The 57,671-nt window shown below is 65.8% G+C and carries 50 protein-coding genes (1 of these 50 cut by a window edge); 26 read left to right on the top strand and 24 right to left on the bottom strand.

Going from position 1 to position 57,671, the window contains the following annotated elements; translation table 11 throughout:
• Positions 1-725 carry the 5' portion of a hypothetical protein gene (locus tag DIZ22_RS16890; protein WP_004209179.1) on the bottom strand. Its footprint begins 4 nt before the window's first position, so only the first 725 of its 729 coding nucleotides appear in the window; the start codon lies at positions 723-725; its stop codon lies off the left edge, out of view.
• Between the two features lie 234 nt (positions 726-959).
• Here DIZ22_RS16890 and DIZ22_RS16885 point away from each other — a divergent pair, with 234 nt between their 5' ends.
• The 6 genes from DIZ22_RS16885 to DIZ22_RS16860 all read left to right on the top strand — a co-directional run bounded on the left by DIZ22_RS16885 (position 960) and on the right by DIZ22_RS16860 (position 8,405).
• Positions 960-1,406, top strand: a complete 447-nt coding sequence (locus DIZ22_RS16885; RefSeq protein ID WP_004209178.1) for a DUF3576 domain-containing protein — start codon at positions 960-962, stop codon at positions 1,404-1,406.
• Positions 1,407-1,509: 103 nt separating this feature from the next.
• Positions 1,510-4,023 carry a leucine--tRNA ligase gene (gene leuS / locus DIZ22_RS16880; protein ID WP_048938027.1) on the top strand — a complete coding sequence of 838 codons (2,514 nt, stop codon included), beginning with the start codon at positions 1,510-1,512 and terminating at the stop codon, positions 4,021-4,023.
• Between the two features lie 64 nt (positions 4,024-4,087).
• On the top strand, positions 4,088-4,648 hold the full coding sequence (lptE, locus tag DIZ22_RS16875; protein WP_037508875.1) for an LPS assembly lipoprotein LptE: 561 nt from the start codon (positions 4,088-4,090) through the stop codon (positions 4,646-4,648).
• On the top strand, positions 4,645-5,673 hold the full coding sequence (holA, locus tag DIZ22_RS16870; protein ID WP_122928420.1) for a DNA polymerase III subunit delta: 1,029 nt from the start codon (positions 4,645-4,647) through the stop codon (positions 5,671-5,673). The genes lptE and holA overlap by 4 nt, the downstream gene beginning before the upstream one ends.
• A gap of 43 nt (positions 5,674-5,716) precedes the next feature.
• On the top strand, positions 5,717-6,121 hold the full coding sequence (msrB, locus tag DIZ22_RS16865) for a peptide-methionine (R)-S-oxide reductase MsrB (protein ID WP_048938028.1): 405 nt from the start codon (positions 5,717-5,719) through the stop codon (positions 6,119-6,121).
• 190 nt (positions 6,122-6,311) lie between these two features.
• Positions 6,312-8,405 (top strand): PBP1A family penicillin-binding protein, encoded by a 2,094-nt coding sequence (locus tag DIZ22_RS16860; RefSeq protein WP_122928419.1) that lies wholly within the window; start codon positions 6,312-6,314, stop codon positions 8,403-8,405.
• Between the two features lie 9 nt (positions 8,406-8,414).
• Here DIZ22_RS16860 and DIZ22_RS16855 read toward each other — a convergent pair whose 3' ends face one another.
• On the bottom strand, positions 8,415-9,380 hold the full coding sequence (locus DIZ22_RS16855) for a retroviral-like aspartic protease family protein (protein WP_048938030.1): 966 nt from the start codon (positions 9,378-9,380) through the stop codon (positions 8,415-8,417).
• Positions 9,381-9,658: 278 nt separating this feature from the next.
• On the opposite strand from DIZ22_RS16855, the gene rho reads away from it, so the two are divergent.
• Positions 9,659-10,915 (top strand): transcription termination factor Rho, encoded by a 1,257-nt coding sequence (rho, locus tag DIZ22_RS16850; protein ID WP_004209171.1) that lies wholly within the window; start codon positions 9,659-9,661, stop codon positions 10,913-10,915.
• A gap of 116 nt (positions 10,916-11,031) precedes the next feature.
• Complete coding sequence (locus DIZ22_RS16845; protein ID WP_004209170.1) at positions 11,032-11,751, top strand: YjbE family putative metal transport protein; 720 nt, start codon at positions 11,032-11,034, stop codon at positions 11,749-11,751.
• A 39-nt stretch (positions 11,752-11,790) separates the two neighbouring features.
• Here the strand turns inward: DIZ22_RS16845 and DIZ22_RS16840 are convergent, their stop codons facing one another.
• The 3 genes from DIZ22_RS16840 to DIZ22_RS16830 all read right to left on the bottom strand — a co-directional run bounded on the left by DIZ22_RS16840 (position 11,791) and on the right by DIZ22_RS16830 (position 14,629).
• Positions 11,791-12,813, bottom strand: a complete 1,023-nt coding sequence (locus DIZ22_RS16840; protein WP_122928418.1) for a phytanoyl-CoA dioxygenase family protein — start codon at positions 12,811-12,813, stop codon at positions 11,791-11,793.
• A gap of 143 nt (positions 12,814-12,956) precedes the next feature.
• Entirely contained in the window at positions 12,957-13,928 is a 972-nt protein-coding gene (locus tag DIZ22_RS16835) for a quinone oxidoreductase (RefSeq protein ID WP_240626749.1), read from the bottom strand.
• Entirely contained in the window at positions 13,928-14,629 is a 702-nt protein-coding gene (locus tag DIZ22_RS16830; RefSeq protein WP_037519228.1) for a dienelactone hydrolase family protein, read from the bottom strand. Before DIZ22_RS16830 ends, DIZ22_RS16835 begins: the two co-directional genes overlap by 1 nt.
• Before the next feature lie 164 nt (positions 14,630-14,793).
• Here DIZ22_RS16830 and DIZ22_RS16825 point away from each other — a divergent pair, with 164 nt between their 5' ends.
• From DIZ22_RS16825 to pepN, 7 genes are all read left to right on the top strand, one after another.
• A complete protein-coding gene (locus DIZ22_RS16825; RefSeq protein WP_004209166.1) occupies positions 14,794-15,051 on the top strand; it encodes a DUF6489 family protein in 258 nt (85 codons plus the stop codon).
• Entirely contained in the window at positions 15,052-16,338 is a 1,287-nt protein-coding gene (gene mnmE, locus DIZ22_RS16820) for a tRNA uridine-5-carboxymethylaminomethyl(34) synthesis GTPase MnmE (protein ID WP_122928417.1), read from the top strand.
• Positions 16,339-16,427: 89 nt separating this feature from the next.
• Positions 16,428-18,278, top strand: a complete 1,851-nt coding sequence (gene mnmG / locus DIZ22_RS16815; protein ID WP_048938033.1) for a tRNA uridine-5-carboxymethylaminomethyl(34) synthesis enzyme MnmG — start codon at positions 16,428-16,430, stop codon at positions 18,276-18,278.
• Positions 18,275-18,916, top strand: a complete 642-nt coding sequence (rsmG, locus tag DIZ22_RS16810) for a 16S rRNA (guanine(527)-N(7))-methyltransferase RsmG (protein ID WP_048938034.1) — start codon at positions 18,275-18,277, stop codon at positions 18,914-18,916. Before mnmG ends, rsmG begins: the two co-directional genes overlap by 4 nt.
• Positions 18,913-19,695 (top strand): ParA family protein, encoded by a 783-nt coding sequence (locus DIZ22_RS16805; RefSeq protein WP_037508856.1) that lies wholly within the window; start codon positions 18,913-18,915, stop codon positions 19,693-19,695. Before rsmG ends, DIZ22_RS16805 begins: the two co-directional genes overlap by 4 nt.
• The gene (locus DIZ22_RS16800) at positions 19,692-20,621 is read left to right on the top strand and encodes a ParB/RepB/Spo0J family partition protein (protein ID WP_048938035.1); all 930 of its coding nucleotides are present in this window, start codon (positions 19,692-19,694) and stop codon (positions 20,619-20,621) included. Before DIZ22_RS16805 ends, DIZ22_RS16800 begins: the two co-directional genes overlap by 4 nt.
• Before the next feature lie 82 nt (positions 20,622-20,703).
• The gene (gene pepN / locus DIZ22_RS16795) at positions 20,704-23,307 is read left to right on the top strand and encodes an aminopeptidase N (RefSeq protein ID WP_048938036.1); all 2,604 of its coding nucleotides are present in this window, start codon (positions 20,704-20,706) and stop codon (positions 23,305-23,307) included.
• Positions 23,308-23,349: 42 nt separating this feature from the next.
• Here pepN and DIZ22_RS16790 read toward each other — a convergent pair whose 3' ends face one another.
• From DIZ22_RS16790 to DIZ22_RS16775, 4 genes are read right to left on the bottom strand one after another with little or no spacing between them, the layout of a single operon-like run.
• Positions 23,350-23,964 (bottom strand): ABC-type transport auxiliary lipoprotein family protein, encoded by a 615-nt coding sequence (locus DIZ22_RS16790; protein ID WP_170978410.1) that lies wholly within the window; start codon positions 23,962-23,964, stop codon positions 23,350-23,352.
• 11 nt (positions 23,965-23,975) lie between these two features.
• Positions 23,976-24,938, bottom strand: coding sequence for an MlaD family protein (locus DIZ22_RS16785; protein WP_004209158.1), 963 nt, complete (start codon positions 24,936-24,938; stop codon positions 23,976-23,978).
• A gap of 3 nt (positions 24,939-24,941) precedes the next feature.
• Positions 24,942-25,820, bottom strand: a complete 879-nt coding sequence (locus DIZ22_RS16780) for an ABC transporter ATP-binding protein (protein ID WP_086012837.1) — start codon at positions 25,818-25,820, stop codon at positions 24,942-24,944.
• Positions 25,817-26,929 (bottom strand): ABC transporter permease, encoded by a 1,113-nt coding sequence (locus DIZ22_RS16775; RefSeq protein ID WP_048938037.1) that lies wholly within the window; start codon positions 26,927-26,929, stop codon positions 25,817-25,819. The genes DIZ22_RS16780 and DIZ22_RS16775 overlap by 4 nt, the downstream gene beginning before the upstream one ends.
• A 98-nt stretch (positions 26,930-27,027) precedes the next feature.
• Between DIZ22_RS16775 and DIZ22_RS16770 the strand changes: the two genes are divergently transcribed.
• Positions 27,028-27,702 carry an HAD family hydrolase gene (locus DIZ22_RS16770; protein WP_048938038.1) on the top strand — a complete coding sequence of 225 codons (675 nt, stop codon included), beginning with the start codon at positions 27,028-27,030 and terminating at the stop codon, positions 27,700-27,702.
• 4 nt (positions 27,703-27,706) lie between these two features.
• On the opposite strand, the gene DIZ22_RS16765 is transcribed toward DIZ22_RS16770, so the two are convergent.
• The 4 genes from DIZ22_RS16765 to DIZ22_RS16750 form a co-directional block, all read right to left on the bottom strand.
• On the bottom strand, positions 27,707-29,560 hold the full coding sequence (locus tag DIZ22_RS16765) for an AsmA-like C-terminal region-containing protein (protein WP_206364634.1): 1,854 nt from the start codon (positions 29,558-29,560) through the stop codon (positions 27,707-27,709).
• 67 nt (positions 29,561-29,627) lie between these two features.
• Positions 29,628-30,560: a 2-hydroxyacid dehydrogenase gene (locus tag DIZ22_RS16760; protein ID WP_048938040.1), complete on the bottom strand. Its 933-nt coding sequence runs from the start codon at positions 30,558-30,560 to the stop codon at positions 29,628-29,630.
• Complete coding sequence (locus tag DIZ22_RS16755) at positions 30,560-31,900, bottom strand: cystathionine gamma-synthase family protein (RefSeq protein WP_170978412.1); 1,341 nt, start codon at positions 31,898-31,900, stop codon at positions 30,560-30,562. Before DIZ22_RS16755 ends, DIZ22_RS16760 begins: the two co-directional genes overlap by 1 nt.
• A 202-nt stretch (positions 31,901-32,102) precedes the next feature.
• Positions 32,103-34,460, bottom strand: a complete 2,358-nt coding sequence (locus DIZ22_RS16750) for an arylsulfatase (RefSeq protein WP_122928415.1) — start codon at positions 34,458-34,460, stop codon at positions 32,103-32,105.
• 169 nt (positions 34,461-34,629) lie between these two features.
• Here DIZ22_RS16750 and DIZ22_RS16745 point away from each other — a divergent pair, with 169 nt between their 5' ends.
• Positions 34,630-37,041 carry a ligase-associated DNA damage response DEXH box helicase gene (locus DIZ22_RS16745; RefSeq protein ID WP_048938043.1) on the top strand — a complete coding sequence of 804 codons (2,412 nt, stop codon included), beginning with the start codon at positions 34,630-34,632 and terminating at the stop codon, positions 37,039-37,041.
• Positions 37,042-37,171: 130 nt separating this feature from the next.
• On the opposite strand, the gene DIZ22_RS16740 is transcribed toward DIZ22_RS16745, so the two are convergent.
• From DIZ22_RS16740 to gyrB, 4 genes are all read right to left on the bottom strand, one after another.
• On the bottom strand, positions 37,172-37,915 hold the full coding sequence (locus tag DIZ22_RS16740; protein ID WP_048938044.1) for a DJ-1/PfpI family protein: 744 nt from the start codon (positions 37,913-37,915) through the stop codon (positions 37,172-37,174).
• Positions 37,916-37,967: 52 nt separating this feature from the next.
• Positions 37,968-38,471 carry a membrane-like protein gene (locus tag DIZ22_RS16735; protein ID WP_234415701.1) on the bottom strand — a complete coding sequence of 168 codons (504 nt, stop codon included), beginning with the start codon at positions 38,469-38,471 and terminating at the stop codon, positions 37,968-37,970.
• An 11-nt stretch (positions 38,472-38,482) separates the two neighbouring features.
• A complete protein-coding gene (locus DIZ22_RS16730) occupies positions 38,483-39,040 on the bottom strand; it encodes a DNA-3-methyladenine glycosylase I (RefSeq protein WP_048938046.1) in 558 nt (185 codons plus the stop codon).
• Between the two features lie 121 nt (positions 39,041-39,161).
• Positions 39,162-41,669, bottom strand: coding sequence for a DNA topoisomerase (ATP-hydrolyzing) subunit B (gyrB, locus tag DIZ22_RS16725; protein ID WP_048938047.1), 2,508 nt, complete (start codon positions 41,667-41,669; stop codon positions 39,162-39,164).
• 85 nt (positions 41,670-41,754) lie between these two features.
• Between gyrB and DIZ22_RS16720 the strand changes: the two genes are divergently transcribed.
• Positions 41,755-42,234, top strand: coding sequence for a hypothetical protein (locus tag DIZ22_RS16720; RefSeq protein WP_048938048.1), 480 nt, complete (start codon positions 41,755-41,757; stop codon positions 42,232-42,234).
• On the opposite strand, the gene DIZ22_RS16715 is transcribed toward DIZ22_RS16720, so the two are convergent.
• The 3 genes from DIZ22_RS16715 to DIZ22_RS16705 form a co-directional block, all read right to left on the bottom strand.
• The gene (locus DIZ22_RS16715) at positions 42,235-42,741 is read right to left on the bottom strand and encodes a DUF1993 domain-containing protein (RefSeq protein WP_048938049.1); all 507 of its coding nucleotides are present in this window, start codon (positions 42,739-42,741) and stop codon (positions 42,235-42,237) included. It lies immediately after the preceding gene.
• Between the two features lie 16 nt (positions 42,742-42,757).
• On the bottom strand, positions 42,758-43,951 hold the full coding sequence (locus DIZ22_RS16710) for a hypothetical protein (RefSeq protein ID WP_122928845.1): 1,194 nt from the start codon (positions 43,949-43,951) through the stop codon (positions 42,758-42,760).
• A 154-nt stretch (positions 43,952-44,105) separates the two neighbouring features.
• Complete coding sequence (locus tag DIZ22_RS16705) at positions 44,106-44,711, bottom strand: membrane protein (RefSeq protein ID WP_048938064.1); 606 nt, start codon at positions 44,709-44,711, stop codon at positions 44,106-44,108.
• A gap of 88 nt (positions 44,712-44,799) precedes the next feature.
• Between DIZ22_RS16705 and DIZ22_RS16700 the strand changes: the two genes are divergently transcribed.
• The gene (locus DIZ22_RS16700; RefSeq protein WP_048938065.1) at positions 44,800-46,263 is read left to right on the top strand and encodes a PLP-dependent aminotransferase family protein; all 1,464 of its coding nucleotides are present in this window, start codon (positions 44,800-44,802) and stop codon (positions 46,261-46,263) included.
• Between the two features lie 143 nt (positions 46,264-46,406).
• Here the strand turns inward: DIZ22_RS16700 and ppa are convergent, their stop codons facing one another.
• Both ppa and DIZ22_RS16690 read right to left on the bottom strand, forming a co-directional pair.
• Positions 46,407-46,949 carry an inorganic diphosphatase gene (gene ppa / locus DIZ22_RS16695; protein ID WP_004209136.1) on the bottom strand — a complete coding sequence of 181 codons (543 nt, stop codon included), beginning with the start codon at positions 46,947-46,949 and terminating at the stop codon, positions 46,407-46,409.
• Positions 46,950-46,986: 37 nt separating this feature from the next.
• Positions 46,987-48,918, bottom strand: coding sequence for a M61 family metallopeptidase (locus DIZ22_RS16690; protein WP_048938050.1), 1,932 nt, complete (start codon positions 48,916-48,918; stop codon positions 46,987-46,989).
• 140 nt (positions 48,919-49,058) lie between these two features.
• Between DIZ22_RS16690 and hisS the strand changes: the two genes are divergently transcribed.
• The 6 genes from hisS (at position 49,059) to DIZ22_RS16660 (ending at position 56,469) form a co-directional block, all read left to right on the top strand.
• A complete protein-coding gene (hisS, locus tag DIZ22_RS16685) occupies positions 49,059-50,321 on the top strand; it encodes a histidine--tRNA ligase (RefSeq protein ID WP_007703898.1) in 1,263 nt (420 codons plus the stop codon).
• Entirely contained in the window at positions 50,318-51,412 is a 1,095-nt protein-coding gene (gene prfA / locus DIZ22_RS16680) for a peptide chain release factor 1 (RefSeq protein WP_169863384.1), read from the top strand. Before hisS ends, prfA begins: the two co-directional genes overlap by 4 nt.
• Complete coding sequence (gene prmC / locus DIZ22_RS16675) at positions 51,409-52,230, top strand: peptide chain release factor N(5)-glutamine methyltransferase (RefSeq protein ID WP_048938051.1); 822 nt, start codon at positions 51,409-51,411, stop codon at positions 52,228-52,230. The genes prfA and prmC overlap by 4 nt, the downstream gene beginning before the upstream one ends.
• A gap of 311 nt (positions 52,231-52,541) precedes the next feature.
• Entirely contained in the window at positions 52,542-53,309 is a 768-nt protein-coding gene (locus tag DIZ22_RS16670) for a DUF4167 domain-containing protein (RefSeq protein WP_010335730.1), read from the top strand.
• 192 nt (positions 53,310-53,501) lie between these two features.
• Positions 53,502-54,905: a DUF4139 domain-containing protein gene (locus DIZ22_RS16665; protein ID WP_048938052.1), complete on the top strand. Its 1,404-nt coding sequence runs from the start codon at positions 53,502-53,504 to the stop codon at positions 54,903-54,905.
• A 13-nt stretch (positions 54,906-54,918) separates the two neighbouring features.
• Positions 54,919-56,469: a hypothetical protein gene (locus tag DIZ22_RS16660; protein ID WP_080993605.1), complete on the top strand. Its 1,551-nt coding sequence runs from the start codon at positions 54,919-54,921 to the stop codon at positions 56,467-56,469.
• Positions 56,470-56,472: 3 nt separating this feature from the next.
• Here the strand turns inward: DIZ22_RS16660 and DIZ22_RS16655 are convergent, their stop codons facing one another.
• Together DIZ22_RS16655 and DIZ22_RS16650 are read right to left on the bottom strand one after the other, a co-directional pair.
• Positions 56,473-56,853, bottom strand: coding sequence for an acyl-CoA thioesterase (locus DIZ22_RS16655; protein WP_048938053.1), 381 nt, complete (start codon positions 56,851-56,853; stop codon positions 56,473-56,475).
• Positions 56,843-57,142 (bottom strand): hypothetical protein, encoded by a 300-nt coding sequence (locus tag DIZ22_RS16650; RefSeq protein WP_004209126.1) that lies wholly within the window; start codon positions 57,140-57,142, stop codon positions 56,843-56,845. The genes DIZ22_RS16655 and DIZ22_RS16650 overlap by 11 nt, the downstream gene beginning before the upstream one ends.
• Before the next feature lie 85 nt (positions 57,143-57,227).
• Between DIZ22_RS16650 and DIZ22_RS16645 the strand changes: the two genes are divergently transcribed.
• Positions 57,228-57,656: a CBS domain-containing protein gene (locus DIZ22_RS16645; protein WP_048938054.1), complete on the top strand. Its 429-nt coding sequence runs from the start codon at positions 57,228-57,230 to the stop codon at positions 57,654-57,656.
• Positions 57,657-57,671 lie beyond the last annotated feature (15 nt).

Here is a 57,671-nt window from a genome sequence, read left to right as displayed (position 1 = left end):
AATTTGAAGATGGTGCCCAGATAGACGGCCTGGTTGTCCTGGCGCTCGTCGGTCATCGGGGTCAGGCGGCCGGCAACGCTGTTGTTGTAGCGGATGCCCGCTGTCACGTTGAGGTTGCGGGTCAGCGAGTAGGAGCTGGCCAGATCCAGCGAATAATCCTTGTCCGCACTCGGGTTGCGGACGGTCGCCGTCGGCTCCCGACGGCTTTCCAGCAGCACCTTGGTGCTGAAGCGATCCTTCTTGCCGTCATCCAGCGAGAAATTCTTCGCATCGACCATGGTTTCGACCGGAACCGGGTCCAGCGCCTTGCGGCCGGTATTTTCCGGCAGGGCGAACTTGCGCCAGCCATGCTCGCCGTTCAGGCTGAAGCTGACGGGCGCGATGTTGACCGGGACCACCGAGCGGTTGGCGGCAACGCGATCGACGTCGCTGGCGCGGACCATGACGGTGATCGAGCGCTGGCCGCTGAGCGAACCGCTGGTCGGCGTGAAACGGAAATTCTGGCGACCGGCCGAGGCGGCGATCTTCGCATAGGCCGCAGCCAGGCGCGAATCCTTGGTCGTGGGGGTGAAGGAGGAAATGCTGCCCAACGCGCCGAGCGATACCGGGGCTTCCTCACGCATGCGGACGAGATCGGTTGCGGCGCCAAAAGCGGGCGACAGCATGAAGCCAGCGACGGCGATCGCCGAGCCTGCCAATGCCAAATGTCCCCGTTTCACGCGCATGATTCGAATCTCTTCCCCACCGGTTATTTTTCAAGACGCATTAGACACCAAAAAGCGCCATTGACCAGAGGCGCTATCCGCTTTTTGTCTGAGCTGTTGCACAGAGCACACAGACTCCGAGGACGGGTTGCGACGATCCGTGGCGTGTCGGACCCGCGCGCCCCCTTGCCCAATGGCGCGCGTCGACTATAGAAGCGGGGCGTTTTTCGTCTTTTTCAAGCTAGGACATGCCTGATGGTCCGTCGCCTTCCCGTTACCCTTTCCTCCGGTCTTCTGCTGGCTGCGCTCCTGCCGCTTGCCGCATGCGGGGGCGGCGCGAAGGAACGGCCCAAGGCCGATCTGGCCGCGTCGAAGGTCACCACCATCGGCGTCAACGCCTATCTGTGGCGCGCCAGCCTGGATACGCTGTCCTTCATGCCGATGGTGCAGACCGATTCCAACGGCGGCGTCATCGTCACCGACTGGTATACCAACCCCAACACGCCGAGTGAACGGATGAAGGTCACCGTGTCGATCCTGGACCAGGATCTGCGCGCCGACGCGCTGCGCGTGGCCGCCAGCCGCCAGGTCAACCAGAATGGCCAGTGGGTCGATGCCCCGGTGCAGGCCGCGACGGTGCAGAAGCTGGAAGAGATTATCCTGACCAAGGCGCGCGACCTGCGCCGCATGGCGATCGGCTGAACCACCCCTTTCGGGCGCGACTGATACGGTAACGCCCTGTTTTCAAACCATCGGGGCTGGGCTTTCACAGAGCCCAGCCCGCTTGCATTTGTAAGGACATGACATGCAAAGGCGCTTCAACCCGCTGGAGGCCGACGCCCGCTGGCAGGCCGTCTGGGACGAGAAGCAGAGCTTCAAGGCGGACGATGCCTCGACGAAGCCGCGGAGCTACGTGCTGGAGATGTTCCCCTATCCGTCGGGGCGCATCCATATCGGTCATGTCCGCAACTATTCGATGGGCGACGTGCTGGCGCGCTTCCGCCGGATGACCGGCCATGAAGTGCTGCATCCGATGGGCTGGGACGCGTTCGGCATGCCGGCCGAAAATGCGGCGATGGAAAAAAAGGTGCATCCGGGCGAATGGACCCGGTCCAACATTGCCAACATGCGCGCGCAGCTGAAAAAGCTGGGTTTCGCGATCGACTGGAGCCGCGAACTCGCCACCTGCGAGCCGGACTATTATGGCCATGAACAGGCGCTGTTCCTGGACATGCTGGAATCGGGCCTGGTCTATCGCAAGGAAAGCCAGGTCAACTGGGATCCGGTCGACATGACCGTGCTGGCGAACGAGCAGGTGATCGACGGGCGCGGCTGGCGATCGGGCGCGCTGGTCGAGAAGCGCAAGCTCAACCAGTGGTTCCTCAAGATCACCCAGTTCGCCGACGATCTGCTGGAGGGCCTCCAGACGCTCGACCAGTGGCCCGACAAGGTGCGGCTGATGCAGGAAAACTGGATCGGCAAGTCGGTCGGCCTGCAGTTCAGCTTCAAGCCGGTCGCGCCGTTCGACAGCGAGATCGAGGTCTATTCGACCCGTCCCGACACGATCTTCGGCGCCAGCTTCGTCGCGATCGCGGCCGACCACCCGGTCGCGCAGGCCGTCGCCGCGAACAATCCCGATGCCGTTGCCTTCATCGAAAAGTGCAAGGAAGGCGGCACCACCGCTGCCGAGCTGGAAACGGCGGAGAAGCTGGGCTTCGACACCGGCCTGACGGTCGCGCATCCGTTCGATCCGGACTGGCACCTGCCTGTCTTCATCGCCAATTTCGTGCTGATGGACTATGGCACCGGCGCCGTCATGGGCGTGCCCGCGCATGACCAGCGCGACCTCGACTTCGCCCGCAAATATATGCTGCCGGTCGAGCGCGTGGTTGCGCCGGAGGGCGAAGCCGACAAGCCGATCCATGACGAGGCCTATACCGGTCCCGGCCATCTGGTGAACTCGCGCTTCCTGGACGGCATGGCGGTCGAAGCCGCCAAGGCGGCCGTCATCGCCCGCGCCGAGGGCGAAGGCTGGGGCGCGGGCAAGACCGTGTTCCGCCTGCGCGACTGGGGCGTGTCGCGCCAGCGTTACTGGGGCACCCCGATCCCGGTCATCCATTGCGATGATTGTGGCGTGGTGGGCGTGCCCAAGGACCAGCTGCCGGTGAAGCTGCCCGAGGATGTGACCTTCGACATTCCCGGCAATCCGCTGGATCGTCACCCGAGCTGGAAGCATGTCGATTGCCCGTCCTGCGGCAAGGCGGCGCGGCGCGAGACCGACACGCTCGACACCTTCGCGGATTCGAGCTGGTATTTCATCCGCTTCGCCAGCCAGCCCGACGACAAGCCGTTCGATCGCGCGACCGTGGAGCAGTGGCTGCCGGTCGGCCAGTATATTGGCGGCGTGGAACATGCGATCCTGCATCTCCTCTATGCCCGTTTCTGGACCCGCGCGCTGCAGCATATGGGTCAGCTGGGCTTTGCCGAGCCCTTCACCGGCCTGTTCACGCAGGGCATGGTGACCCACGAGACCTACAAGGCCGGCGATGGCAGCTGGCTGTCGCCGCAGGAAATCAAGAAGTCCGGCGACGACTATATCCATATCGAGAGCGGGGCGCCGGTCACGGTCGGCCGCGTCGAGAAGATGTCCAAGTCGAAGAAGAATGTCGTCGATCCCGATGACATCATCGAACAATATGGTGCCGACGCCGTGCGCTGGTTCATGCTGTCGGACAGCCCGCCCGAGCGCGACCTGCCCTGGACCGAGGCTGGCATCGAGGGCAGCTGGCGCTTCGTCAACCGCGTCTGGCGCCTGTTCGGCGAAGCGGATGCGGCGGCGGAAGGCCAGGACAAGGCCTTGGATCGCAAGCTGCACCAGACGATTGACGGCGTCGCCAAGGATATCGAGGCGCTGGGCTTCAACAAGGCCGTCGCCAAGATCTATGAGCTGGTCAACGCGATCGAGAAGGCCAAGCCGTCGGCCAGCCGCACCGCGGCGATCCGCGCGCTGGCGCTGCTGGTCGCGCCGATGACCCCGCATCTGGCCGAAGAGGGCTGGGCCGAGATGGCGCAGCCGGGCCTGATCGCCGAAGCCGCCTGGCCGGCGGTCGATCCGGCGCTGCTGGTCGAGGATGAAGTGACCATCGCCTGCCAGGTGATGGGCAAGCTGCGCGACACCATCACCGTGCCCAAGGGCACGCCCAAGGACGAGCTGGAAAAGCTGGCACTGGCGGCGCCGAACGTTGTTCGCACGCTGGATGGCGCCACCCCCAAGAAGGTGATCGTGGTGCCCGACCGTCTGGTCAATCTGGTCATCTGACCTGTGCCCGTCACCCCGACCTTTGGTTCGACAAGGGCGGGGTGACGGGATAAGGATCATGCCCATGAAGCGCATCCTTCCCCTCGTCGCCCTGACTCTTCTCACCGCACCTCTTCTCACTGCCTGTGGGCTGCGGCCGGTCTATGGCGGCGGCAGCCATGGCGCGGTGGCGCAGGGGCTGGGCCATGTCGAGGTGCAGGATATTGCGGGCAAGGGCGGCTGGCTGATGCGCAACGCCCTCAACGACCGGCTTGGCGCGATCAGCAATGGTTCCGGCCCCAGCTACAAGCTGGTGGTGAAGCTGGACGACCAGATCAGCGGTTTCGGTCTGCGGTCCGACGCGGCCATCACCCGTGAGCGGCGCACGCTGCGGGCGCGCTATCAGCTGATCGATGAAGCGACCGGTGCGCAGGTGCTGGACGACAGCGCCGGGTCGGACGCCGGCATCAACGCGACGTCGAGCGAATATGCGACGATCGCGGCCGAAGACACGGCGCTGGAGCGGCTGTCGGAGATCGTCGCCGACCAGATTGTCACCCGCCTGGCGCTGTATGCGACGCGCAAGGAAGGTGCCCAGGCGGCGCCATCGCCAGCCCCATCGTCGGCGGCGTCGACCGGCCAGTGAAAGCCAATCGCGGCCAGATAGAAAAGGCGCTCGACGCGCCGCCGTCGGATATCCGCTTCTTCCTGCTCTACGGTCCTGACGAGGCGGGCAGCACCGCGCTTGCCAGGCGGCTGGAGCGGGCGATGGGGCCGGGGGCCGAGCGGGTTGATCTGGACGTGGCCACGCTGCGCGAGGATCCGGCACGGCTGGCGGACGAAGCGGCATCCTTCTCCATGTTCGGCGACAAGCGCTGGGTGCGTATCAACGGCATGGGCGACGAATCGCTGCCGGCGGTCACGGCGTTGCTGGAGGCGGAGGCGGCGGGCAATCCGGTGATCGCGATCGCCGGCGCGCTCAAGGCGACGTCGAAGCTGGTCAAGCTGGCGCTCGACCATAAGGGCTGCATGGCCTTCATCTCCTATCAGCCCGATGCTCGCGAGGCGGAGCAGATCGCGATGGCGACCGCGCGCGAGAACGGCCTGCGCCTGCCGCACGAACTGGCGCGCCGCATCGTCGACCTGGCCAATGGCGACCGGGCGCTGATGGGAATCGAGATCGAGAAGCTGGTCCTCTATCTCGACGCCGCGCCGGAACAGCCGCGCGAGGCGACGGCGGAGGCGCTGGACGCGCTGTCGGCCGACAATCCCGATTCCGACGCGGCGCCGCTGGTCAATGCGGTGCTGGGCGGCGACCTCCGGGCGATGCACAAGGAACTCAACAATCTGGCGGAGATCGGCGCGGCCATGGCGTCGGTGATCCGGCCGCTGCTGACCCGTGCAATGCTGATCGCCAATATCCGCGCGGATTTCGACAGCAGTGGACGGCTGGAGGCGGCGGTGGAATCGGCCGGCAAGGCGGTCTTCTGGAAGGAGAAGGGGCTGGTCACCCGCCAGGTGCGGCTGTGGGACGCGACCGGCATCGCCCGCGTCATCCAGCGTCTGGCCCAGGCCGAACGGTCCAGCCGCGGCGGCAAGGGGCTTGGCGACCTACTGGTGCGGCACGAGCTGCTGGCGATCGCCCGACAGGCGGCGCGCGAGCGGGCCTGATCGCGGACTTGATAAGGTCTTCGGCGGACGCCATATTGCCGCCATGGAAAAGCTGGACCTGAGCGAAGCCGAATGGCGTGCGCGCCTTTCCCCCGAACAATATCATGTGCTGCGCGAAGCGGGCACCGAACGGGCCTTCACCGGCAAATATAACAGCAACAAGGCGGATGGCGTCTATTATTGCGCCGGTTGCGGCGCGGAACTGTTCGATGCCGAGGAAAAATATGACAGCGGGTCGGGCTGGCCCAGCTTCACCGCGCCGGTCGATATCGACGCGGTCGAGGAAATTCGCGACGCCAGCCATGGCATGATCCGCACCGAGGTGCGCTGCGCCACCTGCGAGAGCCATCTGGGCCATGTTTTCCCTGACGGCCCCGGCGTCAACGGCCTGCGTTACTGCATGAACAGCGCGTCGCTGGATTTCAAGTCGCGCGACGACGCGGAATAAGAGCGTCATAGGGACGGACTGGTGCGGGGCGGGGGCAGCATGTCCTGCCCGCCCCGGCTTGTTCGGACCTCCACCGATAATATTCATCGCGGGTAAAGCCGCATCATCCTTACAGACCGGGGAGTTTTCCGGACGAGCGCCCTGATTTGCGCTGGTCCGGGCCGGTAATAGCGCGTATCCGGGGCGGCAAATGGCACGATCTGACAAGAGCAAGAAGGCGCCGGGCAAGGCGAAGAAATGGCTGGTGCGCGGGCTAAAGATCGGTCTGGTCGGCGCCTTTGCCGGCTTGGTCGCGATCGGCGTGGCCGTGTTCATCGCGATGCAGTCACTGCCCGACTATAACAGCCTAAAATCCTCCCCCAATGGCCAGATGATCCGCGTCCATGCGGCGGACGGATCGGTCATCGTCTCCCTGGGGCCGAGCTTTGGCCGCTGGCTGAGCTATGACCAGATCCCCTCGGTCATGGTCGATGCGATGGTGTCGACCGAGGATCGCCGTTTCTACATGCACCCCGGCGTCGATCCGGTCGGCATGGCACGCGCGGCCTGGGTCGCGCTGGAACGGCGCGGCAGCGGCCGGCGCTGGCAGGGTGCCTCGACCATCACCCAGCAGGTCGCGCGCAACATCTTCCTCAACAACAGCTATAGCTGGGGCCGCAAGGTCCGCGAGATGGTGCTGGCGATGGCGCTGGAGCGCAAATTCTCCAAGCAGCAGATCCTGGAACTCTATCTCAACAAGGTCTATTTCGGCGGCGGGGCCTATGGCATCGACGCCGCCAGCCGCAAATTTTTCGGCCATCCCGCGCAGAGCCTGGACCTGCCCGAGGCGGCGATCATCGCCGGCCTGGTGAAGGCGCCGTCCAGCTATTCCCCCACCGCCGATGCCGAGGCCGCGATCGGCCGCGCCGGCGTGGTGCTCGACCTGATGCAGGAAAATGGCAAGATCAGCGCTGCCGATCATGCCAATGCCAATCTGGCTGGCGTGCGCATGGCGCCCGAGCCGCCGCAGAACAGCGTGCGCTATTTCACCGACTGGGCGCTGCCGCAGCTCGATACGCTGATCGACGAGCCCAATGAGCCGCTGGAAGTCTATACCACCATTGACCTTGGCATGCAGAATGCGGCGACCGCCGCGGTGAAGGCCAATGTGTCGAACGGCATGCAGGGCGCGCTGGTCAGCCTGGATCGCGACGGCGCGGTGCGCGCCATGGTCGGCGGGCTCGACTATGTGACGTCCAACTATAATCGCGCGACGACCGCCGTGCGCCAGCCCGGCTCGGCCTGGAAGATCTTCGTCTACATGGCGGCGCTGGAGGCGGGCTATACGCCCGATACCGGCGTTACCGACGAGCCGGTGACGATCAATGGCTGGAGCCCGCGCAACAGCAATGGCCGCTTTGCCGGCGCGATCGATATCCGCACCGCCTTTGCCTATTCGATCAACACGGTCGCGGCGAAGCTGGGCGTGGAGGTCGGCTTCCCGACCGTCGCCGACATGGCGCGCCGCTTCGGCATCACCACGCCGATCAACACCCACCCCTCGATGGTGCTGGGCACGTCGGACGTGCGGCTGATCGACATGACCCGCGCCTTCGCCTCGATCGCGCGCAAGGGCGTGGCGGTCACCCCCTATGGCATCACCAAGGTGACGACCGCCGACGGGCGGATGCTCTACCAGCATCAGGATGATACCAGCCGCGTGCTGGTGGCGCCCTGGGTCGCGGCGGGCATGACCGACCTGATGCAGACCGCGGTCAGCACCGGCACCGGCAGGGCAGCGCAGATCGGTCGCCCGGTCGCGGGCAAGACCGGCACCACCAACAGCGGCAAGGATGGCTGGTTCTTGGGCTTTTCCAGCGGCATCACCACTGGCGTCTGGGTCGGCCGGGATGACGCCAAGGCGGTGCCTTCGCTCTATGGCGGTCGCGCGCCGGCCCACGCCTTTTCCGATTATATGAAGGTCGCCGTCGCCAAGCGGCCGGTGGAGCAGTTCGAGACCCAGGTCACCCTGCCCGAATGGCAGCTGGAGCCGGACGAGGAGGCCTATTACGGCCAGCCGGATAACGGCATGGAAGGCGGCATGATGGTCGATGAGAATGGCCTGCCGATCGACCGTGCTCGGCCGGCCGGCAGCGAGGCGGAGGATGGCGAGGATATGGCTCAGCCCGATCCGGCCGATCGCCCGGCGCCGCCGCGCCTGGACCAGCAGTGGATCGACAATGTGCTGGGCCGCACGCCGCGCCAGCGCCAGCCGGCCCAGCAGCAGCGACCCGACAATCCCTGATCCCGTGCCTCAGCGTCCCTGACGGGGCGCTGAGGCGGCCAGCCGGACCGGATCGAGCGCGCCGGTATCGGGCAGCAGGAAGTCCACCTTGCCCCGACCGAAGTCGATCGCAACCCGGTCGAACAGCCGCAGCGCGTTCATCCCCAGCATCAGCGCCGGCTTGTCGGCCAAACCCAGCTCGGCAAAGGGGCTGGCCTCGGCAAACAGCACCGGCACGCCGGTCAGCTTGACCCGGCCCATGCGCACGAAATCCAGCCGCCCGACATCGCCGGTCAGCGTGTCGCCGGTCACGCTGATCAGGCTGGCCTGTAGCAGTTCGGGGGCGCGCTTCTTGCGCACCAGCTTGTCGCGCAGCGCCAGATTGCCGACGCTGAAATTGGCGCCGGTATCGAGGATGATGTTCACCTTCATCCCGTTGACATCGGAATCCAGCAGGATCAGCTGCCCCTTGCGCCGGCGCGCCTCGACGATGATCGCATCGGGATCGCGCGGGGGCAGGCGGCGGCTTTCGCTGATTTCCATCCGGCCGGTGCGGAAATTGAGCAGCACCCGCTTGGCATGCAGGCTGTCGAGGCCGAGCAGGCCGGCGGCGCCCAGATGCTCGCCGTTCAGCACCGGTGCCTCTATATCGTCCACCGTGGTCGCGCCGAAACCGAGCCGGGGCACGGCGACGGTCGGCACCTCCGCCTTGCCGGTCATGCTGAGGATGGTGACGATCCGCCGATTGGGCAGGGCGAGCCGGTCGGCCAGGTCGCGGGCGATGACCGTGCGCTGCGAGCCGGTGTCGATCACGAAGTTCCACGGCCCCTTGCCGTCGATATTGATGGGAATGGTGACGCGGTCGTCGAGCGAGGGGCCGGTGCGGACGACGGTGGGTGGTATGTCGGGATCGAGCGGGGGGCTGTCCTGCGCGGCGAGTGGCAGCGCGGTGAGCGCGCCCGTGGCGATCGCCATCAGGGCACGGAAATAACGCATTTCCTCATCCTTCCGATATTTTATGTCTCATCATATCACGGGGCAGGATATGTCGTCCATCGCCGCAGATGGGGCACCACCTGTCGAAAATCCCCGGATCGCCCATGATTTCAGGCGGAATAGGGAAATGTCCTCGCTTGACTTGAGGGCCGGGCGCTCGCTAAACGCCGACTATTCCCCTCGCCCTTCCGGCGCGAGGCTTTCCCGAGACATTGACCGGGCAAAATCTCCTTTCTTACCCGGCTATTCTATCCCTCACTCCATCGGACCGACTCGCAATGCATCTCAAGGACCTCAAAAAGACAGTTCCCGCCGACCTCGTCACCATGGCGGAAGAACTGGGCGTCGAGGGCGCATCGACCCTGCGCAAGCAGGATCTGATGTTCGCCATCCTGAAGGCCGAGGCCGAAAATGGCGCGCAGATCATGGGTGAGGGCACGATCGAGGTGCTGCCGGACGGCTTCGGCTTTCTGCGCAGCCCGGAGGCGAATTTCCTGGCCGGTCCCGACGACATCTATGTCTCGCCGAACCAGGTCCGTCGCTTCGGCCTGCGCACCGGCGACACGGTCGAGGGCGAGATCCGCGCGCCCAAGGATGGCGAGCGTTATTTCGCGCTGACCAAGCTGCTGTCGGTCAATTTCGATGATCCGGACGTCGTCCGCCATCGCGTCAATTTCGACAACCTGACCCCGCTCTATCCCGAGCAGAAGCTGCGCCTCGACACGCTGGACCCGACCATCAAGGACAAGTCGGCCCGCGTCATCGATATCGTCTCGCCGCAGGGCAAGGGCCAGCGTACGCTGATCGTCGCGCCGCCGCGCGTCGGCAAGACGGTGATGCTGCAGAATATCGCCAAGGCCATCACCGACAATCATCCCGAAGTCTTCCTGATCGTGCTGCTGATCGACGAGCGTCCGGAAGAAGTCACCGACATGCAGCGCAGCGTGAAGGGCGAGGTTGTCTCCTCGACCTTCGACGAGCCTGCCACCCGCCACGTCCAGGTCGCCGAAATGGTGATCGAGAAGGCCAAGCGCCTGGTCGAGCACAAGAAGGATGTCGTCATCCTGCTCGACTCGATCACCCGCCTCGGCCGCGCCTACAACACCGTCGTGCCCTCGTCGGGCAAGGTGCTGACCGGCGGTGTCGACGCCAATGCGCTGCAGCGTCCCAAGCGCTTCTTCGGCGCCGCGCGCAACATCGAGGAGGGCGGCTCGCTCTCGATCATCGCGACCGCGCTGATCGACACCGGCAGCCGCATGGACGAAGTCATCTTCGAAGAGTTCAAGGGCACCGGCAACTCGGAAATCGTGCTGGACCGCAAGGTTGCGGACAAGCGCATCTTCCCGGCGCTGGACGTCGGCAAGTCCGGCACCCGCAAGGAAGAGCTGCTGGTCGAGAAGCCGACGCTCAGCAAGATGTGGGTGCTGCGCCGCATCCTCATGCAGATGGGCACGGTCGACGCGATGGAATTCCTGCTCGACAAGATGAAGGATTCCAAGACCAACGAGGATTTCTTCGCGACCATGAACCAGTAAGCGCGGCGGCGGCTGCGCGGATGTGCAGCCACCCTGCCATATATTTTGCGGTAAGAGCCGGGCCATGTATATGGTCCGGCTTTCTTCATTTTCACATACAGGGACGTTAGGCCGTCATGCTCGACCTTATCGCCACCGCCGCTTCGGCCGCCCAGGGGCTCGGTTCCCCGGCGGATATCTGGCAGCATATCGTCAACGACTTCAGCAATATCGGGACGCCCAGCGCCCTGGCCGCCTTTGGCCAGGTGTTGATGATCGATATCCTGCTGGCGGGCGACAATGCGATCGTCGTCGGTGCCCTGGCCGCCGGCCTGCCGCCCAAGCAGCGCCAGCAGGTCATCCTGATCGGCATCATCGCCGCGCTGGTGCTGCGCATCGGTTTCGCACTGGTGGTCAGCCAGTTGATGCAGATTGTCGGCCTGATCCTGGCCGGCGGCCTGCTGCTGCTGTGGGTCAGCTGGAAGATGTGGCGCGAGCTGCGGCCCAATGCCGGCGCGCATACGCCTGACGATCCGAGCGACGATGATGTGTCGGGCGTGCGCCCGGCCAAGAGCTTTGCCGCCGCCGCCTGGTCGGTGGCGATCGCCGACGTCAGCATGAGCCTGGACAATGTGCTGGCCGTGGCCGGTGCCGCGCGGGAGCATCCAGGCATCCTGATCATCGGCCTGATCCTGTCGGTGGCGATGATGGGCATCGCGGCGAACATCATCGCCAAATATATCGAGCGCTTCCGCTGGCTGGCCTATCTTGGCCTGGCGGTGATCGTCTATGTGGCCTGCTCGATGATCTATGACGGCATCATGGATCGGTCGGTGGGCATATTGACGCTCTTTTGATCGATCTGATCAACACTATCGTGATCGGCCCGCCCACGCTCAGTCGTCGGCGGGCCTTTTCATGCCTGCGGGCCGCCAGGGGTGGCCGATCCAGCGTGCCACGGCATCGCGCAGCCCCCAGCGCAGGTTGATGCGCCGTTCGGTGATGCCGGGCAGGCTCCACAGGTCGAGCCCCACCAGCGGGCGGAAGGGGTTGCGCCGGCCATAGGCCCAGAGTTCGACGCGGGTGGAACGCTGCGCCGCTTCTCCGCGCGCATGGAAGCCGAATGTGTCGGCGATGACCAATGTGTTGGCAGGGACCGGAAACTGGCGCGGCGGCGGGAGGCCAAGACCGGCCAGTTCCGTTTCGTCGATCCGTAGCGAGCCGCGCGCCGACAGACGGCAATCGCCATCTCGCGCTGTCAGGCTGCGCTGTTTCTCCCACGCCGCGCGCGCGGGGGTCAGTCGATGCGATCCGGGCACATAGGTGAAGGGGCCGCCTTCGGCCGGGACGTCCTCCAGGAACAGCCAGGCCTTCATCGCAGGATGGAAGGTATCGGCGTGCAGTTGGGTCTGAGGATCGGGCGCGCCTTCCCGTCGATGGGTGAGAATGGTCTGGATGTAGATGAGAGGTTCGACATTGAAGCTCGCTGCATAGCGGGCCAGCGCACGCCAGCGAGGGTGACGCAGGAAGCTATCGAGCGCGGGCATTGCGCGTCGGGCGTCTCCATCCAGTGCGAAGCGCCGAGTGATGGTGTGTCCCTGAACCATTTCACGTGGAACAGCCTCATAGGCCGCTATCTGCTTGCGTAAGGCGGCAAACTGCTCAGGCGGGAGAAAATCACGAATCTCGACGAAGCCATCGCGATCGAAGGCAAGGCGGTCGGTGGGAGTAAGTGTATTCGCGAGACGAAATCTACGGCGATTGGACATCCACTGTGCAATCCGAACGCGTCCGACATGAAGACCAAGGGCGTTCAAACGAGCTGAGCCAATCAAGGGATTGTCAATAAAGGATTTTGTGCCGGTTGCTAACCGTATGGTCCACCAGGGTAGCAGGATCAACTGGGTCAATCGGGGCATATGCTTCTTTTGCGAACGATGTATTTGGTGGCCGGATACTGCAAATGACGATCAATAGGGAAGGGGCGGGCGGGGTATTCGCAAAAAAAAGGGCGGCATGTGACATGCTGCCCCCAGTGGAATTCGACTGGCTGGATAGCGACTCAGGGCAGCAGGATTGTGCTGCCTGTTGTTTGGCGTCCTTCGAGTGCCCAATGGGCGTCCGCAGCGTCGGCGAGAGCGAAGCTCTGGCCGATCTGCGCTGACACGATCCCGCGCGCCATCCGATCGAACAGGCGTTCGGCGGTGTTGGCCAGATCTTCCGCCGTCGCGACATAGTCGAACAGGGTCGGGCGGCTGACATAGAGCGAGCCGTTGCGGCTGAGATCGAGCAGGCTGATCGGCGGCACCGCGCCCGACGCATTGCCATAGCTGACCAGCAGACCGCGGCGGCGTAGGCTGGCGAGCGAGGCGGCCCAACTGTCCTTGCCGACGCCATCATAGGCAACGGCGACACCCTTACCGTCGGTCAGGTCGCGCACTTGTGCCGCCAGATCGTCGAGCGGGCCGGACAGGCTGTGGTCGGCATCGACCCTGGCCGCCTTTTTGGGCGATCCGCTATGGGCGATCACGACCACGCCCTTGTCGCGCAGCCAGGGCACCAGCACCGATCCGACACCACCGGCGGCGGCATGGACCAGCGCCACATCGCCGGGCAGCAGGTCGATCATGTCCTCGGCCAGATAACAGGCGGTCATGCCCTTGAGCATCATTGCGGCGGCATCGCGGGTGCTGACCGCATCGGGGATGCGCACCATGCGATCGGCCGGGACGATGCGGTGGGTGGCATAGGCGCCCAAGCCGGCGGCGCAGCCGACCTTGTCGCCCACGGCAATGCCACTGACGCCCGCACCAACCGCGACGACATGGCCCGCACCCTCCGATCCCAGTGTTAGGGGCAGGGGGGCGGGGTAGAGGCCGGTGCGATAATAGGTGTCGATGAAGTTGAGGCCGACCGCATCCTGCGCGATCAGCACCTCGCCTTCACCGGGCGTGCCCGGATCGAAATTCTCGCGCTCGATCGCCTCGGGCCCGCCATGGGCGCGGACGATCATCCGCCATGCTTCGCCCGACATCAGGCGAGCGCTTGCGCGAAGAAGTCGGCGGTGCGACGGTCGGCCAATTGAGCGGCTTCCTCGACGCGGCGATCGCCCATCTCGGCGGCGAAGCCATGATCCAGCCCTTCATAATCATGCAGGGTGACGTGGCGGTTGTCCTTCAGCCCGTCATGCATCTTGGCCTGAACGTCGGCGGGGACGAAGCCGTCATTGGTCGGGATATGCAGCATGGTCGGCTTGCCGATGGCATGTTGTTCGCCCAGCAACCCGTCGATGCCCACGCCATAATAGCCGACAAAGGCATCGCCATCGGTGCGGCAGGCGGTCATGAAGGCGACGCGACCGCCCAGGCAATAGCCGACGACGCCGACCTTGGCCGGGCCTTCCAGCATCGCGCGGGCGGCGCGGATGGTCGCCTCGATATCGCGGACGCCCTGATCCTGGTTGAAGCGGGGGATATAGGCGAGTGCCTGCTGCATCTGTTCGGGGATGTCAGCGTCCAGCTCGATATGCGGATCGATGCGCCAGAACAGGTCGGGCGCGATCGCCAGATAGCCGGCGCGGGCCCAGCTGTCGCATTTGCGGCGGATGCCTTCATTGACGCCGAAAATCTCCTGTATGACGATGATCGCCGCCTTAGGGGCGCTGTCGGGCGTGGCGACATAGGCGTCGAACTGGCCGTCGCCTTCCAGCGTCTTGATCGGAATATAGTCTGCCATGGGATATCCTTCCGCCTTGGGAGTCTGTTAGGTCGAGGCGCATATTGGCGCCTTGGGCGAGGGGTGCAAGCGCGCTGTCGCGCCCAAAAAATTTGCCATCGCCGGCCTGTTTGCGGCATGAGATGGAGCGACAGGCGGATGACCGCGACAGGGAAGGGCAGCAGATGAAAGTGACCGTCGACGTGGATTGCACCCCGGCCGAGGCGCGCGCCTTTCTGGGCCTGCCGGATGTCAGCCCCATCCACGACAAATATATCAAGACGATGCTCGACAGCATGGACGGCATTGGCAGCGTCGAGCAGATGGAGACGCTGTTCAAGAGCTTCTCGCCGATGGGCGATGCCGGCGTGCGACTGTTCAAGCAGATGATGGATATCGGCCTGTCCGGCATGGCGGGCAAGAATGGCGACAAGAAGGATTAAGTGAGCGAGACGATCTTCGCCCTGTCGAGCGGCGCGCCGCCGGCGGGGATTGGCGTGGTGCGCGTCAGCGGCCCGATGGCGGGCACGGCGTTGCAGGCGCTGGCCGGGCGACTGCCCACCCCCCGCATGGCGAGCCTGGCGCTGCTGAGCGATCCGCGCGACGCTACGCCGCTCGACCGGGCGCTGCTCTTGTGGTTGCCGGGGCCGCGTACCGTGACGGGCGAGGATATGGCCGAGCTGCATTGCCATGGCGGTCGGGCGGTGATCGCGGCTGTCGAGGCGGCGCTGGGCGCGATGCCACAGTTGCGCCGCGCAACTGCGGGCGAATTCACCCGCCGCGCCTTTGCCCATGGCCGCATGGACCTGAACGAGGTCGAAGGACTGGCCGACCTGCTGGCGGCCGAGACGCAGCAGCAGCGGCGCGCGGCACTGGCGATGATGGAGGGCCATTTCTCGCAGCGGATCGACGGCTGGCGGATGCGGCTGCTCGACCTGTCGGCGATGGCCGAGGCTGCGCTCGACTTCTCCGACGAGGATGATGTGCCCGACGCCGATATCGAGGCGCGGATCGGGCAAGGGGTGATGGCACTGGCGGACGATGTCGGTGCGTTGCTGGCGGCACCTTCGGCCGAGCGGCTGCGCGACGGCATCCGGGTGGTGCTGGCCGGGCCGCCCAATGCCGGCAAGTCGACCTTGCTCAACCGGCTGGTGGGGCGCGAGGCGGCGATCGTGTCCGATATTGCCGGTACCACCCGCGACCGGATCGAGGTGCCCGCCGCGATTGGCGCCACCGCCTTCCTGTTCACCGACACGGCCGGACTGCGCGACGAGACCGGCGATGCGATCGAGGCGATCGGCATCGATCGCGCACGCGCCGCGCTGGAGGCGGCGGACATCATCCTGTGGCTGGGCGACCCGGCCGAGGCACCGCGCGAGGATGCGCTGCTGATTGCGGCGCAGAGCGATGTCGCGCTGTACGGTTCCGACCGGCCCGGCCTGCGTCTGTCGGCGCGGACGGGGGAGGGGGTGGATGCGCTTGTGACGATGCTGCTCGATCGGGCGGCGACGCTGCTGCCGGGCGAGGGCGACTATGCCCTGCATGCGCGGCAGCGGGACGGCGTACGCCAACTGCACGATCATCTGCTCGCCGCAGGAGAAGCCCGCGACCTGCTGGTATTGGCGGAGGAGTTGCGCCTGGGGCGGCGGACAATCGATACGCTGACCGGACAGGCGGGGACCGAAAATATGCTCGACCGTCTCTTCTCGGGATTCTGTATCGGGAAGTAAGCGAAATTTCCGCGTGTGATGGCTGATAGTGCGATGTTCCACGTGGAACGCTTTTGACCGCAGGCCCCTGAATCTGATATGGGGCCGCCATGCGAACAAGCTATGATGTGATCGTGGTCGGTGGCGGCCATGCCGGCTGCGAGGCGGCCGCTGCGGCAGCGCGCAAGGGCGCAGCGGTGGCGCTGCTGACCTTCGAACGGGCGACCGTGGGCGCCATGTCCTGCAACCCGGCGATCGGTGGTCTGGGCAAGGGCCATCTGGTCCGTGAAGTGGATGCGCTCGACGGCTTGATCGGCCGCGCCGCTGACGCCGGTGCCATCCATTATCGCATGCTCAACAGCAGCAAGGGCGCCGCCGTGCAGGGGCCGCGCGTGCAGGCCGACCGCAAGCGCTACAAGGCGTCGATCCATCAGATGCTCGACGCCCAGGCGGGACTGGAGATCGTCGAGGGCGAGGCGGTGGGCCTGATGGTCCGCGAGGGCGCGGTGGCGGGTCTGGCGCTGGCCGATGGCCGGACGCTGGAGGCGCTCTCGGTCGTGCTGGCGACCGGCACCTTCCTGGGCGGCAAGCTGTTCCGGGGTGAGGATGTGGATGTCGGCGGTCGCACTGGCGAGCGGGCGGCAACCGCGCTGGGGGTGCAGTTGCGCGAGATCGGCCTGCCGATCGGCCGGCTGAAGACCGGGACGCCGCCGCGCATTGACGGCCGCACCATCGACTGGGCGGTGCTGGAGGAGCAGGCGTCGGACGGCGAGGGCTGGACCATGTCGCCGCTGTCGGATCATCGGCCGCTGCCGCAACTGGCCTGTGCCATCACCCGCACCAATGAGCGGACCCATGCGATCATCCGCGAAGGGCTGGGGCGATCGCCCTTGTTCAGTGGCGTGATCGAGGGGCGGGGGCCGCGCTATTGCCCGTCGATCGAGGACAAGGTGATCCGCTTCGGCGATCGCGACGGCCATCAGATCTTCCTGGAGCCCGAAGGGCTGGACGACGCGCTGGTCTATCCCAATGGCATCAGCACCTCGCTGCCGGCCGATGTACAGCTGGCCATGATACGGTCGATGCGCGGGCTGGAGCAGGCCGAAATCGTCGTGCCGGGCTATGCGGTCGAATATGACCATATCGATCCGCGCGCGCTGGATGCCAGCCTGGAGGTACGGGCGCTGCCCGGCCTCTTCTGCGCGGGGCAGATCAATGGCACGACCGGCTATGAGGAGGCGGCCGCCCAGGGGCTGGTCGCTGGCACCAACGCCGCGGCGCGGGCACGTGATGAAGCACCGATGATCCTTGACCGGGCGAGCAGCTATATCGGCGTGATGATCGATGATCTGGTGCTGCAGGGCGTGACCGAACCCTATCGGATGCTGACCGCGCGGGCGGAATATCGGCTGCGATTGCGCGCCGACAATGCCGAGACGCGGCTGGGCGAGATCGGCCTGGCCCATGGCATCATTGGTCCGGTTCGGGCGGCGCGCTTCGCCGCACGGGCCAGTGCGCGCGCCGCGATCGAAGCGGAACTGGCGCGACCCTTTACCGCGACCGAGATAGCGCGGGCAGGGGCGAGTGTGCGGCAGGATGGCGCGCGGCGCAGCCTGTTCGAATGGGCGCGCTTCCCCGAAGTGCAGGCCGACCTGCTGGTGACGCTGGCACCGAGCCTGGCAGAGGCGCCCGCAGATCTGCGGGCGGAGATTTTGGAGGACGCCCATTATGCGCCCTATCTCGAACGACAGGATGCGGAGATCGCCGCCCTGCGTCGGGATGAGCGCGTGGCCATTCCAGCGGACTTCGACTTTGCCAGCGTCGGCGGCCTGTCGACCGAAATGATCGAGCGGCTGGACGGGGCACGGCCCGACACGCTGGCCGCTGCGGGCCGTATCCGCGGCATCACCCCGGCGGCACTCGCCGCCATCCTTGTCCATGTGCGGCGGAAGGCAGCATGACCGAAGACGAAGCGCGGGCCTGGCTCGATGCGCATTTTGATGTTCCACGTGAAACATGGGATCGGCTGGAGCGCTATGTGTCGCTTTTGCTGTCCGCGATGGACGAGCAGAATCTGATCGCCGAATCGACCCGGCCCCATGTCTGGGCACGGCATATCGTCGACTCGGCCCAGCTGCTTCTGCATGCCAGGGATGCCGGGGAGGGGCCTTGGATGGACCTCGGCTCGGGCGCCGGCCTGCCCGGCATTGTCGTCGCCAGCATGTCCGACCGGCCGCTGATCATGGTCGAATCGCGCCGCAAGCGGATCGACTTCCTCAATGAGGTGATCGCAGAGCTGGGTCTGAGCAACGCCTCCGTCTTTGGCGGACGGGTCGAGGTCGCGCCGCCGACCAAGTCGGCCGTCATCAGCGCCCGCGCCTATGCGCCGCTGCCCAAATTGCTCCAGTCGGCGCAGCATCTGTCCGATGAAAAGACGATTTGGGTGCTGCCCAAGGGACGAAATGCGCAGAATGAACTGGAGACCGCGCGTCCGGCATGGCAAGGTGCGTTTCATGTGGAACGCAGCGTGACCGACGCCGACAGCGCCATCATCGTCGCGCGATCCGTCAAACCTGTCAAAAAGAAGGGTCGAGGATGATTTGTATCGCCATCGCCAATCAGAAGGGCGGAGTCGGCAAGACCACCACGGCTATCAATCTGGCGACCGGCCTGGCCGCGACGGGGCTGCGCGTGCTGCTGGTCGATCTCGATCCGCAGGGCAATGCCTCGACCGGGCTGGGCGTCAATCATGCCGACCGCGAACGGTCGAGCTATGACCTGCTGGTCGGCAATTGCGAACTGGACGAGGCGGTCGTCACCACCCGCGTGCCCAAGCTGGACCTGATCCCGGCGACGCAGGATCTGTCCGGCGCCGAGATCGAGCTGATCGATTATGAGCAGCGCACCCACCGGCTGGAACGGGTGCTGTCCGAGGCGCCGGCCGGGCGCTGGGACATCTGCCTGATCGACTGCCCGCCTTCGCTTGGCCTGTTGACGGTCAATGCGATGGTTGCGGCGCAATCGCTGCTGGTGCCGTTGCAGTGTGAATTCTTCGCGCTGGAGGGTCTGTCGCAGCTGTTGCAGACGGTCGAGCGCATCCGCAGCCGGTTCAACACCGGCCTGTCGATCCTGGGCGTGGCGCTGACCATGTATGACCGTCGCAACCGGCTGACCGATCAGGTCGCCGACGATGTGCGCGCCGTGCTGGGCGACCTCGTCTTCACCACCGTCATTCCGCGCAATGTGCGCCTGTCCGAGGCGCCGAGCCATGGCGTGCCGGCGCTCATCTATGATTTCCGCTGTTCGGGGTCGGAAGCCTATATGCGTCTGGCGCGCGAACTGATCGCGCGTCTTCCCCGACAGGAGGTAGCGGCTTGAGCGACGAGATTGGGGAAAAGCAGAAGCCGGTAAAGCGGCCGCACGGTCTGGGCCGCGGCCTGTCGGCGCTGCTGGGCGATGTCAGCCGGGAAGAGCCGGTGGCGGCGAGCGCCAACAGCGCTGCGCCGTCGAGCAAGGCGGTGCAGAATATCGAGGTCGCGCTGATCCAGCCGCACCCCGAACAGCCGCGTCGTCATTTCGACCAGGACGCGCTGCAGGAGCTGGCCGACAGCATCGCCAAGCGCGGCGTGATCCAGCCGATCATCGTCCGTCCCCATGGCGGCGGTTTCCAGATCGTCGCGGGCGAGCGGCGCTGGCGCGCGGCGCAGAAGGCGCAGTTGCATCGCATCCCGGCGATCGTGCGCGATTTCGACGAGCAGGAAACGCTGGAAATCGCGCTGGTCGAGAATATCCAGCGCGAGGATCTCAACCCGATCGAAGAGGCCGAGGCCTATCGCAAGCTGATCGGCGAATTCCATCATAGCCAGGAAGCGCTGGGCCGCATCGTCGGCAAGTCGCGCAGCCATATCGCCAATCTGATGCGCCTGCTCGACCTGCCCGATCCGGTGCAGCAGGCGGTGTCGCACGGGCGGATCAGCATGGGCCATGCCCGCGCGCTGATCGGCGTGCCGGGCTGCGAATCGATGGCGCTGATGGTCGAGCAGAAGGGGCTTTCGGTCCGCGAGACCGAGCAACTGGTGCGCAAGACCAAGAAGGGCGAGGATGCCGAGCCCAAGTTGCGCGGCGCAACTCCCGGTGGCAAGGATGCCGATATCGCCGCGCTGGAACAGCATCTGGCCGATATATTGGGCCTGAAGGTCGAGATTGCCGACAGCGGTGACGGGCCGGGCACGTTGTCGCTGCGCTATTCGACGCTCGACCAGCTCGACATGCTGTGTCAGCGCCTGTCGGGCGAGCGGATCTAAAAGAGCCGTGTCGGTTCGGTTCCGGATGAGGGGGACGTGCAAAGCGCTTCCCCCTCACAGAATCAGGCACTAGGCTGGTGCCATGGCCGATATCCAATCCACCCAAGCCGCCGCTCCCGCCATCATCCGCCGAGCCGATTATCGCGTGCCCGACTGGCTGGTCCCCGACATCGCCCTCGACTTCGACCTGGATGCCGCGCGGACGCGGGTCTGGTCCGACATGTCAGTGGCGCGCAATGGCGACCATGACCGGCCGCTGCGGCTCGACGGCGATGGGCTGGTGCCGCTGGCGGTGAGGATCGACGGCCGCAGCCTCACCGAAACGGAATGGACGCTGGAGGCCGGCGCGCTGGTCGTGCCCCTCGGCGGTGCGACGCACAAGGTCGAGGTGCTGGTGGAGCTGGCGCCGGAGAGCAACAGCAAGCTGATGGGCCTTTATGCCAGCGGCGGGCTGCTCTGCACCCAGTGCGAGGCGGAGGGCTTTCGCCGCATCACCTTCTTCCCCGACCGGCCGGACATCCTGTCGCGCTACAGCGTGAAGCTGACCGCCGACAAGGCGCGCTACCCGATCCTGCTCGCCAATGGCGATCCGGTCGAGCAGGGCGATCTGGAGGGCGGCCGCCACTGGGCGTTGTGGAATGATCCTTTCCCCAAGCCTTGTTATCTGTTCGCGCTGGTGGCGGGCGACCTCGCCTGCAACGCCGACCGTTTCGTGACGATGAGCGGGCGCGAAGTGGCGCTGGGCATCTGGGTGCGCGAGGCCGACTTGCCGCGCACCGACCATGCGATGCAGGCGCTCAAGAACAGCATGGCCTGGGACGAGCGCGTCTATGGCCGCAAATATGATCTGGACGTGTTCAACATCGTCGCCGTGGCCGACTTCAATTTCGGCGCGATGGAGAACAAAGGCCTCAACATTTTCAATTCGCGCTACATATTGGCCGATCCCGAGACCGCGACCGACATCGATTATGATGGCGTCGAGGGTGTGGTGGCGCATGAATATTTTCACAACTGGTCGGGCAATCGCGTCACCTGTCGCGACTGGTTCCAGTTGTCGCTGAAGGAAGGCTTCACCGTCTTTCGCGACCAGAATTTCTCGGCCGACATGGGCAGCCATGCGGTCAAGCGGATCGAGGATGTGCGGATCCTGCGCGCGGCCCAGTTCCAGGAGGATTCGGGGCCCTTGGCGCATCCGGTGCGGCCTGAATCCTATATGGAAATCAGCAACTTCTACACCGCGACCATCTATAACAAGGGCGCCGAGCTGATCCGCATGATGGCGTTGATGTTGGGGGCGGAGCGGTTCCGCGCCGGCACCGACCTCTATTTCGACAGGCATGATGGCGAGGCGGCGACCTGCGAGGATTTCGTCCGCGCGATGGAGGAGGGCGGCGAGATCGACCTTGGCCAGTTCCGCCGCTGGTATGAACAGGCGGGCACGCCCCATGTCCGCGCGCTGCTGAGCCATGATCCGGTCAGCCGCACCGCCGAACTGATGCTGGAACAGAGCGTGCCGCCGACGCCGGGCCAGCCCGACAAGCGGCCGATGGCGATCCCGCTGCGCGTCGCGCTCTATGATCCGGCGACTGGCAGTCATCATGGTGATGAGCTGCTGATGCTGACGGAGGCGCAGCAGCGTTTCACGTTCGACAATTTCGCCAGCATGCCGATCCTGTCGATCAACCGCGGCTTTTCCGCGCCGGTGATCGTCGAGACCAATCGCAGCCAGGCCGATCTCGCCTTCCTGTCGGCGCATGATGACGATCCCTTCGCCCGTTATGAGGCGATGCAGCAGTTGATGGTCAATGTGCTGGTCGGCCAGGTGGCCGGCCAGAGCGTCGATGTGACGGCAGTGGTCGACGCGGTGCGCAACACCATCACCGATCCGCTGCTCGATCCCGCCTTCGTCGCGGAGGCGGTGCGCCTGCCGAGCGAAGCCTATCTGGGCGATCAGATGAAGCAGGTGGACCCGGATGCGATCCATGCCGCCCGCGATGCCCTCCAGACGCGTCTGGGCGCCGATCTGGAGCCGCTGTGGCGCGATATTCATGCCAGAACCAAGGCGAACGCCTTCGCGGTCTCTCCGGCCGCCAAGGGCGCGCGCAAGCTGCGCAATGTCGCGCTGCTCTATCTGGTCGCCTCGGGCGCGGAAGACGGGCCGGCGATCGCCTATGGCCAGTATAGCGAGGCCGACAACATGACCGAGCGCCAGTCGGCGCTGGCGACGCTGGCAAGTGGCACCAGCCCGGAACGGGAGGCGGCGCTCGACATCTTCTATAATCGCTATAGCGACGATGCGCTGACCCTGGACAAATGGTTCCAGACCCAGGCCTTCGCCTTTCATCCCGATACGGTGGAACTGGTTGCAGAGCTGGGCCAGCACAAGGCGTTCACGCTCAATAATCCGAACCGGGTGCGGTCGCTCTATGGCGCCTTTGCCGGCAACCAATGGGCGTTCCACCACAAGTCGGGCAAGGGCTATCGGCTGGTCGCGGACTGCATCATCGCGCTCGACAAGCTCAATCCGCAGACCGCCGCCCGGCTGGTGCCGCCGCTCGGCCGCTGGAAGCGTTTCGATGAAGGCCGCGCCGCACAGATGCGGGCGGAATTGCAGCGCATCCTGAACGAGCCCGGCCTGTCCAAGGACGTGACCGAGCAGGCGAGCAAGAGCCTGGAGGGATAAGGAAAAGGCGGCGGCCGGGGCGTTCAAACCCCGGCCGGGCCATCAGTCCTTTTGCGCCGCGACCCAGGCGGCGACGTCGGTCGCCACCTTGTTGGCGGCGCTGTTGAGCGGCGCGCCGACGCTGCTGGCGTCGATCTTGCCGCCGACCGGCGCGCTGGCGGTGAAGCGCTGGCGCGCGATCGCGACGCCGGCCGGGGTCATCAGCGCCGCGTCGAAGGTGACGATCGCATTGTTGCTGGCCTGGTCGATGGTGAAGCTGATCAGCTCGCCGCTCAGGCGCTGGCCGCCGTCACCGGAAAACTGGCCGGGATCAAGCACGATCCGGTCGGTGGTGGCCGACACGGTTTCAGCCAGCAGGCGGCGGAACAGATGGCGGGGCGTTTCGGCCCACTGCACCTTGGTGACATAGGCGACCGAGGTCGGCGTCACCTGCACCGGCACGCGCACCGTGTCGATGACGCGCGCGGCTTCGGGATCGACGATGATCAGGCTGCGGCCGCCGCCGGCATTGCTCTGCGCGCCGGTCGGCACCTTGTGCGCGGCGTCGAGCGTCAGCAGCTGCTGCGGCGGCTTGCTGCCGATCGAGACGCAGCCGGACAGGGCGATTGCAGCGGCCAGCGCCAGCGATGCGCCACCCAGTTTCTTGTGGACCATCATCCGGCTCCCTTTCATGGCTTATAGTCGGGCAGCTGGGGCGATCCGACGATCGAGCCCGCGCCCTGCTGGTCGAGTTTTTCGGCGACGCCGCGGAAGGCGCGCGACATTTCACGCAGGTCGCGAACCAGGCGGTTCACTTCCGGCATGGTCTGGTTGCTGAAGGCATGCACGCCGGGCTGCGCTTCGGCGATGGTCTTGTCGAGCGTGTCGATGCTGCGGCTGGCGGAAGCGACGCTCTTGCGCAGGTCGGCCATCAGCGGACGGCCTTCGTCATTGATCAGGCCATTGGTGGTCGCGGCCAGCTCGCCGATCTGCTGCGCGGCGACGCCGGTGCGCTGCACCGCGATGCGCGCTTCGGCCAGGGTAGCGGCGATTTCCGGGCTGCGATCGGCCAGCGACCCGGTCACCCGGTCGAGATTGGCGAGGATGCCGGCGATCGACTGCTGATTCTTGTCATTGAGCAGCTCGGTGAGCTTCTCGGTCAGGGTCGACAGCCGCTCCAGCAGCTGCGGCGCATTGTTGAGCAGTTCACCCAGCGCGCCCGGCTTGGTCGGGATCACCGGCACGCCGTCGGGGCAGGCCGAAGTGATATTCTCGGCCGGGCACAGGATCGGTGGCGCGCCCTTGACCGCGCCGTCCAGCACGATCTCGCTGACGCCGGTGAAGCCCACGCCGGCGATGGTCGCGGTCGTGCCCTGCAGCACCGGGGTGCCGTCCTTCACCGAAATGCGGACCTTCACGAAGCTGGGATCACGCTTCCACAGTTCGATCTTCTCGACCTGGCCGGAAGGGACGCCGGAATAATTGACGCCCGATCCCTTGGCGAGGCCGTTCACCGACTGCTTGAAGAAGATGTCATATTCCTTGTTGTCGCCCTGCGACAGGCGCGAGAACCAGAAGGCCGCCGCCATGATGGCGGCCAGCAGCAGCAGCGTGACCGCGCCGACCAGCACATGATTGGACCGGGTTTCCATATCCTATTGCCTTCCGTCCGCTTGTTTTTCGGCAGCGGCCTTGCCGCGTTCGCGCGTGACCGCCGCGGTTGCGGCGCGGCCACGCGGACCGTTGAAATATTCCTGGATCCAGGGGTGATCGAGCGCCAGCAATTCGTCGATCGTCCCGACCGCGATCACCTTCTTGTCGGCCAGCACCGCGACACGGTCGCAGATCGAATAGAGGGTGTCGAGATCATGGGTGATGAGGAAGACGGTGAGGCCCAGCGTCTCCTGCAACTTGCGCGTCTGGTCGTCGAACGCGGCCGCGCCGATCGGGTCGAGGCCGGCGGTCGGCTCGTCGAGGAACAAGAGGTCCGGGTCCAGCGCCAGGGCGCGGGCCAGGCCGGCGCGCTTCTTCATGCCGCCCGACAGTTCGGCCGGATATTTGGGGCCGGCCTCGGCCGGGAGACCCGTCATGCGGATCTTGTAGGCGGCGATCTCGTCGCGCAGCACCGGGCCGATATTGGGATAATATTCGCGGATCGGCACCTCGACATTCTCGGCCACGGTGAGGGTCGAGAAGAGCGCGCCGCCCTGGAACAGCACGCCCCAGCGCTTGCGGATCGCCAGCGCCTCGTCATCGTCGAGGCGGCCGACCATATCCTCGCCAAAGACATGGACCTCGCCCTCGTCGGGCACCTGAAGGCCGATGATCGACCGCATCAGCACCGACTTGCCGGTGCCCGATCCGCCGACCACGCCCAATATCTCGCCCTTGCGCACGTCGAGGTCGAGATTTTCATGGACGGTCTGGTCGCCGAAGCTGTTCTTCAGGCCGCGCACCGAAATGGCGATGTCGTCGGACGCGACCGCGCGTTCGATCCGCTCTTCCTTGGCCTGGCGTTCATCGGTGGTCATCAGTTCCAGCCCACCCAGGTGAAGAAAACGGCGAAGAAGGCGTCGAGCACGATCACCAGGAAGATCGCCTGGACCACGGCAGCCGTGGTGCGCAGGCCGACTTCCTCGGCATTGGCCTTGACCTGCATGCCCTGGAAACAGCCGCTGATGCCGATGATCAGGCCGAAGACGGGCGCCTTGATCAGGCCCACCCACAGATCGTGGATCGGCACCACTTCGCGCAGGCGCTGGACGAAGGTGATCGGCGGAATGTCGAGCGAGACGGCGCACAGGAAGCCGCCGCCGATGATCGCGATGATCGAGGAATAGAAGCCGAGCAGCGGCATCATCACGACCACCGCCAGGGTGCGGGGCAGCACCAGCGCCTCCATCGGCGACACGCCGATGGTGCGCATCGCGTCGACCTCCTCGGTCAGCTTCATCGTGCCGAGCTGCGCCGCGAAGGCGGAGCCGGACCGACCCGCGACCATGATCGCGGTCATCAGCACGCCCAGTTCGCGGAAGGTGAGGCGGCCGACCAGGTTGATGGTCAGCATCTCCATGCCGAACTGGCGCAGCTGGACCGCGCCCTGCTGGGCGATGACGATGCCGATCAGGAAGCTCATCAGGCCGATGATGCCCAGCGCCGATACGCCGACCACCTCGAACCGCTGGACCACGGCATTGATGCGGAAGCGGCTGGGGTGACGGATCAGGCCCCAGACCGTGACCAGCACGCCGCCGAAGAAGCCGAGCAGGCCGACCAGCGTGTTGACGGAATTGATCACCGCCTCGCCAATCTGGCCCAATACCCGGTTGAAGGGGGAGACATAGGTCGGGCGGATATCGACCGGCTCGTCGATCTTGCCGACCGCGCCGATCAGTCGCTTGCAGTCGGTGCTGCCGCCACTGACCTCCGTCCCCAGCCGCTTGGCGGTGCGATGGATCGTCCAGGCGCCGATCGTGTCCATATGATCGATATCGGCCACGTCGATGCTGACGACAGGGCCGGAAATGGCGTCCAGCCGGTTCGGCATGTCGTGCAGACAGGCAATCGACCAGGTACCGGACAGGCGTATGACCTTGCCGCCGTCGTCGCGGCTTTCCTCAACGAGATCAGCGGCTTTGTTCATGTGGAGGGATTAGTGGTCCATTATCGGTTGCGCGGCAAGCCGAAACGGCCCATCCGCCAGACAGAACGACGGGCAGGGATAAAAGTTTCGGACACGGCATGACATACAGGTTGGCGATTTACGACATGGACCGCACGGTGACCTTTTCGGGCACCTATACCGGCTTTCTCATCCATGTGGCCGCCCATATGGCGCCTTGGCGATTGATATTCCTGCCGCTCATTCCCTTCGTCATGCTGGCCTATGTGGTGAAGCTGATCAGCCGCCAGACGCTGAAGGAAACCAACCAGTGGCTGATGATCGGCGGCCGCGCCGACCGGGCGAAGCTGCAGCCGCATATCGAAAGCTATGCCGACAAGGTGATGGCGAAGAATGTGCGCGCCGGCGCGCTGGAGCAGATCGCCAAGGACCGCGCGGCGGGTTATCGGCTGGTGCTCGCCACCGCCTCCTACCGCCTCTATGTCGAGGCGATCGCGCGGCGGCTGGGCTTCGACACGGTGATCGCGACCGACCATGTCGGGCAGGATCTGCCCTATGTCCGCGCCAAGATTTCCGGCGAGAATTGCTATGACACCGGCAAGCTGCGGATGATCAAGGCGTGGATGGCGGCCGAAGCGATCGACCGCAGCCAGGCGCATATCCGCGCCTATTCCGACCATGTGTCGGACGCGCCGATGCTGGAATTCGCCGACGAGGCTTTCGCGTCCAACCCGCACCCGCCGCTCGCCAGGCTGGCGGCCGAGCGCGGCTGGACGCGGGTGGACTGGAGCTAAGGGATCAGCGCATCGCGGTGCGGGCGAGGCTATCGCAATCGGCGTCGCCCACGGTCGGCTGCTTCTCGCCGCCGATCGCATCGCCGATCATCCTGATTATGCCCTTGGCCGAACGGGCATCCTTGGGCAGCTGAATATCGGGCGTCTTGATCGTGCCGCCGACCGGCACGCTGCCCTTCAGCCGCAACAGGCTGTCCTGCTTGGGCACGCCGCTCAGTGCGAGGGCCAGCCGCTCGTCCGACAGCCGTATCGTGCCCGTGGCATGGGTCTGGGCGCGGGAGGTGTCGATCAGCACCGGACCCGGCCGGGCGATCCCGTCGCGCACATCCAGCCGGGTGATGATGCAGCGCAGGACGGCTTCCTTCCGCTTCGACAGGGTCAGGCCGCGGCCGACATCCTGCCCCATCAGCGCGGCGGTGCGGTCCGGGATGCGGCCGTCCCGCGCGACCAGCGCGATCGTGCCGGTCGACGTGCCCAGTGCCTGACGGATGGTTTTGCCCCGTCCCTTGATCGCGACCCGTCCGATCAGCGCGCCGTCGATCCGGGCGTCGGGGAAGAAATCGAGCAGCCGTGCGTTACGCATCGCCATGGCGATGTCGAGCAGGGGGCTACCGTCGCGCTGGTCGACGCCGATCCGGCCCGACAGCGTGCCGCGTGTGAGGCCCAGCATCAACGGTTCGACCGACAGCTGGCTGCGTTCCAGGCTGATCGTGCCATGGAGCGACCGGAACGGGCTAGGGCCGGGCCACAGCAATTGCCGGACCTTGAGGTCCAGTTTGCCGTCCGTGTGATCGACGGTGGCGAGGTCGATCGCCGTATCGGGAATCAGGCGCGGCCCGAGCTGTGCGCGCTTGGCCGCCGCCTTCGCCTTGCCGGCATTGCTCGACAGATCGTCGAAATCGAAGCGGTCGGCGCTGAGCGCGCCGTCGATCCGGGTGCGGCCATCGCGCTTGCGGATGGTCGCGTGGCCGGCAATGTCGGACCGGCCGATCGTGCCTTTCAGCCCCTCGACGATCCAGTCCAGCCGATCGCGTGTCACCCGCGCGGTCAGGCGGACCGGCTGGGTGCCGGGCAGGCCCGCTTCGATGATGGCGTCGAGCAGGGCGAGGTCGGTGCCATGGGCGGTCGCTTCGCCGCGAAGATGGCCGATGTCTAGCGGGCCATCCATCGTGCCTTTCAGGGTGAAGCCGACCGCATCGCCGCTGATCGCCGCGTCGAACGGCCAGCGCTGGCCCGGCCGGCTGTCGAGGATCGGGCCGCCGGTCGCGGTGACGGTCACGGCATGGCCGCGCACATCGCCGCTGCCCGACAGGCGCAGGCCGCTCGGATCGACGGTCAGCGCGGCATCGACCGATCGCCCGCGCTTGTCGTCGCGATAGGCGATGCGGCTGTCGGCGACGATCAGGCTGTGCAGCGCCGGACGGCCGCCGCGCCGATCGCTGCCCTTGCTGCGCTCGCCACTCCAATTCTCGCGCCCCTGCGCGTCGCGATAGAAATGGAGCCGGGCGCGACGGGCCTCCAGCCGCTCCAGCACCGGCCCGCCGGTCAGCAGGCCCCAGACGGAAAAACCGGCGCGGATCTCGCCGATCCGGGCCAGGTCGGGCAGGGTTGGCTTCACCCAGCCGGGTTGCGGCACGCGCAGGTCGCGCAGGGTGACGACGGGGTGGAAGGACAGGCTGTCTTCCCGCGCCATCGCGCCGATCGTCACCGGCTTGCCGATGCGGTCGGACAGGCGGCGCTCGATCGGGCCTTTCATCCAGGCCCAGGGAAAGGCGGCAAGCGCCAGCAGCAGGATCGCACAGAGCAGGATCAGGCCCACCAGCCCACGCACCACCCATCGTCTCGCCCCGCTGGCCATCCGCATCGCTCTCCCGTCCGGCCCGGTCGGCCGTGTCGGCGCTCAACGCGCGGCGTTGCGGCTTGGTTCAGAGCACGCGATTGGGCAGCGGTTCTTCCGCCACGAAGGCACGGATATTGGCGAGCAGCATCTGTGCCATTTGCGCCACCGCCGCGTCGGTCGCGCCGCCGGTATGCGGGGTCAGGATGCAGTTTGGCACATCGACCCAGCGCGCCGGATCGGTCGGTTCCTGCGCATAGACGTCAAGCGCCGCACCGCCCAGCCGCCCGGCGCGCAGCGCATCGATCAGCGCATCCTCGTCCACCAGCTGCCCGCGCGCGACATTGACGAGCAGGCCATTAGGGCCAAGCGCATCGAGGATCGCGGCGGAGATCATGCCGCGATTATCGTCGGTCGCCCGCGCCGCGACGACCAATATGTCGCTTTCGGTCGCCAGTGCCGCCAGGCTCTCGCTGCGCGGCCAGGCGAGGCCGGGCTTGGCGCGCGGCCCCCACCAGCGGGTCGCCATGCGCAGCGCGTCGGCGCGGGTGGCGACGCCGATGCCGATGCTGCCCATGCCGACGATGCCCAGCCGGGCGCCGGCGATCGAGCGGGTGATGGTCTTGCCGCCCGGCAGCCATTCGCCCGCGCGCAAGGCCCGGTCGCCGCTGACGATCTGGCGCCGATGGGCGAGGATGAGACCGATCGCATGGTCGGCGACATCCTCCGCATTGGCGTCGCCGGCATGGCTGACGGCGATGTCGTTCGCCCGCGCCCAGTCGAGATCGACCCCGTCATAGCCGACGGTGAAGCAGGCGATCAGCCGCAGCCGCGTCATCGCTGCCAGCATATCGGGATCGAGCCGGAACTCGCCGGCGGTGACGAGTATCTCCGCCTCGGCAAGGCGGGCGCGCCCGGCCTCCTCCCATAGCCCCATGACGTCATATTGCATCGCCAGGATCGGCAGCAGCGGCGCCAGATGGGGCTGGGCGATCAGGATGACCGGGCGCAGGCGCTCCATTATCCTATCGCCTTCAGCGCCTGGGCGAAGTCGGCGATCAGATCGTCGGCATCCTCGCAGCCGATCGAGATGCGCACCATATTGTCGCCGATCGCCAGCGCCTTCTTGCGCTCGGCCGGCACCGACAAATGGGTCATCGCGGCGGGATGGCTGGCCAGCGTCTCGGTGCCGCCGAGACTCACCGCCAGCTTGGCGATCTTGAGCGCGTCAAGGAAGGCGAAGGCCTCCGCCTCGCCACCCTTCAGATAGAGCGAGAAGGTGGAGCCGGCGCCGGTGCAATGGCGGCGATAAATGTCGGCCTGCCGCTCGGTCTCGGGGAAGCCGAGATAGACGACCTTCTCCACCTGCGGCTGGTCCTTCAGCCAGGTGCAGACCTTTTCCGCATTCTCGCCGGCGCGGCTCATCCGCAATTCCAGCGTTTCCAGGCTGCGCAACAGCATCCAGGCGCTGTGCGGGTCGAGGATCGTGCCGATCGTGTTGCGCATCAGGCGAATGCTGTTGATCAGCGCATTGGAGCCGAGCACGCCGCCCGCGACCAGATCGCTATGCCCGCCGGCATATTTGGTGAGGCTGTAGATGACGAGGTCGGCACCATGGTTGATCGGCCGGTGCCACAGCGGCCCCAGGAAGGTATTGTCGATCGCGATCGGCGGGACATGATCCTCGCCGGCGAACAGCGCATCGCGCCGCGCGACCACCGCCTCCAGATCGACCAGCACATTGGTCGGGTTGGCCGGGCTTTCCAGATAGAGCATCGCGACCCGGCCTAGACCCTTGGCCTTCTCGATCACCGCGCTGATCTCCGCCTCGGTCGCGCCGGCGGGGAAATCGAGCCACTGCACCCCGAATCGGCCGAGAATCCGGCCGATCAGCGATTCGGTCGCGGCATAAAGGGGCGCGCTATGGACGATGACGTCGCCCGGCTGCACCAGGGCGAGCAGGGTGGTGGCGATCGCCGACATGCCGCTGGAAAAGAGCAGCGCGTCCTCCGCTTCCTCCCACACCGACAGCCGATCCTCGGCAATTTCCTGGTTGGGGCCGTTGAAGCGCGAATAGACGAGGCCCTCGGCGCCGCCGGGGCGGATGCCGGTCACCCCCTCGAAATGGCGCTTGCCCGCGGCTGCGCTCTCGAAGGCGAAGGTGGAGGTGAGGAAGATCGGGGGTTTCAGCGATCCTTCCGACAGGGTCGGGTCATAGCCATGGCCCATCATCAGGGTCGCAGGCTTCAGCTTGCGGCCGTCAATCTCCAGGATCGGCGCTTTGGGGCGGCGGCGATTATGGGGCGGCTCGGCGCCGGTCAGATCGGCTTCGGTGAGGGGGGGCGGGGTTTCGCCGGTCATGTCATTCTCCTGCATCTGGCGGCCTCTGCTGTGCCGCTCATGGATGGAGGGACTGTAACGCAGGAGCAGGGCAGGGGGCCAGCGGAGAGTGATATAATCTTTCTTGCCGGGGTATGATTGTTTCGAACGAGATCGACGGAATCTCGGTCCGCCAAGGCACCGGCGCACGGGGCCGCATGTCCCCGTGCGCCGGCATCGCCCCTCATTGCTTGGCGTATTTCGCCTTCAGCGACAGATCATGGTCATGGTGGGATTCGCCGTTGAGGTCGATCCGGACCATTTCGATCGCGCCGGTGAAGGTGCCGCCGGTCGGGCCATAATCTTCCACCACCGATTCGCCATTGTCGTGGCCGATGTCCATGAAGTCGTCGAAGGAGAAGATGGCCGGCACGGTTTTTTCGATATGCCCCGAGCCGATCGCCTTGCCGTTCGCGGTGAAGGTCACCGTGCCGCCCTTGCCGGCGCCGCCGCCATCATAGGCGAAGTCGAGCAGCAGGTCGTGGCTGCCCTTGCCCAGCGGTTCGTCCGCGCGCACGATGAAGGTTTCCAGCCCCACCCAGTTATGGGCATAGGCGAGCACGCCGTCCTTCATGTAGAAGCTCCAGCCGCCAAACTTGCCGCCCTGGGCGATGATCGCGCCATTGGTCGGCTCCGCGCCCAACTCCACCTTCGCGGTGACGGTGAAATTGGTGTTCTTGACGTTCGGGACCGTATTCTCGTTCATCCGGGTCATCCCCGGCAGGAAGGTCATGGAGGTGCGGCCGTTGAGCAGGTCCGGCCGGCCGGCGACGCGGGCGTCGAAGCGTTCGCGCTGGCGCGGGTCGAGCGGCAGGACATTATATTTGGCCGCCTCGATCAGGAAACGGTCCTGCAGCTTGCGCAGCATGTCGGGATTCTGGTCGGCGATATTATGCGCCTGGGTCCAGTCGTCGGGGCCGTACAGTTCCCATATGTCATCCTCGATCTCGCCCACCGTCTCGCGCTTGTCGGGCCAGGGCAGGCGGTGCATCGTCATGGCGGTCCAGCCGTCATGATAGATGCCGCGATTGCAGCCGATCTCGAAATATTGGGTCGTGTGCCGGTCATCCGCCTCGGCCTCGTCGAACAGATAGGCCATGCTGACGCCTTCCAGCGGCTTTTGCTGAATGCCGTTGACGAAATCGGGTTCGGGCACCCCGGCCAGTTCCAGGATGGTCGGCGCGACGTCGATCAGATGGTGGAACTGGTGGCGCAGTTCGCCCTTGGCCTTGATCTTCTCGGGCCAGCGCATCGTCATGCCGACGCGGGTGCCGCCCCAGTGGGACGCGACGATCTTGCTCCACTGATAGGGGGCGTTCATCGCATGGGCCCAGCCCGAGGGCATATGGTTGAAGGAATTGGGCCCGCCAATCTCGTCGAGCCGCGGCAGGATGTCCGCCGTCGTCATGCCGATGCTGTTCTGGTACGCCAGTTCGTTGAAGGTGCCGTAAGGCCCCGCCTCCGCGGACGCGCCATTGTCGCCCAGGATATAGATGACCAGCGTGTCTTCCAGCACGCCGCGTGCCTCCAGCGTGTCGAGCAGGCGGCCGACATGATGGTCGGTATGGGTGGCGAAGGCCGCATAGGTTTCGGCCAGGCGGCAGGAAACCTTGCGATCATCGTCGGTCAGTTCGTCCCATTCGGGCAGCCATTCGGTCGGCGCGGTCAGTTCCGCATCCTTGGGGATGACGCCCAGTTCCTTCTGCTTTGCGAAGGTGATCTCCCGCTGCTTGTTATAGCCATGGTCGAACTTGCCCTTGTACTTGTCGACCCATTCCTTGGGTACATGGTGCGGCGCATGGGTGGCGCCGAAGGAGAGATAGGCGAACCAGGGCTTGTCGGGGGTGAAGGTCTGCAACGATCCGGTCCAGTTGAGCACCTGATCGACCAGATCCTCGGTCAGGTGATAGCCTTCCTCGATGCTCTTGGGCGGCTCGATCGGGGTCACGCCATCGACCAGCGGCGGGGCATATTGATTGGTGTCGCCGCCTAGGAAGCCATAGAATTTCTCGAACCCGTCGCCGATCGGCCAATGGTCGAACGGGCCGGACGGGCTGGTTTCCCAGGTCGGTGTCTGGTGCATCTTGCCAAAGGCGCCGGTGCTGTAGCCATTATATTTGAGAATCTGGGCGACGGTCGCGCAGGTATCCGGGCGCAGGCCGGTATTGCCCGGCATGGCGGTCGCCACTTCGGTGACGCCGCCCATGTTCACCGTATGATGATTGCGCCCGCACAGCAGCGCCTGGCGCGAGGGCGAGCAGAGGGCGGTCGTATGGAAACGGGTGAAGCGGATCCCTTCCTTCCCGACTCGTTCGGCCGTCGGCATGAGGCAGGGGCCGCCAAAGGCGCTGCTGGCGCCGAAGCCCATGTCGTCGATCAGCACGATCAGCACATTGGGCGCGCCGGCCGGCGGGCGCAGAAACTCCTTGGCCGGCGGGCTCTGCGCCTCCTTGGCGTTCATCGGCGTGTCGTGCGGCGGCACGCGCTCCGGGATCGGCAGGACATAGCGATTGAGTTCGGGCGGGCTCTTGCGGGTCGACATGCTGCTATCCTCGTTCGCGATGGACGTGATGGAACGAAGCCTAGTCGGGGCGGCCATATTGGCTATTGGGGTTTCCCCCGATGCCCGGTGCCCGGTGCCTGATGTCCGGTGCGCGGTTGGACGCATGCGCCACTTCCCCCCATCCGCCACAGCCCCTACATCTCCCCCAATGCCGCCGGTTCTTCCCTCCATCCTCACCGACTGGTTCGCATCGCGCGGCTGGCGGGTGCGGCGGCATCAGAGTGACATGCTGGCGGCGGCGCAGCGGGGGGAGCATGCGCTGCTGGTCGCGCCGACCGGGGCGGGGAAGACGCTGGCCGGCTTCCTGCCGACGCTCGCCGATCTGATCGCCAATCCCGCCGACGGGCTGCACACCCTCTATGTCTCGCCCTTGAAGGCGCTTGCGGTCGATGTACGGCGCAACCTGCTGACGCCGATCGAGGAAATGGGGCTACCCATCCGGGTGGAGACCCGCACCGGCGATACCCCGTCGGATCGCAAGGCGCGGCAGCGGGTGCGGCCGCCGCACATCTTGCTGACCACGCCCGAATCCCTGTCGCTGCTGCTGAGCTATCCCGACGCGGCGCTGCTGTTCGAGCATCTGCGCACCGTCATCGTCGATGAGGTCCATGCCTTTGCCACGCAGAAGCGCGGTGATCTGCTTAACCTGTCGATGGCGCGGTTGCAGGCGATCAATCCCGGTCTGCGCCGGGTGGCGCTGTCGGCGACGGTGGCCGATGTCGATGCCTATCGCGCCTGGCTGGCGCCCGATGGCGATATCGATGCGGTGACGCCGGTGCTGGGGGAGGCGGGGGCGGAGCCCGACGTCACCATCCTGATCCCGGAGGGGCGGGTGCCCTGGTCGGGCCATTCGGGCAAATATGCCGCCAGCCAGGTGATGGCGGAGATCGCGGCGCGGCAGACGACCCTGGTCTTCTGCAACACGCGCGGCCTGGCCGAGCTGATCTTCCAGGAATTATGGTCGGTCAATGACGCGAACCTGCCGATCGCCATCCATCATGGCAGCCTGTCGATCGAGGCGCGGCGCAAGGTCGAATCGGCGATGGCGGCGGGCAAGCTGCGCGCGCTGGTGGCGACCGCTTCGCTGGACCTCGGTGTCGACTGGGGCAATGTCGACTGCGTGATCCAGATGGGCGCGCCCAAGGGCAGCTCGCGCCTGCTCCAGCGCATTGGCCGCGCCAATCACCGGCTCGACATGGCGTCGGAGGCGATCCTGATCCCCGGCAATCGCTTCGAATATCTGGAGGCGCGGGCGGCATTGGACGCGGTCGAGGCGGGGGAACGGGACGCCGATGATTTCCGCCCCGGCGCGCTCGACGTGCTGGCCCAGCATGTGATGGCGATCGCCTGTGCCGGGCCGTTCCGCGAGGAAGAATTGCTGGCCGAAATCCGCTCCGCCACCCCCTATAGCGCGCTGACCGACGAGGGCTTTGCCCATGTCCTGCATTTCATCGAGGGCGGCGGCTATGCGCTGCGCGCCTATGACCGGTTCAAGCGGCTGGTGCGGGAGGCCGACGGCACATGGCGGGTGTCGCACCCCAAGTTCATCCAGCAGCACCGGATGAATGCCGGCATCATCGTCGATCAGCCGGCGCTGGCGGTGCGCTTCGCCAATGGGCGCAAGCTCGGCACGGTGGAGGAAGGGTTTGCCGCCACCTTGCGGCCGGGCGACAGTTTCTTCTTCTCCGGCATGGCGCTGGAGGTGGTGCGGATGGACACCAGCGACCTGGTCGTCCGCGCCACGAGCAAGAGTGCGCGCATCCCCAGCTGGGGCGGCACCCGCATGGCGATGTCGACCCGGCTGGCCGACCGGGTGCGCCATTTCCTGGCCGAACCCGACGCCTGGCACCGCTTCCCCGACGATGTGCGCGAATGGCTGGAAGTGCAGCGGACCCGTTCCGCCCTGCCGCAACCGGGGCAGCTGCTGGTCGAGACCTTCCCGCATGAGGGGCGCCATTATATGGTCTGCTACAGTTTCGAGGGCTGGAACGCGCACCAGTCGCTCGGCATGTTGCTGACCCGGCGGATGGACGCGCAGGGGCTGATGCCGCTGGGCTTCGTGTCGAACGATTATGCGCTGGCGGTCTATGGGCTCAAGCCCGTGACCGATCCGCAGAGCCTGTTTTCCGCCGATATCCTCGACCATGAATTTGTCGAATGGGTCGAGCAGTCGAGCCTATTGAAGCGCGCCTTCCGCGATGTCGCCGTGATTTCCGGCCTGATCGAGCGGCAGCATCCCGGCAAGCGCAAGACCGGGCGGCAGGTGACCTTCTCCACCGACCTCATCTATGATGTGCTGCGCAAATATCAGCCCGACCATCTGCTGCTGAAGGCCGCCTGGGCCGATGCCCGCGCACGGATGACCGATGTCGGGCGGCTGGGCGACCTCATTGACCGGGCGGCATCGACCATGCTGCATGTGCCGCTCGACCGGGTCAGCCCGCTCGCGGTGCCGCTACTGATCCTGATCGGCCGCGAACAGGTGGCGCAGCGCGATGCCGAGGACGCGCTGCTGATCGAGGCCGAGGCGCTGGTGGCGGAGGCCATGCGCGCGGATTGAGGGGGGCGACCGTCCCAACACCGTTCGCCCTGAGCGAAGTCGAAGGGCTCGCCCGACCGAAGGGAGGGCACTTCGCTCCGCTCAGTGATGGGCTTCGACTTCGCTCAGCCCGAACGGAATGGAAGATGGCTTACCCCGGCAACCCGTTCAGCTTGGCAAAGGGATCGTCGCTGGCATCCTCCTGCCAGCGATACTCCGTGCGGTTGGCGACCCAGCGGGCCATCTCCTTGCCATAGAGTTTGGCGATCAGGCCCAGCGCCATGTCGGTTCCCGCCGAAATGCCGGAGGAGGAGATATATTTGCCATCCTCCACCCAGCGGGCATGGGGGATCCAGGCGACCTTGGCCCCCTGCGCCGTCGCCCAGGCCCAGGCCATCTTGTTGCTGGTCGCCTTCACCCCGTCGATCAGCCCGGTCTTCGCCAGCAGGCCGGAGCCCGTGCAGATCGTGGCGACCTGCGGCGTATCCTGCGCCAGCGTGCGGACGGCGGCGAGGAAATCGGGGTTGTTCACTTCCCGCCGGGTGCCAAGGCCGCCGGGGATCATCACGATGTCGAGTTTGGGGGCATCGGCAAAGCCATGATCGGCGATCGTCTGCGGCCCGGCGCCGCTGCGCACCGGTCCGGCCTTGTCGGCGATCATGACGATCTCGACCCGGTCCTTGAGCATCCCGAACATTTCCAGCGGCCCAAACACGTCGAGCAGCTCGAACCCCTCGAACAACACCATGCCCAGCTTCTTCTTCGGCCCGCTCGGCGGCACTGGCGGCTGCACGGAAAGTTGCGCGGAGACAGTCGTGCCGGTCGCGGCGAGCGCGATTCCGGCGGTCAGGAGAAAGTTGCGCCGCGCAACATCGGCTTTGGGCTGGTCGCTCATCGTCACATGCTCCCTGTTTGCGGGGTTAGACGAGCGATGGCGGCGATCCCGCCTATTCGCCGCCGTCCTTGATGCCGCCGCAGCCCTTCAGCACGCCTTCGCCGAAGGAAAGCTGCACCCGGTCGGACCAGATGGCGTCGCTCATCCCGTCGTTGCACGGCCCTTCGGTGACGGTCATGGCAAAGCCATCGCCCATGAAGCGGATGGCACGGGGATCATCGGTGCGGGTGACGGGATAGCGCAGCGGACGATGATCGGGCCGCTGCAAGGTCGCGACCGATCCGGTGACGATCACCGCCCAGAAAGGCTCGGTACCGATCGCGCGATACTCCTCAGGGGGAGGAGGGGGAGGCGGTGTTTCACGGGAAACAGCGGCGGGCGCCGGTTGCGCAGCCGGGGCAGGGGCCGGTTCGGGCGTGGCGCTCTCATTGGCGACGATCGCCTGATTGAGGGCAGGGGCCGCGTTGGCGATCGCATTGTCGGCGCGATTGTCGACCCTGTTCGGCGGCACCGGATCACCCGAGCAGGCGGTGAGGGCCAGCAGCCCTGTCAACATCGCCGTCATCTTCACGGGCCGGTCCGCCGGAAACAATGGGCCGCATGATCGTCGACCATGCCAATCGCCTGCATCCAGGCATAGACGATGGTCGGCCCGACGAATTTGAAGCCGCGCTTCTTGAGATCCTTGGAGATCGCCTCCGACAGCGGCGTCCGGGTCGGGAAGCTCTGGCCGTCGCCGATGATCGGCCCGTCGGGCGCGAAGGACCAGACATAGGCAGCGAAATCCTCGCCGGCGTCGCGCATCGCGCGATAGATTTGCGCGCCCTTGATCGTCGCCTCGATCTTGGCGCGGGCGCGGACGATGCCGGGATCGGCCATCAGCCGTTCGACATCGTCGGGACCGAAGGCGCCGACCTTGTCCGGATCGAAGCCTGCAAAGGCGGCGCGAAACCCCTCGCGCTTGCGCAATATGGTGATCCAGCTGAGCCCGGCCTGGAACCCCTCCAGCATCAGCATTTCCCACAGCATGCGCGAATCATGCTGTGGCACGCCCCATTCCGCGTCGTGATAATCCCGGTAGAGCGGGTCCGGTCCCACCCAGCTGCAGCGTGGCAGATCGGTCATAGGTTTTGGGTGCGCCTGACGGCGCACGGCGCCGCACCGGCCCGCGCCCCCACCCGGCCGCCCAAGAGATTATCCTGATTGGGTGGCCGGGTGGGGGTGCGGGCGGGCATCGTCATCCTTATCAGACGTCCAGGTTGGCGACGTTCAGCGCATTGTCCTGGATGAATTCGCGGCGCGGTTCGACCACGTCGCCCATCAGCTTGGTGAAGATTTCGTCGGCGACGTCGGCCTGTTCCACCTCGACGCGCAGCATCGAGCGATTGTCCGGGTCCAGCGTGGTTTCCCACAGCTGTTCCGCGTTCATTTCGCCCAGACCCTTGTAGCGCTGGATCGACAGGCCCTTGCGGCCGGCCGACAGGATCGCTTCCAGCAATTCGCTGGGGCGCGAGATGTTGACGCCCTTGGCCGACACCGCGGGCAGTTCGTCCTCGCCCAGGTCATCCTGCGCGGCGACGGCCTTGGCCGAGACCAGGCGGCTGCCCTTCTGATAGCTTTCGGCTTCTTCGCTGGCGGTGCCGTGCAGCTTGCGCGCTTCGGCCGAGCCCAGGAAGCCATGTTCGATGACATGATGGTCGGTCACGCCGCGCCACAGCCGTTCGAAATGGAAGCCGCCGCCTTCGGCGATGCGGCCGGTCCACTTGCCCTCGGGATCATGGGAGGCGATCCAGGCGACCGCCGTGGCCAGCCGCTCTGCCAGCTGTGCTTCGGACAGTTCGGGATCGAGCGCGCCGGTCAGGCCCAGCGCCTCGATGATCGCCGGGTCGTAGCGACGCGGCACATAGCGCATCACCGCGCGCATGCGGCGGGCATGGTCGATCAGGCTGCGCAGATCGTCGCCGGTGCGGGCGCCGCCGGTGGTTTCCAGCGCCATCGTGTCAACGCCATTGTCGACCAGATATTGCTCCAGCGCGGCTTCGTCCTTCAGATAGACTTCGGACCGGCCCCGGCTCGCCTTGTAGAGCGGCGGCTGGGCGATGAAGAGATGGCCCGCCTCGATGATCTGCGGCATCTGGCGATAGAAGAAGGTCAGCAGCAGCGTGCGGATATGCGCGCCGTCGACGTCGGCGTCGGTCATGATGACGATCTTGTGGTAGCGCAGCTTGTCCAGGTTGAAATCGTCGCGAATGCCGGTGCCCATCGCCTGGATCAGCGTGCCGACTTCCTTGGACGAGAGCATCTTGTCAAACCGCGCGCGCTCGACGTTCAGGATCTTGCCCTTCAGCGGCAGGATCGCCTGATTGTGGCGGTTGCGGCCCTGCTTGGCCGAACCACCGGCCGAGTCACCCTCGACCAGGAAGAGTTCGGACTTGGCGGGGTCGCGCTCCTGACAGTCGGCCAGCTTGCCGGGCAGCGAGGCGATGTCCATCGCGCCCTTGCGGCGGGTCAGTTCGCGCGCGCGCTTGGCCGCTTCACGGGCGGCGGCGGCGTCGATCACCTTTTGGACGATCATCTTGCCATGGCCGGGATTTTCTTCCAGCCATTCGGCCATCTTGTCGGCCATCAGGCTTTCGAGCGGCTGGCGCACTTCGGAGCTGACCAGCTTGTCCTTGGTCTGCGAGCTGAATTTGGGATCGGGCAGCTTGACCGAGACGATCGCGGTCAGGCCTTCGCGCATATCCTCACCGGTGAGGCTCACCTTCTCCTTCTTCAGCAGGCCGGTCTTTTCGGCATAGCTGTTGAGGGTCCGGGTCAGTGCCGCGCGGAAGGCGGCCAAGTGCGTGCCGCCATCGCGCTGCGGGATGTTGTTGGTGAAGCAGAGGACGTTCTCATAATAGGAATCGTTCCACTCCAGCGCGACGTCGATGGTCACGTCGTCGCGGGTGCCGGCGATCGCGATCGGATCGGGCATCAGCGCATTCTTGTTGCGGTCGAGATATTTGACGAAGGCCGCGATGCCGCCCTCATAATAAAGCTCGACTTCCTTCTTTTCCTCATGGCGCGCATCGACCAGGAACAGGCGCACGCCGCTGTTGAGGAAAGCCAGCTCGCGATAGCGATGCTCCAGCTTGTCGAAATCATATTCGGTCTGGTTCTTGAACGTGCCGCCATCGCCCGGCACCTTCTCGGTCGAGGCAAGGAAGGTCACGCGCGTGCCCTTCTTCCCCTCGGGCGCATCGCCGATCACCTTGAGCGGCGCGGTGGCATCGCCATAGGCGAAGCGCATCCAATGTTCCTTGCCGTCACGCCAGATGTTGAGGTCCAGCCATTCGGACAGGGCGTTCACCACCGATACGCCCACGCCGTGCAGGCCGCCCGATACCTTATAGGCATTGTCGTCCGACGTGTTCTCGAACTTGCCGCCCGCGTGCAGCTGGGTCATGATGACCTCGGCCGCCGACACGCCTTCTTCCTTGTGGATGCCGGTCGGGATGCCGCGGCCATTATCCTCGACGCTGACGCTGTTGTCGGGGTTGAGCGTGATGACGATCCGGTCGCAATGACCGGCCAGCGCCTCGTCGATCGCATTGTCGCTGACCTCGAACACCATATGGTGCAGGCCCGACCCGTCGTCGGTGTCGCCGATATACATGCCGGGCCGCTTGCGCACGGCGTCGAGGCCTTTCAGCACCTTGATGCTGTCGGCGCCATATTCATTGCTGTTGGGGCTGTTCTGCTGTTCGTCGCTCATACCCAGCATATAGGGAATGGCGCCTCGAAACTAAAGCGAAACATGGCGTCTTCCACCCGGCTTTGGGGCGGTTTATCAGGCGCTCATGCGTGTTGTCCCGATCCTTGCCCTGATGCTGCTTTCCGCCTGCTCGCGCAGCAGTGAAGTGGCCGACGAATTGCCCAACAGCTCGCTGGCCGGCGCCCCGCGCGAGGCGATGCCCGAAACCCGGATCGAGGCGACCCTGGCCCGGCCGGTGACGATCGGCGAGGATGGCCCCCGGCTCGACGCCTGCGGCGCGATGGGGCAGGCGACCCGTGTCGGGCCGCAGGGATTGAGCGTCCGGTCCGCCCCCTTTGCCGAGGCGAAGGCGCTGGCCCAGCTCGCCGAAGGCGCACGGGTGCATGTCTGCACCCGCAGCATCGACCAGAAATGGCTGGGCGTGGTGATCCCGCCGCCAGTGACCGAAGGCGCGGCACCGACCGATTGCGGCGTGCGCGAACCGGTCGACCGCAAACAGGCCTATGCCGGCCCCTGCACCAGCGGCTGGGTCTCCAGCGCCTATGTCCGGCTGGTGGCCGGCTGATTACAGCCCGCCCAGATAATCCAGCTTGCCCAGCGGCACGCCGGCCTGGCGCAGCAGGGCATAGGCGGTCGTCAGATGGAAATAGAAATTGGGCAGCGAAAAGGTCAGCACATGGCTGCGCCCGGTGGAGGAAAATTCGCCGCGCGAAGTCTTGAGGATGACGGTCGCCTCCTCGCGCCCGTCGATCCGGTCGCGCGGCACCGATTCCAGGAAGGCGATGGTGCGGGCGATGCGATCCTGCAGGTCGGCGAACGTCTCCTCCGTGTCGGGCAGGGGAAAGGGTTCCAGTTCCCCGATGCGGATGACCGCGCCCTTGGCGCTGTCGGTGGCAAGCTGCACCTGCGCGGTCAGCGGGCGCATATCCTCGATCAGGCGGGCGTCGGTCAGCGTGGCGGGATCGATCCCCTGTTCGGCGGCAAAGGCGGCGCCCTTGTCCAGCAGGGTGGAGAGGACGCGCAGGCCACGCAGGAAGGCGGGGACGGTCAGGTCGTAGAGTTCGGTCGCCACGTGAGGAGGATTCCCTTCACTCGATGCCGGTGAAGACCAGCTTCTGCACGCGGCGGCCGGTATTCACCTCGGTCGCATAGATATTGCCGGCGCTGTCGGTATCAATGCTGTGCAGCCAGGTGAATTGCCCCGCCTGTCGCCCGATCCGGCCAAAGGCGCCAAGCACGGCGTGGGTCTTGCGCTCCAGAACCCAGATGCGGCCGTTCATCATGTCGGCGACATAGAGATAGGTCTGTTCCGGATCGGGCGAGAAGGCGATGTCGGTGACCGTGTGGGTGCCGCCGGTTTCCGGCGCGATCGCCAGGTCGCGCACGAAGGTCAGGCCGCCATCCTTTTCGCGCTTGAACAATTGCGCGCGGTTGTTGTTGCGGTCGCAGACATAGAGGTGGCCGTCCTTCGTTGGCACCACGCAATGGACGATGCTGTTGAAGATGGCGGACTTGGGATCGGCGACCCGGCTAGGATCGACGGCATGGCTCTGGTCGAATGTGCCCTGCAGCACCGGTCCGCTCGGCGGCTTGCCATAGGCGCCCCAGCGGCCCTTGTAGCTGTTGGTCCGGTCGTCGAAGCCGATCACCCGGCGGTTCACATAGCCGTCGGATATCAGCACCATGCCGTCGCTGTGATTGACGTCGGACGGGTTGCCGAGTTGGTCGGTCGCATCATTGCCGCCGGTCTTGTCGCGTCGGCCGAAGCTGCGGATATATTTGCCCTCCGGCGTATAGTTCATGACGACATGGTCGCCCTTGCCATTGCCGCCGAACCAGACGCTGCCGGCCTTGTCGACGAAGATGCCGTGCAGGCTGGCAGGCCACTGGTTGACGCCATCGACCGTGGGGGCACTGTCGGTGCCGCCCCATCCGCCCAGATAGCGGCCATCCTGGGCGAAGCGCACCACCGGCGGGGCCGGCTTGCAGCAGACGGCGGTGGCGGGCGATTCGGCGAGGCCCGTGTCGGTCGCGGTCAGGCTGTGCGGGCGATGCACCACCCAGACCGAATCGTCCGGACCGACCGCAACGCCGCTGACCTGGCCCAGCAGCAGGTCATCGGGCATGGCCGGCCAGGCGGCATCCACCTTGAACCGCGGCATCTTGGTGCCGGCGGGTGCGATCTGCTCGAAGGCGAGGGGGGCGAGTGCCTGTTCCGGTGGGGCGGCGGAGGCGGCAACGGCGAAGGGCAGGGTAAGGGCAGCGGCGAGGAAGGCGCGCATCGGCGGGGACTCCTTGATCGTCGGGAATGGCGGAGGCGGGATCATGCCCGACTGCCCGGTCCGGTCAAGGCCGGTCCGGTCAAGGAAGGTGCGACGCATTTTCAACGGGAAAAGGACCGGCCGACGGGTTTCTGTCGGCCGGTCAGGGGGCAACTTATGCCGCGATCGCCGGGCGCTCGGGCGGCGTGATCGTGAAGAAGGGCAGGGCATGGTGGACGATCCAGCCGATCGTCGCGGCATAGACGATGGTGCCGATGCCGACCGTGCCGCCCATCATCCAGCCGGTCGCCAGCACCGCGATCTCGATGCCGGTGCGCACCCATTTGACCGGCCAGCCATTGCGGCGGCACAGGCCCGTCATCAATCCATCGCGCGGACCCGGCCCCAGCCCGGCGCCGATATAGGCGCCACCGGCAATGCCATTGAGCAGGATGCCCGCGCCCAGCCAGGCGGCGCGCATCGCATAGCCGTCCGGCGTCGGCAGATAATGGAGGCTGATGTCCACCGCCGTGCCGATCACCAAAATGTTGCAGACCGTGCCGATCCCCGGCCGCTGCCGCAATGGCCACCAGAGCAGCAGCACGACCGCGCCGACCAGGTTGACCGTCATGCCGAAGCTGAGGCCGAGCTTGGGCGCCAGTCCCTGATGCAGCACATCCCAGGGATCGAGCCCCAGATTGGCGCGCAGCATCAGCGCCATGGCAAAGCCGTAGAGCACAAGGCCCCAGAAGAGCTGGAAGAGGCGGCGGGTCATCATCATGGGCATCAGACCTAGCCAAATTGGCCTTTTACAAAAGGACCAATGGCGCGTAAGTGGCCTTCAAATCTCTCTGATTGGATTGATCGCCATGTCCACTTCCTTCCTTCGGCCTCCCTCGCTGCTGCGGTTGCTGGGCGCCTGGCGCGCGCAGGACAGTGCCGAGCCAGCCTATCGCCAATTGGCGCAGGCGCTGCGGATGCTGGTGCTGGACGGACGGATCGGCCTCAATGTCCGGTTGCCGGGCGAACGGGAACTGGCCGCTGCGCTGGGGCTCAGCCGCACCACCATCGCCGCCGCCTTCGACCGGCTGCGCGACGAGGGCTATCTGGAAAGCCGGCAGGGGTCGGGCAGCGTCACCCGCCTGCCGCCCGGCCGGGTCGAGACCCCGACGCCCGACATCGACGGCGTGACCGGCGACAATCTGCTCAACTGGACCCATGCCGCGCTGCCGGCCGCGCCCGGCGTGGGCCTCGCCTATGCCCATGCGGTCGAGGCGTTGCCGGCCTATCTGGGCGATCTGGGCTATGATCCGCTCGGCCTGCCGGTGCTGCGCCGGGCGATCGCCGCCCATTATGAGCGGCGCGGCTGCCCGACCGATCCCGACCAGATCATGATCACCAATGGCGCGCAGCAGGGTTTCTCGCTGCTGCTGCAATGGCTGGCGGGGCCGGGCGACCGGGCGGTGATCGATCATCCCACCTATCATAATGCGATCCAGGCGTTGCAGCGGGCCAATGTCGTGCCGGTGCCGGTCGGCCTGCCGGTCCATGGCTGGGACATCGATGCGATGGACGCGGCCTTCCGCCAGACCGCGCCGCGCTTCGCCTATATCATCGCCGATTTCCACAATCCCACCGGCCGCAGCATGGACCCGGCGACCCGTCGCGCGCTGGTTTCGGTGGCGATGCGCACCCACACGCCGCTGGTGATCGACGAGACGATGGTGGCGATGGGGCTCGACGGATCGCCGCCGCCGCCGGTCGCCTGCCATGACCCATCCGGCCGCCACGTCATCACCTTGGGATCGGCCAGCAAGATTTTCTGGGGTGGCCTGCGCGTCGGCTGGATCCGCGCCGATCCGCAGACCGTGGCCGCGCTCGGCCGCATACGCACGACGATGGACATGGCCAGCCCCGTGGTCGAGCAGCTCGCCGTCGCCCAGCTGATGGACGCGGACGAAGGGCTGGGCCCGCGCGCGGCGATGCTGCGCGATCGGCGCGACCATCTGCTGGCGCAGCTGGAACAACAGCTGCCGCACTGGCGGGTGGAATCGCCGGCCGGTGGCCTGTCGCTCTGGGCCGAACTGCCCCGCGCGGAGGCGAGCGCGCTCGCCGCATTGGCCGGCAATCATGGCGTGCGCATTGCGGCGGGGCCGCGCTTCGGCGTCAATGGCGCGTTCGAGCGGTTCCTGCGCCTACCCTTCACCCTGCCGCAAGCACAGCTCGACATGGGCGTCGCGCGGCTGGTGGAGGCCGATGCCCGGCTCCATGCCCGCACCCCACGCGGCCGCGATCCGCTGGCCCTCGCCCTGGAGGCCGACCGATTAATCTAGAGCCTGATCGTCTGAGGTGGAAGCGCTTCGCGTTTTCACCGATGGCGTGAATCAGGCTCTAATCTTTAAATCTGACCCATAGAAAAAGGGCCGCGCGGATCATCACCGCGCGGCCCTTTTCTTATGGCCATACCGAGAAGGGCTCAGCCCTTCTTCTTCTCGGCCTGATAGCGTTCGATCGCTTCCAGCGTGATCCGCTTGGCGTCTTCCGCGCCACCCCAGGTGCCGATGCGCACCCACTTGGTCTTTTCCAGATCCTTATAGTGGGTGAAGAAATGCTCGATCTGCTCCATCACGATGGTGGGCAGATCGTCCTTCTCGCCGACATTGTTATAATAGGGGAAGGTCTTGTTGTCCGGCACGCAGACCAGCTTCTCGTCGCCGCCGGCTTCGTCTTCCAGGTTCAGCACGGCGATCGGGCGTGCGCGCACGACCGAGCCGGGCACGAACGGCGAGCGGGCGATGACCAGCGCGTCGAGCGGATCGCCATCGGGCGACAGGGTGTGCGGCACGAAGCCGTAATTCGCCGGATAGCGCATCGGCGTGTGCAGGATGCGATCGACGAACAGCGCGCCCGAGGCCTTGTCGAACTCGTACTTCACGGGTTCGCCGCCAACCGGCACCTCGATGATGACGTTCAGGCTGTTTGGCGGATCTTCGCCGACGGGGATCAGGTCAATATTCATGCATCTTCGCCTTTTATATGCGGTTGCTTGGAAATCTTCAGGTGCGCGGCTGCAGCAGCTTGTCGAGGCTGCCTTCGCCGGTGCCGGTCTTTTCGAGGTGCGGATAGCGCAGGCCATCCGAATAAGCGAGGGTCAGGGTACGATAATATTTGTCCTGCTTTAGGATAAGCTGGATCGGCTTCTTCGCGTCCTTAGCCTCGGTCAGCGCCGTCTTGAATGCGTCGCTCGAATATTCATTGCCGTTCACCGCAATAATCTTCGATCCTACCGCAAGGCCGGCCTTGAATGCTGCGCTGTTCCAGATCACCGCCGCGATATCGCCGTCATTCTTGACCGTCAGACCCACGCCAAAGCTCTGGTCGACCGTCTTCTGCGCACCTTCGGCCGCCTTGGTGATGGCATTGGGCGTATCGGTATAGACCAGCTTGTAGCCGCCAAGGGTAAAGCCGCCCTTGGGCGTTTCCGTGGTGGGGCTGTCGACATATTTGTGGAACAGGCTGGCCCAGTCATAGGGGGCGACGCCGTTCAGCGTGTCGATCACGTCCTGGCGATTATAGACGACCTGGCCCCAGTCGCCCGGCTTGATGCCGAAAAAGGCCTTTGCGAAATCGTCGATGCCCTTGGCGCCCTTGGTCTGCTGGCGCAGGATGCCATCGACCTCCAGCCAGATCATCAGGCCTTCATTATAATAATCCTCCGACCGCTGCCAGTTGGCCCAGCCCTTGGGACGGCGGGCGGAGATGATCGGATCATTGGTCGTGTCCACCATCGGGCGCCATTCGCGGCCGCGCGTGGTGTCCAGTTTCGCTGCGATCTGGGCATAGGCGTCCAGTGTCTCCTGCTTGGAGAACATGCCCGAACGGGCGCCCAGCACATAGCCCCAGAACTGGGTCTGGCCTTCATAGACCCACAGCAGGCTGTCCTGCATCGGCACGTCGAAATTGGGCGTCCACAGCAGGTCGGGGCGGCGGAACTTGCCGTCCCAGCTATGGGTGAATTCATGCGGCAGCAGGTTGCGGTCGAGCAGCGCCTCGCCCGAATCCCACTTCTTGAAATAGCCCGGCTCGACCTGATTCTCGGACGAGCGATGATGCTCCAGGCCAATGCCGCCCATTTCGTCGGTGATCGACAGCAGGAAATCATAATGGTCGAAATGATAGGTGCCGAACGCGGCGCCGGCTTCGGCCACCAGCTTCTTGTGCTTGGCGATCTGGTCGGTGTTGAACACCAGCTCGTCGGCATCGTCGGCAACGATGTTCAGCGTGACGTTATGGCCCAGGTCCACCGCCTTGAAATGGGTGCCGGCAAAGACCGGCGAGTCCTGCAGCGCCTCATAGTCGATCACGTCATAGGCGATGGTGTCGCCGCTGCGCTTGCCGCGCAGCGCGGTCGCCGCCTGCCAGCCGGCGGGATAGGTGACATTGGCCTGCACCGGGATCTGACGGGTATAATAGCCGGCCGGGTAGAGCGAGACATCTTCCCACTGGATATTCTGCATCTTGGGCGTCACGACGACGCGGCCCTGGTTGGTCGCGGTCGCCGACAGGAACTGGAACTGCGCCACGACCTGCTTGGTGCCGGCCGGCACGTCGATCTCGAACGCATAGACGTTGAGCGGATTGCGCTTCCAGCTGATCGGCTTGCCGTCGGCGGTGAAGGTCAGGCCGGTCAGCTTCTCGATCGGGCCGCGCGGGGCATGGTTGCCGGGCAGCCATTCGGGCATCAGCAGGGTCATCGGGCCGCTCGCCGCGACGGGAATGGTTTCCTTCACGCGGAAGATGCGCTGCACCGTGTCGGTGGCGTCGACGTCAAGGCGGATCGTGCCGCCCGGATAGGGGACATCCTTGGGCATCGGCTTGGCGCTGTCGACGGGCAGGGCGGTCGGCTTGGAACGGATGACATCCTGCGCCAGCAACGGGCTGGCAATCGCGGTCGAAAGGCAAAGGGCGGCAGCAAGGCTGCGGATCATGACGGTCTCCAGAAAAGGAACGGGGGCCGGACGGCCCGTCTGTCCCAAGCATGGCGGGGCGAATCGCCCGCGTCCACCCCTTATGCCGCCATAAAAAGCGCGTTTCCTTGGGCCGCGATTATCGTTAAAGGCGCTGCCCCATGGCGAAGATCGAAACGCCGCGCCCGGTGCGCGGAACGCAGGACATGTTGGGCGGCACGGCGGAGGCGTTCCAGGAACGCTTCGCCCATGTCGTCGCCACCTTTGACCGGGTGCGCAAACTCTATGGATTCCAGCGGGTTGAAGTGCCCGTCTTTGAATCGACCGCGGTGTTCGCCCGTTCGCTGGGCGAAAGCACTGACGTCGTGTCGAAGGAAATGTACACGTTCGAGGATCGCGGCGGTGACAGCATCACCCTGCGCCCCGAATTCACCGCCGGCATTTCGCGCGCCTATATTACCGAGGGTTGGCAGCAATATGCGCCGCTGAAGGTCGCGACCCACGGCCCGCTGTTCCGCTATGAGCGCCCGCAAAAGGGCCGCTTCCGCCAGTTTCACCAGCTCGACGCCGAAATCCTGGGCGCGGGCGAGCCGGCAGCCGATGTCGAGCTGCTGGTGCTGGCCGACCAGCTGCTGCGTGAACTGGGCGTGTCGGAAGGCGTGACCCTGAACCTCAACACGCTGGGCGACGCGGAAAGCCGTGAAGCCTGGCGCGCCGCGCTGATCGCCCATTTCGAGGCGCATCGGGGCGAGCTGTCGGAAGAAAGCATCGACCGGCTGGCGAAGAATCCGCTGCGCATTCTCGATTCCAAGGATCCGCGCGACCGCCCGATCGCCGACAGCGCGCCGGACATCGACGCCTATCTGACCGACGAAGCGCGCAGCTTCTTCGACAAGGTGACGAGCGGCCTCGACGCCGCCGGTGTCGCATGGGAGCGTAATTCGCGGCTGGTGCGCGGCCTCGATTATTATCGCCACACCGCGTTCGAGTTCATCACCGATCGCCTCGGCGCACAGGGCACGGTGCTGGGCGGCGGCCGCTATGACGGCCTGATCGAAAATCTGGGCGGTCCGTCGACCCCGGCGGTCGGCTGGGCAGCGGGGATCGAGCGGCTGGCGATGCTGATCGACCAGCCGGCGATCGACAAGCCGCAGATCGTGCTGATCCCGATGGGCGAGGCGGCCGAGGCGAAGGCGACCGGCATCATCGCGGATCTGCGCCGCGCCGGCATCGCCTGCGACATGGGCTATCGCGGCAATATGAAGAAGCGGATGCAGCGCGCCAACGCGTCGGGTGCCGCCTGGGCGATCATCCTGGGCGACGACGAACTGACACGGGGCGAGGCGGCGGTCCGCAATCTGGGCACGGGCGAGCAGCAGGCGGTCGCACTGGATGCGCTGATCGGCACGGTGACGGCGCTCTGATGCACATCTCCGCCGAACGCATCGCGCAGATCGAGGCGCGCCGGGACGAGGTGCAGGCGTCGATGACGCGCGCCGACCTTGCGCCCGATGCGTTCGTGAAACTGTCCAAGGAATATGCCGAGATCGAGCCGGTGGCGCGGGCCGCGCATGAAGTGCGCCGGCTGCGTCAGGAGCTGCGCGCGCTCGAACAGATGGCCGGCGGCGAGGACAGCGACGCCGATCCGCTGATGCGCGAAATGGCGCAGGAGGAAATGCAACTGCTCAAGGGGCAGTTGCCCGATGCAGAGCGCGCGCTGGCGCTACAGTTGCTGCCCAAGGATTCGGCCGATGCCCGCCCGGCGATGCTGGAAATCCGCGCCGGCACCGGCGGGGACGAAGCCGCACTCTTCGCCGGCGACCTCTTCCGCATGTATCAGCGCTATGCCGATACCCAGGGCTGGAAGATGGAGATGATCTCCGCCAACGCCTCGGAACAGGGCGGCTTCAAGGAAGTGGTGGCCAGCATCAATGGCACCGGCGTATTCGCCAAGCTGAAGTTCGAGAGCGGCGTGCATCGCGTCCAGCGCGTGCCGGTCACCGAAAGCGGCGGCCGCATCCACACGTCCGCGGCGACCGTCGCGATTCTGCCCGAGCCGGAGGAGGTCGATGTCCAAATCGCCGATAGCGATCTGAAGATCGACATCTACCGCGCCTCTGGGGCCGGTGGCCAGCACGTCAACACCACCGATTCCGCCGTGCGCATCACCCATTTGCCGACCGGCATCGTCGTGACGCAGCAGGATGAGCGCTCGCAGCACAAGAACAAGGCCAAGGCGATGCAGGTGCTGCGCGCCCGCATCTATGAAGCGGAGCGGGAGCGCACCCAGAGCGAACAGGCCGGCGCGCGCAAGGCGATGGTCGGATCGGGCGACCGGTCGGAGCGCATTCGCACCTATAATTTCCCGCAGGGGCGGGTGACCGACCACCGCATCAACCTGACCCTGCACCGCCTGCCCGAAATCCTGGAAGGGCCGGGCCTTGCCGAAGTGATTGACGCGTTGGTGGCCGAGGATGAGGCCGCGCGCCTCGCCCAGCTGGACGGGGTGGCGTGAGCGTCGCCGATGCGCTGCGCGACGCCACTGTCAGCTTAGCCGCGATCAGCGACACCCCGCGGCTCGACGCCGAACTGCTGATGGCCCATGCGCTGGGCATCGGCCGCAACGACCTGTTGCTGCGCCAGCGCGACCTGTCTGTCCCTGTCACTTTCGCTGTCCATCTGCAGCAGCGGCTGGCCGGCGCACCGATCGCCCATATCCTAGGCAGCCGCGATTTCTGGACGATCAGCCTGACCGTCACCCCCGACGTATTGATCCCGCGCCCGGACAGCGAGACGCTGATCGAGGCGGCGGTCGATCATTTCCGTGACCGGTCGCCCACGACCATATTGGATCTGGGCACCGGATCGGGCGCGCTGCTGCTCGCCGCGCTCGACCAGTGGCCCGATGCGACGGGGCTGGGCATCGACGCCTCGGCCGCCGCGCTGGCGGTGGCGCAGGGCAATGCCGATCGGCTGGGCATGGGGACGCGCGCGCGCTTCCAGCTTGGCGATTGGGCGGCTGGCGTGACCGGACCGTTCGACCTGCTGCTGATCAACCCACCCTATATCGCGACCGACGCGCCGCTCGCCGGCGATGTGCTGCACGACCCGGCCAGCGCCCTGTTCGCCGGCGCCGACGGGCTGGACGATTATCGCCGCATCGTGCCGCAACTGCCCGCACTGATCGCGCCGGGCGGCATGGCCGCGATCGAGATCGGCTATGATCAGGGGGAAAGCGTGTCGGCACTGCTGCTGGCACAGGGGCTGGGCGTCTCGCTGCGCCGCGACCTTGCGGGGCATGATCGCTGCCTCGTCGCCACGCCGGGCGAATAAGAAGGCGGGATTTCACGCCACCACAGCGAAAATTGCTTGGTTTATCGCGTGAATGCCATTACATCGGGATCAGGAAAACCGCTATTCCGGCGACATGGCCTTATCAGGCCATTGATGGATAAGGCATTTTCCTGCTCCTGAAAGTCAAGATGGCGCTGCTGCGCAAGCGCCTCTGGTGGCTGAGGGCGTGGTCCGGTTCGGATCATGTCCGGCGGAGCCACATCCGGCCCCACGGAAGGGGCGGTGCTTGGGGATAGCAGCTGAACAGTGTTTTCAGTGAATATTATCATAGCGAACGCAAGGATCATGTCTTGATCAACAACCGGCAGGCCGGTCGCCGCAATCGCGGCCGGAATAATAACAACAACGGTCGTCCCAATGGCGGTAACCGGGGTGGTGGCGACAACGGCAACCGTATCGACAACCGCGCCCGCGGCAATGCGGCCCAGCTTCTTGAGAAATACAAGAATATGGCGCGCGATGCCCAGATGGCCGGCGACCGTGTGAACGCCGAATATTATCTGCAGTTCGCCGATCATTATTTCCGCGTGCTGGCCGACAATCGTTCGCGCCAGGAGGAGCAGCAGCAGCGCTTCCGCCGGAATGACGAGAATTTCGACGATGAGAGCGAAGAGTTCGAGGGCAATGAGGACGGCGCCGAAGAGGGCCGCACCGAACAGCCCGAGCGCGCCGAGCGCGATTATGACCGTCGCGAACCGCGCGGCGAGCGTCAGGATCGCGGTGACCGCAATGATCGGGGCGACCGGGGCGACCGCAACCGTCGCGATCGCAATCGCCGTGACCGCCCGGTGGCCGAGGAAGGCGCCGAGCAGCAGCCGGTGGCAGCCGAACAGCCCGCAGAACTCGCAGCCGAACCGGCCGCCGAAGCGCCCAAGCCGCGTCGCGGTCGCCCGCGCAAGGCCGATGCCGCGCCGACCGAAGCGAATGAAGGCCTGGATGTCAGCATCCTGCCGCCCTCGATCGCCCGCGCCGATAATGACAGCGACACGGACGTGACGGAGGAAGCCCCCCGCAAGCGCACCCGTCGCGCTCGTCCGGCGACCGAAGCCGCCGAATAAGCGCGGCTTTCGAGCAACCCCAAAAACAAAAAGGGCGGTGCCATCCCGGCGCCGCCCTTTTTATTTGCAAATATAGCCGCTTGGGGCAGAAGATCGTCGCATGAGAGCCTGATCGTTTGAGGCGGAAGCGCTTTGCGCTTTCACCGATGACGTGAATCAGGCTCTCTTCAAGGTCTTGGGAGTGCAGACCTGATGACGACTGTCCGCCTGTTGACCGGTCTGGCGCTGCTGCTGCCGGCCGCCGCCTTTGCCCAGACCGCTGCTGTCGATCCCACCGGCGCCACCGCGCAGGGCGATGTCGCCGTCACCATCTATAATGGCGGTCCGTCGCTGGTGCAGGATGACCGGCAGTTGAGCGTCAATGCCGGCCGCAACCGCATCGAATTTCCCGACGTTTCCGCTCGCATCCGGCCCGAAACGGTCAATCTCTCCGGCCCCGGCTTCTCGATCGTCGAACAGAATTTCGATTTCGACCTGCTCTCGCCCGACAAGCTGATGGACAAGGCGGTGGGGCAGGAAGTGACCCTGGTCCGCACCAACCCCGCGACCGGCGCCGAGACGCGCGAGCGTGCCAAGATATTGGCGGCCAATGGCGGCATCGTCATGCAGATCGGTTCGCGGATCGAGGTGCTGCGCGACGATGGTCTGCCGGTGCGGGTGATCTTCGACCGGGTGCCGCCCAATCTACGCGCCCGCCCGACCCTGTCGGTGACGATCGAGGCCGCGCGCGGCGGCACCGTGCCGGCCCGGTTATCCTATCTGACGCCCAATCTTGGCTGGACGGCCGATTATGTCGCGCTGTTCGACGCGACCAAGGGCGCGATGGACATGCAGGGCTGGGTCACGCTCACCAACAATACCGGCACGAGCTTCACCAATGCGAAGACGATCCTGGTCGCCGGCAATCCGGCCAGTGGCGGCGGGCGGCATAACTGGTGGCAGTCGTCTAGCGGCGCGATCGACCAGGCCGGCACCGAAAGCGGCCCGCGCGAGCGGCTGGGCGACTATTATCTCTATCCGCTGGCCGATCGCACGACCATCGCCAATGCCCAGCAGAAGCAGGTCAGCTTCCTCGATGTGAAGGGCGCGCCGGCGCGGGCCACCTATGAATATCTCAATCCCTGGATGGGCAGTTCGACCGAACCGATGAGCGCATCGAGCGTGCTCAAATTCTCGACCTCGAAACAGGGCGGCCTTGGCGATCAGCTGCCCGCCGGCACGATCCGCGTCTATATGCGCGACGCGCGCGGTGATCCGCAGTTCATCGGTGAGAACAGCATCGACCATACGCCGATGGGATCGTCGATGGCGCTGCGCACCGGCGAGGCATTCGACGTCAAGGTGCGCCCGACCGTCGAGCAGCGCACGAAAAAGGGCGGCCAGCGCTGGGAAACGCGGATGCGCTACACGCTCACCAACGCCCGGCCCGAAGCGGTGACGGTCGACCTGGCCCAGCAGGGGATGTGGGGCGACACCCGCGTCACTGCACAAAGCCTCGAAGGCAAGCGCGTCTCCGCCGACCGGATGGAATGGAGCGTGCCGGTGCCGGCCAATGGCTCGGTCGATCTCAGCGTCACCTTCGATTCGCGCTACTGACCGGGCCGGCGCCGTGCTGCTGCGCGTCCTTGTCCTTCTTATGCTCTGCCTCGGCATCGCGCCAGCGCGGGCGGGGACGGTGGTTTCGGCCAAGGCCGATTCGGTCTCGGTCACCGTCTATCGCCAGCCCGATCGTGTCAGGGGGGCGATCGATCCCAAATGGCCCGGCGGCTATGCGCTGATCAACGAGACTCGCATCATCAACCTGCCGAAGGGCGACTCGGTGGTGCGGTTCGAGGGCGTGGCAGAGGGGCTGATGCCCGAAACCGCGATCCTCTCCGGCATGCCGCAGGGCGTGCGGGAGAAGAATCGCGATGCCCGGCTGCTCTCGCCGGCCGGTCTGGTCGACGCCTATCTCAAGCGCAGCGTCACCCTGCACCGCACCGATCGCAAGACCGGAAAGGTCAGTGAACAGGATGCGATCATCAGCGCCGGGCCGATGGGCGGCGTCATCGTCCAGACGGCGCAGGGCTATGAGGCACTGGGGTGCAGCGGCCTGCCCGAACGCATGCTCTATCCGCGCGTGCCGACCGACCTGTCGCCACGGCCGACGCTATCGGTGATCGCCACCAGCGCCCGGCCGACCCGCGTGACGCTGCAACTCACCTATCTGGCCGAGGGATTCGACTGGGCCGCCAATTATGTCGCCGACATGCAGGATGACGGCCGCCATCTCGATCTCATGGCCTGGCTGACCGTGGCCAATGGCGGCGTCACCGGCTTTGCCGACGCCCGGCTCAGCGTCATCGCCGGCCAGCCCAACAAGCAGGGGCGCAAGACGCAACCGCGCCCGACCGGCGGCCCACTGTCGCTGCGCTGCTGGCCGATGGACATCACCAGTACCCATCCGCAGTGGGAACTGTTCCCGATCGACATGCCGCAGGCCGAGGCGATGATGGATTCGGCGCAGGAGATCGTGCTGACCGCGCGTCGCGTTCCCGCGCCGATGGTGGCCGCGCCGCCACCCCCTCCGCCGCCGCCACCCCCGCCGCCACCGGAGGATGTCGGCGATCTCAAACTTTATCGCGTCCCGGTGACCGTCGACGTTGCAGCCAAGGGGCAGAAGCAGGTTGCGCTGCTGCGCAAGCCCGATGTGCTGGTCGAACGCCTCTATGCCGCGACGATTGATTATGGCGACGGCAATGGCCGCTCACGCCCGATGACGCTCCGCCTGCGGCTCCAGAATCGCAAGGCCGACGGGCTGGGACTCGCCATGCCTTCGGGCCGGGTCGCCCTGTTCGAAGCCGCCGATGGCCAGCGCCTGCTCGCGGGCGAAACCGACATTGGCGACAAGGCGGAAGGCGAGCGGGTCGACTATGACATCGCCCAAAGCGCCGATGTGCGCATCATGGCGGTCATCGGCAGCCAGTCGGCCAAGGCGCGGCGCTGGACGCTGACCCTCACCAATGCGCGGCCGTTTGATGCGACGGCGGAAATCCTCATTCCCCACGACATCGCGCCGCGTCCGACGCAGATGGAGCGCCGCGGCAATAGCTGGGTCTGGCGCGCCATCATCCCCGCCAACGGGCAGGTCAGCTATAGCTACGACCAGAAGCTGCGCTGAGCTTCAGTCGCCGGGAATGGGGCGGGGCCGGTGGGTCTCATCCAGTGCGACGAAGGTGAAGACGCCGCTGGTCAGCGCCACCGTTTCCGCGCCGCCACCGCGAGTCGCCACCACGTCGATACGGATCGCGACCGATGTGCGGCCGCGCTTCTCTTCCTGGGCATAGACCGACACCAGGTCGCCCATCAGGATTGGCGAGATGAACTTCATGCTCTCGATCGCGACCGTCGCCACCGCGCCCTGGGCGATTCGGCCCGCGACGATGCCGCCGGCAATATCCATCTGGCTCAGCACCCAGCCGCCGAAGATATGGCCATTGCTGTTGATGTCGGCCGGGTGCGGCACGACCCGCAATATCACTTCGCGATGGGGATCAATCGTCAAGCGGCACCTCGTCCTTCAGCCGGTCCATTACCTGGTCGTCATGCCCCGTCCCGGCGGAGAGGAAGACGAGCGCCATCAAGCCCGTTCCCAGCATGAAGGTCAACCAGACGCCCAATATGGTGGCGATGATCATGTGAACCGGCATCGGCCCGGTCCATAGCCGCAGGAACAGCAGGGCCGCGCCGACGCATAATGCGCCGATCAGCGCCATCCAGAGCATGATCCGGCGGAATCGCGACCAGGCGATTGCCGCGATCCGGGGATCGTCCAGGCCCTTTTTCTCTGTCATTCTCTTGCTCTCCTCCCTTTTCTTTGCGCCGCGAAAGTGGGATCATCAAGCGCAGAGACAGTAAGTCCACAAAAGGAGAGCGGCCATGACCATCGCGGCAATCTTGCAGGGCAAGGGGCGCGACGTCGTCCAGGTCCAGTCGACCGACAGCGTGTTGTCGGTGGTGACCTTGCTGGCGGATCGGCGGATCGGCTGCGTGCCGGTGGTCGATGGCGGTCAGGTGGTCGGCATCTTTTCCGAACGCGATGTCGTCTATCGTCTGGCCCAGCAAGGGGCAGAGGCCCTGAACCACACGGTCGCCGATGTGATGACCCGGCCCGCGATCACCATCGACGACCAGATGCCGGTGATCCACGCTTTGTCGCTGATGACCAAGCGGCGCATCCGCCATCTACCGGTGGTGAAGGGCAACGACCTGATCGGCTTGGTCTCGATCGGCGATCTGGTGAAGTTCCGCATCGACAATATCGAATCGGAAGCTGCCGCGCTGCGCGACTATATCCAGACCGCCTGACGAACCGCTTTGATG

It is taken from the genome of Sphingobium sp. LF-16 (genome assembly GCF_003711185.1).
GTDB classification, from domain to species: domain Bacteria; phylum Pseudomonadota; class Alphaproteobacteria; order Sphingomonadales; family Sphingomonadaceae; genus Sphingobium; species Sphingobium yanoikuyae_A.
Note: the sequence above shows the minus strand (reverse complement) of the source record. Positions and strands in the feature narration are given on the sequence as shown.

Coding starts and splice junctions, on each gene's coding strand:
- DIZ22_RS16885 (WP_004209178.1), top strand. CDS start 960: ATGGTCCGTCGCCTTCCCGTTACCCTTTCCTCCGGTCTTCTGCTGGCT.
- leuS (WP_048938027.1), top strand. CDS start 1,510: ATGCAAAGGCGCTTCAACCCGCTGGAGGCCGACGCCCGCTGGCAGGCC.
- lptE (WP_037508875.1), top strand. CDS start 4,088: ATGAAGCGCATCCTTCCCCTCGTCGCCCTGACTCTTCTCACCGCACCT.
- msrB (WP_048938028.1), top strand. CDS start 5,717: ATGGAAAAGCTGGACCTGAGCGAAGCCGAATGGCGTGCGCGCCTTTCC.
- DIZ22_RS16860 (WP_122928419.1), top strand. CDS start 6,312: ATGGCACGATCTGACAAGAGCAAGAAGGCGCCGGGCAAGGCGAAGAAA.
- DIZ22_RS16855 (WP_048938030.1), bottom strand. CDS start 9,380: ATGCGTTATTTCCGTGCCCTGATGGCGATCGCCACGGGCGCGCTCACC.
- rho (WP_004209171.1), top strand. CDS start 9,659: ATGCATCTCAAGGACCTCAAAAAGACAGTTCCCGCCGACCTCGTCACC.
- DIZ22_RS16845 (WP_004209170.1), top strand. CDS start 11,032: ATGCTCGACCTTATCGCCACCGCCGCTTCGGCCGCCCAGGGGCTCGGT.
- DIZ22_RS16840 (WP_122928418.1), bottom strand. CDS start 12,813: ATGCCCCGATTGACCCAGTTGATCCTGCTACCCTGGTGGACCATACGG.
- DIZ22_RS16835 (WP_240626749.1), bottom strand. CDS start 13,928: ATGTCGGGCGAAGCATGGCGGATGATCGTCCGCGCCCATGGCGGGCCC.
- DIZ22_RS16830 (WP_037519228.1), bottom strand. CDS start 14,629: ATGGCAGACTATATTCCGATCAAGACGCTGGAAGGCGACGGCCAGTTC.
- DIZ22_RS16825 (WP_004209166.1), top strand. CDS start 14,794: ATGAAAGTGACCGTCGACGTGGATTGCACCCCGGCCGAGGCGCGCGCC.
- mnmG (WP_048938033.1), top strand. CDS start 16,428: ATGCGAACAAGCTATGATGTGATCGTGGTCGGTGGCGGCCATGCCGGC.
- rsmG (WP_048938034.1), top strand. CDS start 18,275: ATGACCGAAGACGAAGCGCGGGCCTGGCTCGATGCGCATTTTGATGTT.
- DIZ22_RS16805 (WP_037508856.1), top strand. CDS start 18,913: ATGATTTGTATCGCCATCGCCAATCAGAAGGGCGGAGTCGGCAAGACC.
- pepN (WP_048938036.1), top strand. CDS start 20,704: ATGGCCGATATCCAATCCACCCAAGCCGCCGCTCCCGCCATCATCCGC.
- DIZ22_RS16790 (WP_170978410.1), bottom strand. CDS start 23,964: ATGATGGTCCACAAGAAACTGGGTGGCGCATCGCTGGCGCTGGCCGCT.
- DIZ22_RS16785 (WP_004209158.1), bottom strand. CDS start 24,938: ATGGAAACCCGGTCCAATCATGTGCTGGTCGGCGCGGTCACGCTGCTG.
- DIZ22_RS16775 (WP_048938037.1), bottom strand. CDS start 26,929: ATGAACAAAGCCGCTGATCTCGTTGAGGAAAGCCGCGACGACGGCGGC.
- DIZ22_RS16770 (WP_048938038.1), top strand. CDS start 27,028: ATGACATACAGGTTGGCGATTTACGACATGGACCGCACGGTGACCTTT.
- DIZ22_RS16765 (WP_206364634.1), bottom strand. CDS start 29,560: ATGGCCAGCGGGGCGAGACGATGGGTGGTGCGTGGGCTGGTGGGCCTG.
- DIZ22_RS16760 (WP_048938040.1), bottom strand. CDS start 30,560: ATGGAGCGCCTGCGCCCGGTCATCCTGATCGCCCAGCCCCATCTGGCG.
- DIZ22_RS16755 (WP_170978412.1), bottom strand. CDS start 31,900: ATGACCGGCGAAACCCCGCCCCCCCTCACCGAAGCCGATCTGACCGGC.
- DIZ22_RS16750 (WP_122928415.1), bottom strand. CDS start 34,460: ATGTCGACCCGCAAGAGCCCGCCCGAACTCAATCGCTATGTCCTGCCG.
- DIZ22_RS16745 (WP_048938043.1), top strand. CDS start 34,630: ATGCCGCCGGTTCTTCCCTCCATCCTCACCGACTGGTTCGCATCGCGC.
- DIZ22_RS16740 (WP_048938044.1), bottom strand. CDS start 37,915: ATGAGCGACCAGCCCAAAGCCGATGTTGCGCGGCGCAACTTTCTCCTG.
- DIZ22_RS16735 (WP_234415701.1), bottom strand. CDS start 38,471: ATGTTGACAGGGCTGCTGGCCCTCACCGCCTGCTCGGGTGATCCGGTG.
- DIZ22_RS16730 (WP_048938046.1), bottom strand. CDS start 39,040: ATGACCGATCTGCCACGCTGCAGCTGGGTGGGACCGGACCCGCTCTAC.
- gyrB (WP_048938047.1), bottom strand. CDS start 41,669: ATGAGCGACGAACAGCAGAACAGCCCCAACAGCAATGAATATGGCGCC.
- DIZ22_RS16720 (WP_048938048.1), top strand. CDS start 41,755: ATGCGTGTTGTCCCGATCCTTGCCCTGATGCTGCTTTCCGCCTGCTCG.
- DIZ22_RS16710 (WP_122928845.1), bottom strand. CDS start 43,951: ATGCGCGCCTTCCTCGCCGCTGCCCTTACCCTGCCCTTCGCCGTTGCC.
- DIZ22_RS16705 (WP_048938064.1), bottom strand. CDS start 44,711: ATGATGATGACCCGCCGCCTCTTCCAGCTCTTCTGGGGCCTTGTGCTC.
- DIZ22_RS16700 (WP_048938065.1), top strand. CDS start 44,800: ATGTCCACTTCCTTCCTTCGGCCTCCCTCGCTGCTGCGGTTGCTGGGC.
- ppa (WP_004209136.1), bottom strand. CDS start 46,949: ATGAATATTGACCTGATCCCCGTCGGCGAAGATCCGCCAAACAGCCTG.
- DIZ22_RS16690 (WP_048938050.1), bottom strand. CDS start 48,918: ATGATCCGCAGCCTTGCTGCCGCCCTTTGCCTTTCGACCGCGATTGCC.
- hisS (WP_007703898.1), top strand. CDS start 49,059: ATGGCGAAGATCGAAACGCCGCGCCCGGTGCGCGGAACGCAGGACATG.
- DIZ22_RS16665 (WP_048938052.1), top strand. CDS start 53,502: ATGACGACTGTCCGCCTGTTGACCGGTCTGGCGCTGCTGCTGCCGGCC.
- DIZ22_RS16650 (WP_004209126.1), bottom strand. CDS start 57,142: ATGACAGAGAAAAAGGGCCTGGACGATCCCCGGATCGCGGCAATCGCC.
- DIZ22_RS16645 (WP_048938054.1), top strand. CDS start 57,228: ATGACCATCGCGGCAATCTTGCAGGGCAAGGGGCGCGACGTCGTCCAG.